Here is a 46,414-nt window from a genome sequence, read left to right as displayed (position 1 = left end):
CTGTCACCACCTGTCACCACCACTCGGTGACAGACCGAAAGACGCGCTGACCAGCACGAACACCCCGTCAGCTGCCTAGCTGTCACCGTGTCACCGCCTCTCGGCCCCTCCCGGCCACCAGCCAAGCCACCGGCACCAAAACGGCCCGCTGAGAGCCACACAGACAGTTTGGCCCTATGCCATACACCAACCCTGCTCGGATCTTGCGCTCACGGCGTTCTCAGCAGGCCGCCCAACGCCCTCCTGCCGCACAGCCCAACCGACCCTCTACACGCGACTCACGCCGACCGAAAGGCCCTCACCGTGCGACTCGTGACGCAGGATTCCTCACCGAGCACTACCGCTACGCCGAACGTGGGTGGCGCTATCCGTCTCTCGTCAAAGCCGTTCATGTCCACCGAGGAACTCGCCGACCTGCTCGACGTCGACCCGTCGACCATTCGGCGGTGGCGTACCGTCCCGCCCTTGCAGGGACCGCCGTTCATTCAGATCTCCGACCGGGTCGTGAAGTACGCGACGGCCGACGTAGAGCAGTGGCTTTCCGCCCGTCGCGTCTACCCGAAGGCGGCCTGATGGCCCCACCACAGCAACCACCGATCGGCGTACCGCTTGCATCCGATGTGGAGGTGCGAGCAGGCCGGGACCGTCCCTACCGGGCGCGGGTCCGGTGGGTCGACCCGACGACCAAGCGCCGACTATCCAAGTCGACGTCGGTGGCGACACCGGAAGAGGCGCAAGCGTGGATCGACGCAATGGTCAGCGCGGCGCAAGGTGGCGTCGACCCGGTCGCCGCGACAAAGCGACTAGCCGAGTACGGCGAGAGCGTGATGACGCTGGCGCTACGCGGCTTGGAACGGAAGACGCTCGATCCATACCTTGCCGGGTGGCGTAAGCGGGTGCTGCCGACCCTCGGTCATATCCCGATCCGCATGATTACCAACGGCGCGGTTGACCGGGCCGTACACGGTTGGATCACTGACGAGTGCAGCCGATCGACGGTCAAGAACAGCCTTGCCGTGCTGGTCCGAGTTATGCAACAGGCCGTAAGGGACGGCATCATTCAGCGCAATCCCGCGCAGGTTACCGGGTGGCAACGCGAGTACCAGCGAGCAGCGGACGAGTTGGACGACCCGCGCACGCTGGCTCTGCCCCATTGGGAAGCGCTGACAGGGCTTGCCGCCGCCCTGGTCGAACGGTCCACGAACCGGTTTTCCGGTTGGGGCGACGTGACGATGTTCGCCGCGTGCACAGCGGCCAGGATCGGCGAGGTTTCCGGCGTCCGCGCCGAGGACATCGACCGGGAAACGTGGATGTGGACCGTCCGCAGGCAGACCACACCCGGCCCCGGTGGCCTGATCGACAAGGGCACCAAGGGAAAACGCGCCCGGATGGTACCGCTGATCGAAGAGGTGCGACCGATCGTTGCTCGCCGCCTGGACTCGGTCGCCGAGCCGCACTCTCGACTCTTCACCGGGCCGCGTGGTGGACGGATCAGCACCGCCGTACTGCGGGACGCGACGCATTGGGATGAGGTGGTGACAAAGCTGGGCTACGAACACCTACGCCGGCACGACCTACGGCACACCGGCCTCACCTGGATGGCCGACGCCGGAGTGCCCGTGCACGTCCTACGGAAGATCGCCGGCCACGGGTCGCTGACCACGACACAGCGATACCTACACCCCGACCGGCAGTCGATCACCGACGCTGGAACAGCGCTCAGCGCTCACTTGAAGGCTCGCCGGTCCCCAAGTGGTCCCCAGCTACGCGCCGTCTAGATCAGCAAATCCCCACTGTTCCAGTACGAATTAAAGGCCGCCGACCAGGGTAAACACCCCGGTCGACGGCCTTTTTTCGTGCTGTCGGGACGGCCGGATTCGAACCGACGACCCCTTGACCCCCAGGACGACTCGCCACACGTCCACGCACGTCACGCACGCTATCCCTAAGATCAGGCCGTGCAGTCGACGTCGTGCCGCGCACCATCGCGCAGGCCGTGTGGTCCCCAGGTGGTCCCCGAACGCTGACACGCTCGGCGATCTCACCACACGGTTCAGGAAGGCAGGGCTAGGTGAAGTGCACCATCGAGCACCGCCAGAGGGCCCCCCTTGGTCCCCGGCGGACGATCGATCAGGAGACGCCGCCGCCGACCCCGTCCACATAGTCGTCGAGTTTGGCTAGATGGCTCCGTAGCTCTGGAACCAGGTAGTGCCGGTCTCCCCAAAGCGCTTGCAGCATGATCAGGGCGCTCTCGTATTCATTTCGCGCCTCTACATAACGACCATGTGCTTCGTAGCTGTGCCCCAGACAGTGGCGTTCAAACGCAAACTCATCTGCACCCGGCCCGTACTTCAGGGACAGAACCACGCACGCCCTGTGGGCGAACATTGACTCTGGCGAGCCGTATCCGACTGAGTGCCCGTACGAATGTAAAATTTCTCTGGCAAGTATCGGCCGTGGGCCATTAGCCCTTATGCCCCGGATTGCTCGTAAAACGTCACCGCGGGTGACACGGGGAGGAGACACATAGTCTTCATCTGGCTCCTGATCATCTTGAGCTTGGGACAAAGCTACTGCGATGTCTCGATACTCAAGCAGGCCATGGAGAGTGCTCGTAGGAGTAATGCACAGTGCCTCTGCGAGGTCTGCGCCTGAATCTGGCCTCCGTCCATCAATCGTCCGAGCCTGAAGGCGAGCTGCGCTCCACTGGCACCACCAGAATAGTTTGACAACCTGATCACGGTTATCCACGTCTTCAGCAATCGCCTCCAAAACGGCGACGACACCAGCCATGTCACGCAATACAAGGGCACAGTCCAGAGCAGCAAAGAGGACTGGGTCCCGGGTCCCCGTTACGTCTTCGGCCCGCATGGAGTGAGAGCGCCGAAGCTTCCTAAGACAATCGCATAAGCCGAGGACCGCAATAGCCAGAGCTATTTCGTCCTCGCTTGGATCGATTGATGCAAAAATCGAATGAGACGCCTTTATTATGAAGGAATTCAGCCGCGAAGGGAGAATGAAGTTGGGATCCTTCAGCGAATGTTCGAGAAGGTGTCTCTGTACCGCCTCCACAAGAGTGGCTAGGTGCGTGGCCCCAGAATCAGGGGCATTTAGTGGAGCACTCAAATCCGCGAGCATTTCGGCGCCCAGAACGGACGCCGCCTCCGCTGCCGCAGTGGCCTCATCTTTACCTGCAGCCAACCCTCCACCGGACCCTGATTTCGATAGCGTCAACGGGCGCAACATATCCGCGAGAGGCAGCTCGTTAATCGAGCCTTGCACGCGCAGGTGCCCATCTATCTGCGAACAGATGCGGCCAAAGTTCCGCAGATGCCTATCAACCACATCGGCATGTCGGGCTAGTTGGGAAAAGGACGGATCGGCTAGCAACTCTCGTATCTCTGCAACCACTTTGACGGGATCAAGAAAATGCTTTCCCCTAGCCGCCGCTACTTCAAGGGGACCGTAATAGTCATAGCAGGTCTGGACCAGCACCGCGCGCACCATTTCGGAAAACTCATCCGCATACAGCTCAGTAACTTTACATGACTTTGCATGGACCTTCAGGTGCCAATGGCAAGCCCCATGAAGAGCGAACATCGCTTCACGAAGGACCTGCTGCCGCGCCTCCAGTTGGCTACTTGGATGCGCGCGTCCTAGAACATAGAGGAGCCCTGACCTAAGGTGTGCCTCTCGACCAGGCTCTAGCGCTGGTCCATCCATCTGAAGTTGGCGCATAGTTTCACTTGCCACATGCCTGGCGTCGCTGAGGTGACCAACGTACAAAAGAATCTTGGCATGCTCAAGCTTTGAGATGTAGCCTTCCCAAAGGTCGACGGACCCTTGCTCTAGGCGCATTCTTAAGGCAGTCGAGCTTAGCCACCGAGCAAGTTGGCCCATTTGCAGCGAGGCCGCCTTCCTGGCCACGGCAGCCAAAGCATCGGAATCGGCTAGCGCGATCGCATGCGGCAGGACCTTCCCAACATCGCTAGATTTACTTTCTTTGATGGCTCTTATTAGTCCAGACCGCGCATGCTCTACTTCTTCGGGGCGCAATAAGCGACGGACCGTCTCTTGAATAAAAGAGTGCGTACTTATCGTGCTAGAAGATCTGTCAAACACTCCCCCGGTCCAGCTCGCGATCTGCTCTGCCTGCTTAATCGGGAGGCGTCCACCAGTTGCCGACTGCAACAAGTCAAGGGGCAGTGGCGCAGCGGCGCACACCGCCAGGACACCAAGAGTTTCACGCGCTTTTTCCCGCGAGGCCAGGAGTCTTTGCAGGTTGACGTTCACGGCAGCCACGGCTCTTGACGCCTGATACTCATTAGAATCTGCAAAGATCGCCAGCGGTTCTGCCTCGATATAATCTTCAAGGTCAATCATGCCGTCGCCCACAAGCTGACCTACGGCGAGCAGAGCGATAGGCAAACCACCGGTGAATCGGATTACCATCTTTGCGTCATCGACGGTCAAGTCCATGACCTCGGAGAGCCAGCCTAGTACATCAGGATCGCCGCCGAGTGGTCGTAGACGGAGGCAGCCGGGGGACCATGCTTGGGTATTTACAAGGAGGTGGTGAATCCCGAGATTTGCCGAGATGACGTTAAGCAAATCGGAGGTCACCGCAGTCATGTTGTCAACTACGACCAGACCTCTTGCTGGTGTCCGAGTAAGACGTGCAGCAAGCTCCTCAATAACGCTCCCCCTGCCCGCAGCTCGACCTTCGAGCGCTTGGGCAAGTGATAGGCGGAAGCTATTCTCGTCTGTTCCGTCTATCCACAGGATGAAGCTGTACGTCTCGGCGTTTTGGCGCGCAAACTCTACGGTCAGACGCGACTTTCCAACCCCCGAGGGGCCAGAAATCCAGCATACGTTTCCCGAGTCTAAGCGATGATACACGTTGGCAGGCGTGACATTAGCGGCAACATACGGCACGTTCCCGACTTCATAGGGAATACGCCAGCCAGCCCCTTCAAGACTTGCTCTAATACTTACAGAGTTATCACCGCCAGTGCTGGATGGCGCAACCGTCGCATAGTCACCCGTAATAACGATCCCGCCTATTGTGTCTGCTGATACCGCTCGGACCCCTCCCATAGGCGGAGGCACCCCCCTGGCAGATTGAGTGATAGCGCTGCGAGACGACTGCTCTTCACTGCCTTCAATAGAGGACGACGGACGCTCTGACTCATGACCTTGGATAGACATGAGCACTGTCGCCCGTTATCACTACACCAGATATCTCCTGAGCGCTGACGGCGCGCTCCCCCGACGCAGTAAAAGCAGCTCCCGGAACTCCAATTACTTGGGAAATCTCCGCTGCAAATTCCGGGTCTGCCGCAAAGAGCTTCCTCAACTGCAGACGTAAGGCGGCTGAAGCGTCAGGGTCGTGAGGATCGTCGGCCAGGTCTTCTATTGCGCTCTCAACATCAGTCGCACGCTCCGGTCGCTTGGTCAGCCTCTCGATGATTCGCCGGCCCACAGCGACCGTCGAGTCTGCCGCCACCTCTGCCGTCGTGGCCTGCACCCTCTGAAGTACCGCTCCCCCGTAGGCCCCAACCGCAGCCGTCAGGTAGGGCAACGCCGCTGCCGCTATGTCAACGTCCACATGTTCCTCCCGCATCTCGTGCCACCGAAGTGTTGCGATACAACTCGCCCTGACCTCACTCCAGGTGTTCGTTGATACCATCCGTCGGCAACACAGGGCTCATCAGCCTGGGCACGGAGCTGGCGCGGGGCCGCCCTCCGAGCGGCCAGCGCGTGGCCCCCTCAGGCCGCCACCCCAGCTGTCACTGAGGTTCAATGCGTTTCCCCACGTCACGATACGTCCGGTGACAGCGGTAACTGCGGTGACAGGTCGATGAGCACGGCGGGAATGTCTGTCAGCCGGATGACTTGGCCCGGACCGATGAACCGTCGCGCGACCAGCAGTCCGGCCTCGTGTGCATCGGTGCCGGCGTGGCTCGCCGAGGCATCCGCGATCAGCCACGGCGTGTAGTCGTGCTCGAAAGCGTCCACGGCGCCCTTCAAGACGCAGCTTTCGGTAGCGATTCCACAGAAGTAAAACTCTTCCCATCCGCGCTGCTTGAATAGCGCGACACCCTCGGGAGTAAACGGGCTGTAGATCCTCTTGTCAAGCATTACGCCCCGATCCAGGTACGGACGCAACTCAGGCACGAAATCGATTTCGGGGGAAGACTGGAGCCGTTGCCAGCCAAAGAACCGCTCGAAAGGGCTGCCAGGGTAGTTCAGGTACCGGGTGAAGAGCGTATCGCCACCGGCCGCCTGCCAGCGGCTCACCAAGTCGACAACGATAGGAACGACGTACGCTGACTGCTCCCGCACGAAGCCGTTTTGCAAGTCGGTCACGACAAGCACCGGGCGATCCGATGTCATGGGCTCAACCTCGATCCGTATCACGGAGGGTTTCGATGGCTTGGTCTAGGGCTGGCATTAGGTCGCACGTCCGCAGGATTGCCCGACGCATTGCCTGATGCTGTCCGGTCTCTCGTAGGCGGGAAACAGTGAGTCGGGAGCGCACTCCCCGAAGGTATCGCCATCCAAACGCCGGCGGCACGCGTGGGTCTCGCCCTTGCTCTACCTGTCGGGCGATTGCGTCGCAATACGCCCACATAGATTGAACAGCAAGCTCGCAGGATATTAGCTCGGCTTCCGTTAAGGAGCGCTCGGCCGCGATCGGATGGTATACGACTCCGGACCATGACGCATAGCCCACCGAGATCCCGCGCACGCCGAAGGATTCGATGCCGACATGGTCGTACGCCTCGGACAGTAGCGACTGCTCGATTAATTCGGCATGGGCTAGGTGTTCGTCGTCCATGGCGCGGCCACGATGCAGCAATACCCTTGGCGTCGACATGATGCGCAGCGCGGCATCTAGCAACTCAGCCGGCCATGCTGGCTCGACAACCCAATGAGCGCCAAGGACGTACACCGCAGACTGATCCTCGGCGGGTGCGATGGGCGCGAGGTAATCGATAGCCCATTTGATGTTGTCGCCGTACGACACCTCTCGCCACGCGGCGAGTGCCGCGATCGTGGATAGCTGGACATGCTCTACAAGGTGAAAGGTCGCCGACCCGCACGGCCAGACGTACAGGGTGCAATCGCCTTCCGGGTGCTCTACGGGAGTCGAGTAGCAGGCGTGCCACTCCCCCACGGCTGGCAAGCAGTCTGCACTGTCCCGCAACAGGGCAGCACCCTCAGCGCCGACGAACGCCGTCACGAACTTGTGGGAGCGCGCCGAGAAGTGCGGACGGTCCTCACCCCCACTGGTCAGTTCACCGAACAGATCGTGTGGCTTCGCGTCGTACGCCAGGCAGTAGAGCTGCCGATAGATCGAGTCGGTGACCGCGACGCGCCCGGTCTCGTGGCGGTACATCGCCTTTTCGATGGCCTCGACCGTAGGCGTCTCTCGGATGCCGCTCTGATGACCGACGCGGTGCAGCTCCCGCGCAGCACGCTTACGCGACTCCCAACCGGCCGCCTTGCGACGGTTCACCAACACAAGGTTGGGCTTGAGCTGTCGAGGGACCTCAGTGGACATGAGCCGTGTCCTTCGTGTCCGTGCGTAGGAGCTGCCCGAATCGCCGCCGGCCGGGCAGTCTCATTGGCAGGCGAGCAAGGTGCCGCCGCAGACCGACGTAGAGGACAGGAGGCACTAGATGCTCCGACCTAGCCGGTGGTGCCTCTACGCGGCCTCTCGGCCTGCCACTTCCGGATGGTCTCGGGCTGCCAGGCCGGTGACCGACCAAACATCCGATCGGGCGCGGGAGCTTGCCCGCGTGAGACGTAAGAAGCCCAGGTTGCGCGGCTGATCGGGGCACCTACCGAGCCGAGGTAGGTGCGTACGTGGTCCGTGGTCCACCAGTCAGCAGGCAGGTCAGCGTCAGTCATCAGTACAAGCCTACGCGGTACAGGTGCTTGCGTGAATACAACGTGACGCTGTAGTGTCCCTAATACAACGTCAGGTTGTATCCGGCTAGTCGGGGTCCGAGGAAGGCAGCGCTTAACCGCGCTGCGCGCCCACGTCCCGCTATGCGCTTGGTTTTTGACAAGTTCACAGCAGGAGCGCCGCGTAGATCCGTCTGCGGCATCCCCGCATTGAGCCACATGGTGGCCGACCTTGGTCGATCCCAAGCGAGCGGGGCGAGCGGGCTGGATCTGGCGCGCGGCTTGGGCTTCTGCCTCTTGTTCCTGTTCATCCGGGGTGCGGCCGACCTGGTCGCACCCCGGTCTCTCCCCACTTCCACGACTGCACCGGAGGTTTCCCCGTGCGAACGCACCTTGCCCCCGTCACCGCCGAGCCGACCCCGGCCGACCTGACCGCGATCGACGCCGAGTGGCCGCTGATCGCGGCCGAGTTGGACCTGCTGGACGCCGAGATCACGTTGCTCTACGCCGAGGACCACGGCGGCCCGACCGTCCTGGATTGGCGTCGGTTGCGTCGGGCTGAGGCTCGCGTGACCCGCGCCGCCGCCGACCTGACCACCCACCCCACCCTGCGCCGCGCGGCCTGATGTCGCGCATCCGCGCCGCTTTCCACGATCCGGAGGGCACCCGATACGGCATCCCCACCTTCTGGTGGCGGGGTGCCCCGCCCGGCTACGCCACCCGCCGCCAACTGACCGCCGCCGGCCTACGCCCCGGAGGTCAACCTGTCGCCGCCCAGGTGCTGTGGCGCGGCGTCGGCGGCACCCGCACCGCCTACCTGTACCGGCTGGACCTGGCCCGGCCGAAGCGCACTGCCACCCCCGCCCAGCGCGCCGCCATCGGTAAGGCGCTGATGGCCCGTCGGACGTGCCGCATCTGCCGACAGGTGCGGCCCTACTTCATTCCGCGCTCGCTGGGCGAATGCCTCGCGTGCGCCTTTCCCCTGGAGGACGCAGCATGGCCGCCCCCACCATCAACGGCACCCGCTACCCACAACCCCTTGAGGATCTGTTGCCCGCCGCCCGCGCCCTGGACCTGCCCGACGGGGAGGCGTTCCCGTCACGGAACCGGCTGATGCGCGAGTTCCGCATCGGCGCACCCAGGGCCGGCGAACTCCTCGCCCTACTCAAGACCCAGCCCACCGCCCCACCGGTCGACACCACCGAGCCGACCACCCCGGACCCGGCACCCGCACCAGCCGTACCCGAGTCCGCACCGTCCGTATCCGAGCCCGCGCCGCCGGTCGAGCCGGACCCCACGCCCGCACCGGAGATCACCCCTCCCGTGCCGGTCGCCGAGGTCACGCCGGTCAGTCGCCCGGACACGCCCATCCCAACGGACACCCCGGCAGCGACGCCCCCGCCGACCCGCCGGGCGGTCGCCTGGCCGGTGGTGCTGCTGGCGCTGCCGGCGTTCGTGGCGATCTGGTCCGGGTGGGTCGGCCTCGGCGGACTCACCGGGTTCGGCGTGGTGCACCCGCTGCCGGGCATCTGGGACAGCTTCTCCATCAACTCCGCGATCACCCTCCCGATCGGGGTGGAGACCTACGGCGCGTACGCCCTGTACGTGTGGCTGTCCGGTCGGGTACCGGAGCGGGCACGCCGCTTCGCCAAATGGTCGGCCATCGGATCGCTCGTGGTCGGCGCACTCGGGCAGGTCGCCTATCACCTGCTCGTGGCCGCCGGCATCACCTCGGCCCCATGGTGGATCACCACCGCCGTCGCGTGCCTGCCGGTCGCGGTCCTCGGCATGGGCGCCGCCCTGGCGCACCTGGTTCGCACGCACGACTAGTTCCGCCCGGCGGCACGGCCCCTGGCCTGCAAACCGATGCCGTGCCGCCGGCCCTCACCCCTCAGCTAACGACCTCGGGAGAGATCACCCATGTTCGCAGATCCGACCGGCGTTCACGCCGGCACGTTCACCGCTGTTTTCGTCGCTCTCTATGTCGCTCATCAGGTGGGCGATCACTGGATTCAGTCGCAGCACCAGGCCGACCACAAGGGCCTGCCGGGTTGGCCTGGCCGTATCGCCTGCGCCGCCCACGTCACCACCTACACGGCCACGGCGCTGCTGGCGTTGGTGTTTCTGATCGCCGGTACCGGCCTGCGGCTGGACCCGTGGGCGGTCGGCGTGGGGTTGGCGGTCTCGGCGGTGTCGCACTACATCGCCGACCGGCGCACCCCGCTCAAGCGGATCGCCGACGCGCTCGGATCGGGCCGCTTCTACGCCCTCGGCACCCCACGGCCCGGCCGCGACGACAACCCGTCGTTGGGAACCGGCGCGTACGCCCTGGACCAGTCCTGGCACATCGGCTGGCTGTTCGTCTCCGCCCTGCTCATCGCTGCCTGACACCCCTCAGATGGAGGAAGACTGACATGACTGCCCCTGATGAGAACCGTTTCGACTGGCAGGCCGCAGAGGCCGACCTGACCGACCCCACCACCGCCGGCCCGGATGCCGAGGTGGTCGACCTGGACGACGCCCGCGCCCGGCGGCAGGCTTCGGTCACGCCGGCCGGTGACGGAAGCGACCTGGACGACGACGACCAGGACGCCGAGAGCGTCGCCGACACCCCGGACCGCGACGGCGGGCCGGTGGATGCGGCCGAGGACATCCCGCCGGACGTGCTGGCCCGGCAGCGCCACCGCCGGCCGATCCTGGCCGACTGGGCTAGGTCGTGGCGCGGCTTCCGGGCCGCCGTCAAGCATCAGAGCAAGGACGCCGGCTACGTCACCGCCTACCACGCGGTGCGGCTGCCGAAGTACGCGGCGAAAACGGCCGTCTACGCGCCGTTGGGCCTGTTCCGGGGTGCCGGTCGGGCGTTGCACTGGGCCAGCGCCGAGGAAGGTAACTGGCACCTGCGGCAGGCCGCCGCGACGCGTGGTGACGCGGACACGTGGATGAAGCTGGATGCCCGCCGGCAGCGCCAAACCGTGTGGCGGTGGTGGGTCCTCGCCGGTGGAGCCGGCGCGACGGTGGCCGGCGCGATCGTGCTGACGCTCGGCCCGTCCTGGTGGCGGTGGGTCGCCCTGACGGCGGTGCTGCCGCTGCTGGCGACGCTGGGCCGTCCGGCGGACAAGCCCCTCACGGATCGGGTGACCGAGGGCACCCGCTACCGCAAGCTCACCGCCGAGCTGGTCCGCCGGGCGTTGATGTCGCTGCAACTGCCGGCCATCAACTCAGCGGTAGCGAAGGACGCGAAGGCGATCAGCTTCCCGGTGGACATCCACCGCGACGGCCCCGGCCACCTGGCGGTGGTTGACCTGCCGTACGGGGTGGAGGCGTCCGAAGTGGTGGCCCGCCGGGGCAAACTCGCCTCAGCGATGCGGCTGCCGTTGGACCAGGTGTGGCCCGAACCGGCACCGGGTCACACCGGCCGGCTGGCGCTGTGGGTCGGGTACGAGCCGGCGTCGCAGATGGTCCAGCCGCCCTGGCCGCTGCTGTCGACCTCGGCGCGGGTGGACGTGTTCAAGCCGTTCCCGTTCGCCACCACCCCCCGCCTGGACGCCGTGACCGCTGACCTGATGTTCCGTAACTTCCTGTTCGGTGGTCAACCCGGCTCCGGTAAGACGTTCGCGCTGCGCACCCTGCTCCTGGCCGCCGCCCTCGACCCGCGCACCGAGATCCGGGGCTACGAGCTGAAGGGCGTCGGGGACTTCGCCGTCCTGGAGCAGCTCATGGCCGAGTACGGCAACGGCTTCGACGACGAAACCCTCGCCCGGTGCTTCGCGTTCATCGAGTGGCTGTACGAGGAGTGCCGCCGCCGCTCCAAGCGCATCGAGCACTACGCCAGGTTGGGCAAGGCCCCGGAGAACAAGGTCACCCCCGAACTGGCGTCGCTCAAGGGCTCCGGGCTTCACCCGCTGGTCGCGTGGTTCGATGAGCTGCAAGAGCTGATGACCAGCAAGTACGCCAAGGAAGCCGGCGAGATCCTGGAGAAGGTCATCAAGCTCGGCCGGGCGCTCGGCGTGATCATCTTGATCGGCACGCAGATCCCCGACAAGGACAGCTTGCCCACCGGTATCACCCGCAACGTCAACAGCCGGTTCTGCCTGTCCGTCGCTGACCAGACGGCCAACGACATGATCCTCGGCACCTCGGCCTACAAGCAGGGGTACCGGGCGACGGTGTTCGTGCCGGTCGATGAGGCCGGGTGGGGCATCCTGCGGGGCTTCGGCCCGAAGCCCTCGGCGGTGAAGTCGTACTACGTCGACACCACCAAGGCCGCGCAGATCGTGACCCGCGCCGTCGCGCTCCGGACGGCCGCCGGCACCCTGCCGACGCCGGATGAGCAGACCCGCACCGTGGCCCCCGTCGCGGACGTGCTCGGCGACCTGGCGCGGGTGTGGCCCGGTGACGAGAAGGCCGTGTGGAACGAGACGCTGTGCGGTCTGCTGGCCGAGCTGCGACCCGAGGTCTACGGCGGGTGGGAAGCCGCCCAGCTGTCCACCGCGCTCAAGCCCCACCCCCTGGTGAAGGTCGCCGACGTGGGCCGACGCATCGACGGCAAGCCGACCACCCGGCGCGGCATCAAACACGCCGACATCCTCAAGGCCATAGCGGAGCGTGACCGCAAGCGGTCCGCCGGCTAACCGGCCGCGGGGGTGCTAGCGCTAGCGGCCCGACCTGCTAGCGCTAGCACCCCCGCTAGCACCCCATCCGAATCATGAGCTGCCGTCTAGCGGATAGCAGCTCACGGCCCTTCGCACCCGAAAACGGCCCTGGGAGGCACTTGTGGACCCCCTGCTCACCGCCGCTATCGCCACCGCAACACCCCCCATCCTGGTCACGCTTGGTTACGGCGCCCTGTGCTGGATCAAGCCCGTCACGACCTGCCGCCGCTGCGCCGGCACCGGCCACATCACCACCCGCGTGCTACGCCGGCCGCGTTCCTGCCGGCGTTGCGACCGGGGCCACCGGCTCCGCACCGGACGGCGCATCTTCAACTACTTCCACCGCCTCCGCACCGAGGCCACCCGGTGAACCGCGCTGGCCGCGACGGTCACACCGACTGGTGCGGGCGGGATCACCGCTGCAACCTCGGCGAGCACCGATCGGAAGAGATCGTGGTCGACGTCGCCAGCCGCTCCCGCGCCGTTCTCGTCCGCGTGCGGACCGCCGCCGGCCGCGAACACGCCGAGGTGCGCGTCAGGGTCGCGCTCGCCCCTTCCGAGCTGGCCGCCCGGCGTCAGTTGGTCGGGTTGCTCGGTGACCTGCGGAATGCCGTGGCCCGCGCTGCGGTTACTGCACGGCCGCGACCGAGGCGGGCCGGCTGATGGAGGCGTGGCTTACCGGCACCCGCGCCGAACTGGACACCGCCGTTGCCGCCCTCACAGACCTCGGGCACGTCATTCAGCAGGGCAAGCGGTGGCCGATGGGCGGCACCGACGCCGGCCGCTACCGCCTCTACCTACGACTCACCGTCAACGCCGCCAGCCGACACCGCCCGACCCCCGACACCCACACCGGAGGTGCGCTGATCGACCTCACCGCCGCCCGCGCTCAGCGTCGCCCTGCCTGAACAGGAGCACCGCCATGTCTGACCTGCTCACCGCCGCCCTTAGCCACGCCGCACGCGGCTGGCACGTCTTCCCGCTACGACCCGACGACAAGCGACCCGCGTTCCCCGACCACCCCACCGACCAGTGCACCGGCCGTGACCCACGCTGCCGCACCGGCCACGTCGGGTGGGAGGCACGCGCCACCACCGATCCCGACCGCATCCGCCGTGCATGGTCGGCCCGCCCCTACGGCATCGGCCTCGCGTGCGGGCCGTCCCGGCTCGTGGTGGTCGACCTCGACACCCCGAAGGACGACACCGACGTCCCGGCAGGCGAGTGGGCCGGGGCGTGTGACGGCTGGGATGTGTTCGCCACCCTCGCCAGACGCCACGGCACCCCCATCGACCCGTACGACGGTTTCGGCCCTGACACCCCACCCCGCACGGGCGTCGAGCACACGTACACCGTGACCACCGGGCGGGGCGGCACCCACCTCTACTACCAGCACCCCGACGACGGGCCAGCACTGCGCAACACCGCCGGCACCCTCGGCCCGATGGTCGACACCCGCGCCCACGGCGGCTACGTCGTCGCCGCCGGTAGCACCGTCGCCGGACGGCCCTACCGAATCAACCTCGACACCGACCCCGCCCCGCTGCCGACATGGCTGGCCGCCCAGCTGGCACCAGCACCGCTCCCGCCGCAACGCCCGGTGGTGGTGTCCCTGCCGACCGACCGCAGCGGCGCATACGTGCGAGCCGCGATCAACCGGGAAGCCGACCGGGTAACCACCGCACCGGCAGGAGAACGCAACCGGGCGCTCTACATCGCCGCCGTGGCCCTCGGACAGCTCACCGCCGGTGGATCGCTCACCGAGACAGACGCCTCGACAGCGCTGGAACAAGCCGCAGCATCGGCCGGGTTGGGCAGCGTCGAAACGGCGCGCACCATCCGATCCGGGCTGGCCGCCGGCAGCAAACGGCCCCGGCGGGTAGCGGCATGAGTGGCCAGGTCCGGCACCGGCATGTGGTGATGTTCTCGGGCGGAATCACCAGTTGGGCCGTGGCCAGGAAGGTAGCCGCCGAGCACGGCACGAACGGGTTGACGCTGCTGTTCGCCGATACCCGCATTGAGGATGAGGACCTGTACCGGTTCGCCGAGGAAGCAGCGGCGGACATCGGCGTGCCGCTGACGACCATCGCTGACGGGCGCACGCCGTGGGAGGTGTTCGCCGATCAGCGGATCATCGGCAATTCCCGCATCGCGCCGTGCTCCAAGCTGCTCAAGCAGGTGCCGTGTCGCCGCTGGCTGGAGAAGCACACCGAGCCCGAGACGACCACCGTGTATGTGGGCATCGACTGGACCGAGACGCACCGCATGCCCGCGATCGAAGCCGGTCACCTTCCCTGGACGGTCAAGGCCCCGCTGTGTGAGCCGCCATTCAGCGACAAGGCCGACCTGCTCAACGCCGCCCGCGAAGCCGGCATCACCCCGCCCCGCCTCTATGGCCTCGGATTCGCGCACAACAACTGCGGCGGCGCGTGCGTACGTGGTGGCCAGGCGCAATGGGCGCATCTGATGAAGGTCTTTCCCGACCGGTACGCCGCCAACGAGGCCGCCGAACAGCACATGCGCCGCGACCTCGGTAAGAACGTCGCCATCCTCCGCGACCGCCGAGGCGGCACCGTCCGCCCACTACCGCTTACCGAGCTACGCCACCGCATCACCGGCACCAGCACTGAGGCCGCCTACGACGCCGATGACTGGGGCGGTTGCGGCTGCTTCACCAGCACCGAGGAGAACTCCATGCCACCAGCTTCACGCCTTCACCTCGTCACCGACCATCCGGAAAACCACGAGGTGCCGCCGGCCAGCACCGGCCCACTGTGGGACATGCCCGTGCCCCTGACCGGCGCTGCCATTGCGCCGCCGCCGTTCCCGCTGGACGTGTTTCCTCGCTGGCTCGGCGAAATGGCGACCGGCGTAGCCCGGTTCACGGCCACCGATCCGGCCATGGCCGGCACCCTCGCCGTTGCCGTGCTGTCCGCCTGCGCGGGTGGCCGCCTGGAAGTGGAGCCGGTGCCCGGTTGGCGAGAACCGGTCAACATCTTCACCGCCGTCATTGCCGGCCCTGGAGAGCGCAAAAGCCCCGTGCACCGGGCGATGACCGCGCCCCTGTTCGCCGCACAGTCAACGCTCTCCGACGCGATCCGGCCCCGCATCGCCGAGGCCGCCGCGCTGCGCGACATCGCCGACCGGCAAGCCGAGCAGGCGAAGGCACAGGCCGCGAAGGCCACCGACCCGGGCAAGCGCGACGACGCCACGGCCGACGCGGTGGCCGCCGCCATCGCCGCCGAGGCCATCACCGTTCCCGGCCTGCCGAAACTGATCGTGGACGACGCCACACCCGAAGTCCTTATCAACCTGATGGCCGCCAACGGCGGACGCATGGCGATCATCAGCGATGAAGGCGGCATCTTCGACACCCTCGCCGGTCGGTACTCCGCTTCCCCGAACCTCGACCCGTACCTGAAGGGCCACGCGGGGCAGCCGATGAGCAACGAACGGATCACCCGCGAAGGTGCCTCCATCGAAAAGCCCGCGCTGACCGTGTGCGTGATGGCGCAACCGGTGGTGCTGCGCCAGTTCGGCGGTAACGCCGGGCTCGCCGGACGTGGCCTCCCGGCTCGGTTCCTGTTCGCGCTGCCCGCGTCGATGGCCGGCTACCGACCCGTGGACACACCCCCGGTGCCCGAACCGGTGGCAGCCGGATACCGGCAACGCGTGCACGACCTGGCCGCCACGTTCGCCGAGTGGGTAGACCCCGCCGTGGTCGTCCTCACCGAGGAAGCCGGCAAGGTCCGCCGCGCCGCCGCCGAGCAGGTGGAAGCCGAGCTGCGGCCCGGCGGGAGCCTGCACGACATGCGCGAATGGGGCAACAAGCTAGCCGGCGCGACGCTGCGCCTAGCCGGGCTGCTGCACGTCGCCCACCACCCCGCCGACGCCTGGCAACGCCCGATCGACGCCGACCGGATGGCCGACGCCGTGAGGCTCGCCGACTTCTTCGCCGCCCACTACCGGGCAGCCATCGCCACCATCACCGCCGACGCCACCACCGAAACCGCCCGCCGCGTCCTAGCCATTGTTACCGCCAAGGGCATGAACACCTTCACCCGCCGCGAGCTGCACCGCCGCTGCCATCGGCAACTACCCCGCGCCGCCGACGTCACCGCCGTTCTCGACGTTCTCACCGCCCACGGCTGGATTCGCACCACCGACAGCGGCGGATACGAAGTCCACCCCCGCGCCGCCGACCACGCCCCCGCAAGCGGTGACACGGTGACAACCACGCCTGTCAGCCACGTTTCCGCAGCTCACAGCACCTGAACCACTGTCACCACCCCCCGGTGACAAGCGGTGACAGCGGTGACAGCGACCCGGCCTGTCACCGCTGTCACCACCTGTCACCACCACTCGGTGACAGACCGAAAGACGCGCTGACCAGCACGAACACCCCGTCAGCTGCCTAGCTGTCACCGTGTCACCGCCTCTCGGCCCCTCCCGGCCACCAGCCAAGCCACCGGCACCAAAACGGCCCGCTGAGAGCCACACAGACAGTTTGGCCCTATGCCATACACCAACCCTGCTCGGATCTTGCGCTCACGGCGTTCTCAGCAGGCCGCCCAACGCCCTCCTGCCGCACAGCCCAACCGACCCTCTACACGCGACTCACGCCGACCGAAAGGCCCTCACCGTGCGACTCGTGACGCAGGATTCCTCACCGAGCACTACCGCTACGCCGAACGTGGGTGGCGCTATCCGTCTCTCGTCAAAGCCGTTCATGTCCACCGAGGAACTCGCCGACCTGCTCGACGTCGACCCGTCGACCATTCGGCGGTGGCGTACCGTCCCGCCCTTGCAGGGACCGCCGTTCATTCAGATCTCCGACCGGGTCGTGAAGTACGCGACGGCCGACGTAGAGCAGTGGCTTTCCGCCCGTCGCGTCTACCCGAAGGCGGCCTGATGGCCCCACCACAGCAACCACCGATCGGCGTACCGCTTGCATCCGATGTGGAGGTGCGAGCAGGCCGGGACCGTCCCTACCGGGCGCGGGTCCGGTGGGTCGACCCGACGACCAAGCGCCGACTATCCAAGTCGACGTCGGTGGCGACACCGGAAGAGGCGCAAGCGTGGATCGACGCAATGGTCAGCGCGGCGCAAGGTGGCGTCGACCCGGTCGCCGCGACAAAGCGACTAGCCGAGTACGGCGAGAGCGTGATGACGCTGGCGCTACGCGGCTTGGAACGGAAGACGCTCGATCCATACCTTGCCGGGTGGCGTAAGCGGGTGCTGCCGACCCTCGGTCATATCCCGATCCGCATGATTACCAACGGCGCGGTTGACCGGGCCGTACACGGTTGGATCACTGACGAGTGCAGCCGATCGACGGTCAAGAACAGCCTTGCCGTGCTGGTCCGAGTTATGCAACAGGCCGTAAGGGACGGCATCATTCAGCGCAATCCCGCGCAGGTTACCGGGTGGCAACGCGAGTACCAGCGAGCAGCGGACGAGTTGGACGACCCGCGCACGCTGGCTCTGCCCCATTGGGAAGCGCTGACAGGGCTTGCCGCCGCCCTGGTCGAACGGTCCACGAACCGGTTTTCCGGTTGGGGCGACGTGACGATGTTCGCCGCGTGCACAGCGGCCAGGATCGGCGAGGTTTCCGGCGTCCGCGCCGAGGACATCGACCGGGAAACGTGGATGTGGACCGTCCGCAGGCAGACCACACCCGGCCCCGGTGGCCTGATCGACAAGGGCACCAAGGGAAAACGCGCCCGGATGGTACCGCTGATCGAAGAGGTGCGACCGATCGTTGCTCGCCGCCTGGACTCGGTCGCCGAGCCGCACTCTCGACTCTTCACCGGGCCGCGTGGTGGACGGATCAGCACCGCCGTACTGCGGGACGCGACGCATTGGGATGAGGTGGTGACAAAGCTGGGCTACGAACACCTACGCCGGCACGACCTACGGCACACCGGCCTCACCTGGATGGCCGACGCCGGAGTGCCCGTGCACGTCCTACGGAAGATCGCCGGCCACGGGTCGCTGACCACGACACAGCGATACCTACACCCCGACCGGCAGTCGATCACCGACGCTGGAACAGCGCTCAGCGCTCACTTGAAGGCTCGCCGGTCCCCAAGTGGTCCCCAGCTACGCGCCGTCTAGATCAGCAAATCCCCACTGTTCCAGTACGAATTAAAGGCCGCCGACCAGGGTAAACACCCCGGTCGACGGCCTTTTTTCGTGCTGTCGGGACGGCCGGATTCGAACCGACGACCCCTTGACCCCCAGTCAAGTGCGCTACCAAACTGCGCCACGTCCCGATGCCCTTGCACGGTTTCCCCCGCAACAGCCGCTACAGCGTAGCGCAGCATCCCCTCTTCGTCGCACAGGCCCCTGCCCTCGCCTGGTGAGCACCCACACCACCACTAAGGCGTCCTAGGAGGGTGGGATCCAGCGGGAGCTCCCGCTGGATCCCACCCTGGTCAGCCGTGTGCCTTGCCCCGGCCGCCGGGGCCGAGCTTCTTGCGTGGGCGTACCGAGATCTCGATCGGGCTGCCCTCGTAGCCGAACTCCTCACGCAGCTTGCGCTCGACGAAGCGCTGGTAGCCGGCGTCCAGGGGCCCGGTGGTGAAGAGCACGAAGCGCGGCGGGGCCACGCCCGCCTGGGTCGCGAACAGGATCCGCGGCGCGCGGCCGCCCCGCACCGGGTGCGGAGTGGCCTGCACCAGGGCGGTGAGCCATGCGTTGAGCTGCGCGGTGGGGATCCGCGTCTCCCAGCTGGCCAACGCCCGGTGCAGAGCGGGGGCCAGCTTGTCGACCGCCCGCCCGGTCATCGCCGACAGGTTCAGTCGGATCGCCCAGGGGATCCGGCGCAACTCCCGGTCGATCTCCTTGTCGAGGTAGTACCGGCGGTCGCCGTCGACCAGGTCCCACTTGTTGAAGGCGATCACCAGCGCCCGGCCGGACTCGGTCACCATGGACAGGATCCGCTGGTCCTGCTCGCTGATCGGCTCGCTGGAGTCGAGCAGCACCACCGCCACCTCGGCCGCTTCGATCGCCGAGGCGGTACGCAGGCTGGCGTAGTACTCCGTACCGCTGGCCCGGCCGACTCGCTTGCGCAGACCGGCCGTGTCGACCAGGTGCCAGGTCTCGCCACCGATCTCGACCAGACTGTCCACCGGATCGACGGTGGTGCCGGCAACCGCGTCGACCACGGCCCGCTCCTCGCCGGAGAAGCGGTTGAGCAAACTGGACTTGCCGACGTTCGGTCGGCCCACCAGGGCCACCCGGCGCGGGCCGCGTGGGCGGTGCTCCGCCACCTTCGGTGCCTCGGGCAGCGCCGCCAGGATGGCGTCGAGCAGATCGCCGGAGCCCCGCCCGTGCAGCGCCGACACCGGGTGCGGTTCGCCGAGGCCGAGCGACCACAGCGAGGTGGCCTCCAGCTCGATGTTGGTGTTGTCGGCCTTGTTGGCCACCAGGATCACCGGCTTGGCGCTGCGCCGCAGCATCTTCACCGCCGCCTCGTCGACGTCGGTGGAGCCCACCGTCGCGTCGACCACGAAGACCACCACGTCGGCGGTGGCCACGGCCGTCTCGGCCTGGGCGGCGATCGCCGCCGCCCGGTCCTTCGCGTCCGGCTCCCAGCCGCCGGTGTCCACCACGGTGAACGCCCGGCCGGACCACTGCGCGTCGTACGGGATCCGGTCCCGGGTCACGCCGGGCACGTCCTCCACGACCGCCTGACGGCGGCCGATGATCCGGTTGACCAGAGTCGACTTGCCGACGTTGGGACGACCGACCACGGCCACCACCGGCTGCGGCCCGGTCGGTTCCTCGATGTCGAGGTCCGGCTCCCGCAACTCCACCCAACCGTCGTCACTCACGCCACGCCTCGTTTCGCTCGCCGGCGTGCGGCCGTACGCATCCGGTCGTTCACGCCACTGACCGATCGACCAGCAGCGCGCGTAGTCGCGCCACGACCTCGTCGATGCCCAGCTCGGTGGTGTCCAGCACGACCGCGTCGGGCGCCTGGGCGAGCGGGTCGGCCTTGCGGGTCGAGTCCAGCTGGTCACGCCGGGCCAGGTCGGCGGCGGTGGCCGCGACGTCGGCGGCGTCCTCGGCGCTGCGCCGCGCGGCGCGGGCCGCCGCCGAGGCGGTGAGGTAGACCTTCAGGTCAGCGTCGGGAGCCACCACGGAACCGATGTCCCGGCCCTCGACCACGATCCGCCCCGCCTTGTTGATCATCTCTCGTTGGCGGGCCACCAGCAGCGCGCGGACCGCCGGCACGGCGGCCACGGCGGAGACGGCGGCGGTCACCTCGGGCCCACGGATCTCGGCCTCGACGTTCACGCCGTCGGCGGTCACGCCGTAACCGTCAGGATCGGTGCCGATCCGCAGATCGACCTCACCGGCTACCTTGGCCACCGCCTGCGCGTCGGTCAGGTCGACGCCGGACCGCAGCACGGCCCAGGTGATCGCCCGGTACATCGCCCCGGTGTCGAGGTATCGCCCGCCGAGGCTCGTGGCGAGCCGCCGGGAGACGGTGGACTTCCCCGAACCGGACGGCCCGTCCACAGCGACCACGCATCGCCCAGCCGGTACGTTTTCCTCCACCGTTGTCCTCCTCAGCCCGTACCTCACGATCCGCCACAGGCGGCGGACGCGAGCGGTTGACCACACGTCTTCAATCATGCCCGGCACCTCGGCAAGGAACCCTGCCGGACGCCACCGGGCCGCCAGGCAGCCTACCCTCAGCCGTACCCGCGACCGCGCGGTCAGTCACCCACGGCCTTGAACAGGGCGGCGACCTCCGCGTTGGTCAGCCGCCGGGTGCGCCCGGAGCGCAGGTCGCCCAGCCGGATCGGCCCGATGGAGGTACGCACCAGCCGGCTCACCGGGTGGCCGACCTCCGCGAGCAGTCGCCGTACGATGTGTTTGCGGCCTTCGTGCAGGGTCAGCTCGACCTGGGCGGTACGTCCCAGACTGTCCACCACCCGGAATGCGTCGACCGTCACCGGGCCGTCCTCCAGCTCCACCCCGGCCGCCAGCCGCTTGCCGAGGTTGCGCGGGATCGGTCCGGAGACCTCGCACAGGTAGGTTTTCGGCACCCCGAAGGAGGGGTGCATCAGCCGGTGCGCCAGGGTGCCGTCGTTGGTGAGCAGCAGCAGGCCCTCGCTGTCCGCGTCGAGCCGCCCGACGTGGTAGACCCGCTGCTCGATCCGGTTGCCGATGAAGTCGGCCAGCGCGGTGCGGCCCTTCTCGTCGGCCATGGTGGAGACGACACCCCGCGGTTTGTTCATCGCCAGGTACACCAGCCGGGTGTCGGCCGCCAGCCGCTCGCCGTCGACGTGGATGACCGCGGTGGTCGGATCGACCTTGTCTCCGAGCTGCGCCACCCGCCCGTCGACTGTCACCCGCCGGCGGAAGATCAGGTCTTCGCAGGCACGCCGGGAGCCGACACCGGCGGCGGCGAGCACCTTCTGCAGGCGCTCGGGGCCGGTGTAGACGGGCGCGTCCGGGGACGGGGTGCGGTTATCGCGTGGCATCGGCAAGCTCTTCTACGTCGTCGGGGAGGAACGGGGCCAGCGGCGGCAGGTCGTCGAGGCTGTTGAGGCCGAGCTTCTCCAGGAACATCGTGGTCGTCCGGTACAGGTACGCCCCGCTGTCCGTCTCGGTGCCGCACTCCTCGGCCAGGCCCCGGGAGACCAGGGTACGGATCACCCCGTCACAGTTGACACCGCGGATGGCGGAGATGCGCGACCGGGTCACCGGCTGCTTGTACGCCACCACGGCCAGGGTCTCCAGCGCGGCCTGGGTCAGCCGGACAGACTGCCCGTCCAGAACGAACCGTTCGACGTAGGTGGCGTATTCCGGCCGGGTGTACAGGCGCCAGCCACCGGCCGCCCGGCGCAGCTCGAACCCGTGGCCGGCGGCGGTGTAGCCGGCGGCGATCTCGTCCAGCATCGGGCCGACCCGCTCGGCGGGCTGCTCCAGCACCTGGGCCAGGATCAGCTCGCTGACCGGCTCGTCGACCACCAGCAGGATCGCCTCCAGCGCGCCGCGCAGCTGTGTGTCGTCCAGCACCGGCGGCGGCTCGGGAACCACCCGGACGCGGACCCCCGGCCGCCTGCCCACCCCGCTCTCCCCGGCGTCACGCTGCTCGGCATCGCTCTGCCCGACGGCCCTCTGCCCAACATCGCTCTGCTCAACCGAGCTCTGCCCAACGTCGCTCTGCCCTACGTCGCTCTGCTCGTCAACCGAGCTCTCCGGGATCGTGCTACCGGAGTGTCCCTGGAGAGGCACCTGCGTACCAGGATCTGCGGTGTCCTCGGGTTCGCGCTGGGTGGGGAGGTCTTCGGGGGCGGGTTGCGGCGGGGTGGGGCGCTGCCAGGGCGGGACCCAGGCGGCAGCCTGGTCGGCCAGGGAATCCCGGCGTTCCTCGTCGCTCATCCGGCTCGCTCCTTCGTCGTTGCCGCTACGTCCGCACCCGCGGCGGAGCCCGGTTCCGCGTCCACCGCCGGCTCCGCGTCCACCGCCGGCTCCGCGTCCGCCGCCGGCGCCGCGTCCGCCGCCGGCTCCGCGTCCACGGGCTCGGGTGGGTTGCCGGCGTACTCGTCGACGGTCAGGGTGGGGCTGTCGTCGACGGGGCCCGTCCAGCGTACGGTCAGCTCATCCAGGGCCTGTTCCTGCACGAAGGCGACCACGCCCTGCCGGTACAGTTCGAGCAGCGCGAGGAACCGGGCAACCACCTCCAGGGTGGCCTCGCAGTCCGCGCAGAGCAGCGAGAAGGTGGCGGTGCCGACTCGGCGCAGCCGCTCGGCGATGATCCCGGCGTGTTCCCGGACGCTGACCCGGACCATGTGCACGTGGGCGATGGAGACCTCAGGCACCGGCTTCGGGGTCATCGCCCTGACGGCCAGCTTGAGCAGCCGGTGCGGGCCGATGCCGAGCACCAGATCGGGCAACGCCTCGGCGTAGCGGGCTTCGAGAGTGACGGCACGGGGGTAGCGGCGTCCCCCGATCTCCTCCAGCGCGGCGATGTGTGCCGCCGCCTCCTTGTACGCCTTGTACTGCAGCAGCCGGGCGAAGAGCAGGTCCCGCGCCTCCAGCAGCGCGAGGTCCTCCTCGTTCTCCACCTCGGCGGCGGGTAGCAGCCGGGCCGCTTTCAGGTCGAGCAGGGTGGCCGCGACCAGCAGGAACTCGCTCGCCTCATCCAGATCCCAGTCGTCTCCCATGGCCCGGATGTAGGCGATGAACTCGTCGGTCACCCGGTGCAGGGCCACCTCGGTCACGTCGAGCTTGTGCTTGCCGATCAGTTGCAGCAGCAGGTCGAACGGGCCGGTGAAGTTCGCCAGCCGCACGGTGAACCGACCGGAATCCGCAGGCTCCGTACCGACCGCAGGCTCCGTACCGACCGCGGCAGCCACCGGCTCGCCGCGATCCGTCGGGGTGGGCGCGCGTGGGTCAGCCGCCACGGGCGGAGTTTCCGCCGCGGCGGTCGGGTCGATGGGCGGCGCACTCACGCCGACGACCGTAGTCCACGGCCTGGGCACCTGGAAATTGTCGGCCTACCGCTCCGCCTGCGCGGCGATCACCTCGCGGGCGAGCTGGCGGTAGTTGCGGGCCCCCGAGGACGCCGGGTCGAGCGTGGTGATCGGTGAGCCGGCGACGGTGGACTCGGGGAACTTGACGGTCTTGGTGATCACCGTCTGGTAGACCTTGTCGCCGAACGCCTCCACCACCCGCTGGAGCACCTGGCGGCAGTGAGTGGTGCGGCTGTCGTACATGGTGGCGAGGATGCCCTCGAGCTCCAGGTCGAAATTCAACCGCTCGCGCACCTTGTCGATGGTGTCCAGCAGCAGGGCCACCCCGCGCAGACTGAAGAACTCGCACTCCAGCGGGATCAGCACGCCGTGCGCCACGGTCAACGCGTTGATCGCCAGCAGGCCGAGCGACGGCTGGCAGTCGATCAGGACGTAGTCGTACTCCTTGCGGACGCTCTTGAGCACCCGGGCCAGGGCCATCTCCCGGGCGACCTCGTTGACCAGCTGGATCTCGGCCGCGGAGAGATCGATGTTGGCCGGCAGCAGGTGCAGCCCGGCCACGTCGGTCTTGATCAGCACGTCTTCGGCGGTGACGTCGTCCTGCATGAGCAGGTTGTAGACCGTCAGGTCCAGGTTGTGCGGGTTGACGCCCAACCCGACGGAGAGGGCACCCTGCGGGTCGAAATCGACAAGTAGAACCTTGCGACCGTACTCGGCGAGGGCGGCACCGAGATTGATGGTCGTGGTGGTCTTGCCGACCCCGCCCTTCTGGTTGGCCATCGCGATGATCCGGGCCGGGCCGTGCCGGTCGGTGGGCATCGGTTCGGGGATCGGCTTGCGCATCGTGTAGGCGGCCGGGTCGGCGGGGCCCAGGTCCGAACCAAGGGCGTTCTGCTGCTCGCGGAGCTCCGTCGTCCAGGTCTCGGCACGGTCACCGTTGCCAGCCATGTCTTCGTTGCCCCCTCCCGACGACCGTCCGGCGTCGGAGCCGCCCGACGTCCTTCGCGGCGCCGCTGCGTACCCCGGTCCACGTGCCGCGAGGGCCGCGCCGATGCCGACTGTACGCCACCGACCAGCAGGGCGTTCGGCACCCGCTCGGCGTGTCGGCCGTCGGCACCGACCAGCCGCAGCTCACCGCCGCGCCGCGCCCGCCAACGGCGGTCAGTCCCGGGCTCGGGGGTGCGCGGTGGCGTAGACCTCGCGGAGTCGTTCGACGGTGACGAGGGTGTAGACCTGGGTGGTGGTGACGGAGGCGTGGCCGAGCAGCTCCTGCACCACCCGGACGTCGGCGCCGCCGTCGAGCAGGTGCGTGGCGTAGGAGTGGCGCAGGGTGTGCGGCGACACGGCCCGCGGTCCGTCGGCGGCCAGCCCGGCCCGTTCGGCGGCGCGCCGCAGGATTACCCAGGCGCCCTGCCGGGTCAACGGACCACCCCGGGCGTTGAGGAAGACCGTCGGGGTGCCCCGGCCGGCGGCGGCCAGCCCGGGCCGGGCCCGCACCAGATAGGCGCCCAGCGCCCGCAGCGCGTACCCGCCGATCGGCACCAGCCGGACACGTCCGCCCTTGCCGCGCAGCACCGCCACCCCGTCGTCGAGATCCACGTCGTCCACCGCGGCGCCGACCGCTTCGGAGATGCGGGCCCCGGTGCCGTACAGGAACTCCAGCAGCGCCCGGTCGCGCAGCGCCAACGGCGCGGCGTCCCCGGCCGCGTCCACCGGCCCGGCGGTCTCCAGCAACCGGACCACGTCGTCGAGGGGCAGTGCCCGGGGCAGCCGGCGCGGCGGGGTGGGTGGCCGCACGTCGCGACTGGGGTCGACGCCGACCAGGCCCTCGCGCAACGCGAACCGGTGCAGGCCGCGCACCGCGCTGGCGGCGCGGGCGGCCGAGGAGACGGCCAGCGGCGGCTGGCCGTCGGCACCGCAACGCAGTCGGGCGAGATGGCGTTCGATTTCGCCGGCCGAGACGGCGGACAGGTCGGTCACCGCGGCGGCGGCCAGCGAGTGGAGATACCGGTCCAGATCACGGCGGTACGACGCGAGCGTGTTCGCCGCCAGTCCACGTTCGACGGTGAGGTGGTCGAGGTAGCCGCGGACCGCACGGCGCAGGGCCGGCGCGGGCGCCTCGCCCGCGTCGACCCCGTCCGCGGTCAACTGCTCGCCGGTCAGGCCAACACCTCGGCCAGCGGCAGAGTGGGCAGGCCGTGCGCCTCGGCGACCGGGCCGTAGACGACCTGCCCGGAGTGGGTGTTCAGGCCCAGCGCCAGCGCCGGGTCTCGGCGCGACGCCTCGCGCCAGCCGTGGTTGGCCAGCTCCAGGGCGTACGGGAGGGTCACGTTGGTCAGCGCGTAGGTGCTGGTGTTCGGCACCGCACCGGGCATGTTCGCCACGCAGTAGAAAATCGACTCGTGTACCCGGTAGACGGGGTCGGCGTGCGTGGTGGGTCGCGAGTCCTCGAAGCAGCCACCCTGGTCGATGGCGATGTCGACCAGCACGCTGCCGGGCTTCATCCGGGAGACCAACTCGTTGGAGATCAGTTTCGGGGCCTTCGCGCCGGGCACCAGCACCGCGCCGATGACCAGGTCCGCGTCCAGCACCGCCCGCTCGATCTCGTACGCGTTGGAGGCCACGGTCTGCAGGTGCCCCCGGTAGATGGCGTCGGCCTGCCGCAGCCGGCCGACGTTCTTGTCCAGCAGCAGCACCTCGGACTGCAGGCCCAGGGCGATCGCGGCGGCGTTCATGCCGGAGACGCCGGCGCCGATGACCACGGTCTTGGCCGCGTACACGCCGGAGACGCCACCGGGGAGCACCCCCCGGCCGCCGCCGGTACGCATCAGGTAGAAGGCGCCGACCTGCGGGGCGAGCCGCCCGGCCACTTCGGACATCGGGGCGAGCAGCGGCAACGACCGGTCCGGCAGTTCGACGGTCTCGTAGGCGATGCCGGTGACCTCGCGGTCGAGCAGCGCCTGGGTGCAGTCCCGGGACGCGGCCAGATGCAGGTAGGTGAAGAGCACCTGCCCCGCACGCATTCGGTGGTACTCCTCGGCGACCGGTTCCTTGACCTTCAGCACCAGGTCCGCGGCGTCCCACACCTCGTCGGCGGTGTCCAGGATCTTGGCACCGGCGGCGGTGAACTCCTCGTCGGTGATGCTCGACCCGACCCCGGCGCCGGCCTCGACGAAGACCTGGTGACCGCTGCGGGTGAACTCGTTGACGCCCGCGGGTGTGATCGCCACCCGGTACTCGTGGTTCTTGACCTCGCGTGGGATGCCGACCTTCACGATGCAGACACCTCTCCTCGGGACTGCCCGCCCCGAATGCGCGGTGCCGCGACGGCCCCTTTGCCGCCACGGTCAACCGGTCCCGTCGGCGGCAGTCTAGGCGGAGCCGCAGCTCACCGGAGCCTGCACTGTGACACCCGGTGGCGGTTGCCGTTGACGATGTGTCAGGCGTGGAACCCGGCCGGCGGGGGACGCCCACCTCAGCCGTCAGGACAGTGTTTGGCCATCATCGTCCCACTTGGTGCGCACCGGTGCGGACAGCGACTGAGTGGATCACTAGTGTGTCGCCTCATGACTACTCCTCCCATCCAGCCCGGGTACCCCCAGGGCGTTTCTGACAAGAGCAAGGTCGTCGCGGGCGTCCTGGGCATCCTGCTCGGCACCTTCGGCGCCGGCCGGTTCTACATGGGTGACACCAAGACCGGCGTCATCCAGCTGATCGTCTCCTTGGTGACCTGCGGTATCGGCGGCATCTGGGGCCTCGTCGACGGCATCCTGATCCTGGTGAACGGCGGCGTCGACGGGCAGGGTCGCCCGCTGCGCGACTGACCTACGGGTACGACGCAGGGGCCGGGCGGCGAACCGCACGGCCCCTGCGTCGTACACGGGTCAGCGGGGTAGTGGCGTGTCCGCCCGGCGCAGCACCGACCAGCCGGCGTCGCGGGCGCGGCCGGCGGCGAGCAGCCCGGCCACGCACGACGCGTTGGTGATCTCGCCGGCCAGCACCATGCCGACCGCCTCGTCCAGGTCGATCCGGACGATCTGCAGGTCGGCCTCCTCGTCGTGCCGGTCGTGCCGCTGCCGCGCCGGTACCTCACCGAGATCCCGGGCCAGGAAGACCCGGACCAGTTCGTCGGTGAACCCGGGCGAGCTGTGCAGGTCCACCAGCACGTCGAACCGCCCGGCGGTGAGGTCGACCTCCTCGGCCAGCTCACGCGCCGCCGTCACCGCCGGATCCTCGCCGGCCACGTCGGTCAGCCCGGCCGGCAACTCCCACAGCCGCCGGCCGACCGGCTGACGGTACTGCCGGATCAGCACCACCTGACCGGCGTCATCCAACGCCACCACCGCCACCGCGCCGACGTGCCGGACAAGGTCGCGTGCCGCCGTCCCGCCGCCGGGCATGGTCACCTCCTCGGTGACCACGTCGAAGATCCGGCCGTGGTAGCGCACCTCACGGGAGCGCACCTCGTAGCGGTGCTCCACGGCACTCACGACGCCGTCCCGGCCCGCACTGCGGCGGCTGCCACCGGGCACCCCTCGCGCCCGCTCACGAGGCGGAGGTCGCCTTCGCGGCGGCCCCGTTGCGGGTGGCCCGCTCGACGGCGCTGTCGTGCAGGTCGACCGGCAGCTGGTCGGCCTCCGAGTACACCACCGCGGCCTGCACGAACGCGGCGAACAGCGGGTGCGGCCGGGTCGGGCGGCTCTTGAGTTCCGGGTGCGCCTGGGTGGCCACGAAGAACGGGTGCAGGTCGCGGTCCAGCTCGACGAACTCGACCAGCCGACCGTCCGGCGAGGTGCCAGAGATGTGCAGGCCGGCCTTGGTGAGCTGGTCGCGGTAGGCGTTGTTCACCTCGTACCGGTGCCGGTGCCGCTCGCTGACCTGCGTGCTGCCGTACGCCTGCGCGACGAGCGAGCCCTCGGCGAGCGCCGCCGGGTACGCGCCCAGCCGCATGGTGCCGCCCAGGTCGCCCTTGCCGGCGACGATGTCCTCCTGGTCGGCCATGGTGGCGATGACCGGGTGCACGGCCTCGGCGTCGAACTCCAGCGAGTTCGCCCCGTCCAGGCCGGCCAGGTGGCGGGCCACCTCGATGGTCATGCACTGCAGGCCGAGGCAGAGCCCGAGCAGCGGGATGCCGTTCTCCCGGGCGTACCGGGCGGTGCCGATCTTGCCTTCGATGCCGCGGACGCCGAACCCGCCGGGGATGACGATGCCGTCGACGCCCGCCAGGGCCGCCGCCGCTCCGGCCGGGGTGACGCAGTCGTCGCTGGGCACCCAGCGCAGCTGTACCCGGGCGCGGTGACCGAAGCCGGCTGCCCGGATCGCCTCGCTGACCGACAGGTACGCGTCGGGCAGGTCGACGTACTTGCCGACGAGGGCGACGGTGATGGTGTGCCGGGGCTGGTGCACCCGCTCCAGCAGGTCGTCCCAGCCGTCCCAGTCCACGTCGCGGAAGGAGAGCCCGAGCCGGCGCACCACGTACGCGTCGAGGCCCTCCCGGTGCAGCACCTTGGGAATGTCGTAGATGCTGGGCGCGTCCGGCGCGGCGATGACGGCCTCGGCATCGACGTCACAGTAGAGGGACAGCTTGTGCTTGAGCTTGTCCGGGATGTCCCGGTCCGAGCGCAACACGATGGCGTCGGGCTGGATGCCGATGTTGCGCAGCTGGGCCACCGAGTGCTGGGTCGGCTTCGTCTTCAGCTCGCCGGAGGGGGCGAGGTAGGGCACCAGCGAGACGTGCAGGTAGAAGCAGTTGTCCCGACCCAGGTCGTGGCGGACCTGGCGGATCGCCTCCAGGAACGGCAGCGACTCGATGTCGCCGACCGTGCCGCCGACCTCGGTGATCACCACGTCCGGGGTACGGCCGTCGTCGTCGGGATCGGCCATCGCCGTGATCCGCGACTTGATCTCGTTGGTGATGTGCGGGATCACCTGGACCGTGTCGCCCAGGTACTCGCCACGACGTTCCTTGGCGATCACGTCGGAGTAGATCTGGCCGGTGGTGACGTTCGCCTTGCCGGAGAGCGCCCGGTCCAGGAACCGCTCGTAGTGGCCGACGTCGAGATCCGTCTCGGCGCCGTCCTCTGTCACGAACACCTCACCGTGCTGGAAAGGGTTCATCGTGCCCGGGTCGACGTTGAGGTACGGGTCGAGCTTCTGCATCACCACGCGAAGGCCTCGCGCGGTCAACAAATTGCCGAGGCTGGAGGCGGTCAGCCCCTTACCCAGCGAGGAGGCGACGCCCCCGGTGACGAAAATGTGCCTGGTCGTCCGTGCTGAAGGGGCCAAGGCCTGCTCCCGTGTCATCCGTCGCGGTCATGCAGACCGCCGAGCCGATCAGCGAAGTGATCACGCGATCCACGGGATTCCACGCTAACACCTCCCCGGCGGCACGCCAGGGCCGCACCCGGGTAGACCGTCCCGCATCACCCGGTCGCGACCTCGGCCGATGACCGCACGACCCGGCCATGCCCCCGCCCGGCCTCCGGCGCGGCACCGGGATCCGGTCCCACCGCATCCTTTGCCCCCGCACCACCGTCACCGTCCGGCGGCACCGCACCGCCCGGCGTACCGGCCTCGTCGTTCGTGGTGTCGGCGCTGCCGGCTGGCTCGGTGTCGGCCGGTGCCTCGCCGCCCCGTCCGCCGTCGGAGGGACGGTCCACGCTCGGCCGGGTCCGGTCCGCGGAGTGGTCCAGCACCCGCAGCGCGGACAGCGCCGCCATCGGCACCACCACCGCGGCGGCCGCACCGGCCACGTCCAGCGCCGCGGCACCCAGCACACCGCCGATCACCACTGCCACGGCGGTACCCGCCATCGCCGCCCGGATGGCCGGGTAGATGCCGAAGAGCCGCATCAGCCCGCCCCACGGCTGCAACAGGGCGAACCAGACCAGCAGGGCGCCGGCCAGTGCCAGCACGGTCAGCGGGCTGTTGACCAGAGTCTCGTAGCTGGAGGCGCTGGAGCGCTGCACGGTGAGCCCACCGGTGCCGTCTCCGAGCGCCGCCAGGAACCTACCCAGGCTGCCCCGATCGGACGGCGAGCGACCCAGGTCCACCACCGCGAAGCCGACCGTCACCGCCAGCCCGGCCATGGCCGCCCAGGCGAGCCGGGTCAACGTCAGCCAGCCGCCCGCGCTGATCGCCGCCGCGACGCTCACCCCGGCGGTCAACGCGATCGCGCCGATCGAGTCGGCACCCAGGTAGGGGCTGCCCACCACCACCACGGCGACACCACCCACCAGCACCATGACGGTCGGCCGCCAACCCCGGGGTACCCGCTGGGCCAGCCAGCCCGCGCTCAGCAGGGCGGCGGCAACGAACACCCCGAGCCCGACGGTGCCGAGCCCGGCGTACCGGCCGCCCTCCAGCGCCGAGTAGCCGATCACGCCGTTGAGCTGCAGCCGGGAGCCGGTGACGACGTCCAGGCCGACGGCGAGCGCGGTCAGTCCCGCCACCGCACCGAGCGGGCCGAGGGTGGTGCCGTAGCCGGGGGCCAGCCGCACCAGCAGCGTCGCGGCGGCCAGCAGCGCGGCGGTCAGCCCGACGAACGAGGCGGCCGGATGGGCGTAGCGCCACCACGGTGCGGCCTCGGCGAGCAGGGCGGCCGGCACCGCCAGCGCGGCGGCGACGAGCAGCAGTTCCACGGTGGCCACCACCCGCCGGGGCACCGGCTTGGGCCCGTACGGTCCGGCGTGCCGGCGGGCCCGGCGCAGCAGCGGCAACACCGCCACGGCGAGCACCACCTGGACGGCGGCCAGCACGACGAAGAACCCGCCGGCCACCTCCCGCTGGGCGGCGGCCTCCCGGTCCGCGTCGGCGGGCTCGGCGATGGCGGCGGACAGGTCGGCCGGCCGGCCCCCGACCGACTCGGCGGGCCGGCCGATGAACGGGCGGTCCGGCATCGGACGACCCAGCGCGGCCAGCGCGGTCGGGGCAAGATCGACCAGTTGCAGATAGCCCCGCCGGCCCGTGCTGGGCGAGGTCAACCAGCCGTCCTCCCAACCGGGACCGTCGGCGATGGCCACATGCAGCCGCGACGGGCGTTCGGTGTCGGAGACGCCGGCGACGATCACCAGCGACCGTGGTGGCCGGCCGGCGAGCACCCGGGCCAGTTGCGCGTCGGCGGCCCGGGCCGCCGACGCACGCGCCACCGGATCCTCGCCCTCCACCGTGCCGGCGTCGACGAGGCTGAGCACGCAGGAGCCGAGCAGCTCGGCCGGGTCCGCGGGCAGGTCCGGCTCGTACCGGTCGACCCGGCCGAACGGGCGGGCCGCGGCCACCGCCGCTCCCGGGCCCACCGCCACCGAGCAGCGCACCGACTCCGACAACGCGCCCGGAACCGTGCCCCACGACAACCGGTTCTGGTTGTGCAGCACGACGTTCTCCTGGTCCGGCAGGTTCGCACCGATGCCGTCCGGCTGCTCCACCGTGACGTCGACCGGCGGACACTGCCCGTCGGTACGACTGCCGGTCCAGGCGGCGAAGCTGCCCGCGCCGAGGGTCAGCCAACCGTCCACCGGGCAGGTCGGCCGCTGCGCGGAGCGCACCGACAACGACCCGATCGACCCGTCGCGGGCCAGCCGCCACAGCGTCGGAGTCCGCTGCGGATCCACGTCGTCCCAGCGCAGCCCGGCCACCCCGACCACCACCACGTAGTCGGCGCTCTTCTCCGACGGCGGTGTCTGCGGGCGGGCGGCCAGGGCGGTGACACCGAGCGCCACCACCACCAGGGTGAGCAGGATCGGAGCGATTCGGCGCACCATCACCGGCGTCCCGTCGACGGCGCGTCGGCATCGGGCGTGCTCGGACCGGTCGGACCGGTGGTCAGCTCCGCGTAGAGCGCGACGAGTTGGGCCACCGTCTCCGCCTCGGTCGGCCAGGTCGCCGCCCGCGCCGCACCCCGCCGGGCCAACTCGTCGCGGCCGGTGTCGTCGTCGAGGAGGCCGCGGACCGCCGCGTCGACCGCGTCGACGTCGCCCGGCGGCACCAGCAACGCCCCGTCACCGACCAGTTCCGGCAGGCCACCCACCGCGGTCGCCACCAGCGGTACGCCGGCCCGCAGCGCCTCCTGCGCGAACAGCTGGCGGGCCTCCCAGTCGCTGGTCACCACGGCCAGATCCGCGCCGGTGAGCAGGTCGGCCACGTCCCCACGGTGGCCCAACAGGGTGACCGGTGCCCGGGCGGCGCTGACCCGGGCGGCCAGCGGCAGATAGGCCGGACCACTGCCGGCGATCACCACGACCGGCGGTGGGTGACGCTCCCGCCACCGGGCGGCGGCGTCCACCAGCACGTCGTACCGCTTCTGCGGGTGCAGCCGACCCACCGACAGGATCAGTGGCTGGTCGGCGGCGACGGCGAACTCGGCCCGCACGGCGGCGCGACGTCGGCGCGGCGCGGGCAGTTCAGGGGCGGCGACCGGGGCGAGCCGGGCGTCCGCCGCGCCCAGCGCGGCAGCCCGCTCGACCAGGTCCGCGGAGGCGCCGAGAGTCACCTGGGCGCCCCGGGCAACGACCCGCTCGGCCAGCCGGGACAGCCCACCACGCAGCCCGCCGGCGAGCACCGCGTTGTGCCAGGTGACCACGAGCGGTACGGCGGGTCGGGTGAGCACCGCGACCAGCCCGGCGCGCAGCCCGTGCGCGTGTACGACACTGACCTGCTCGGTGGCGAGCACCCGGCGCAGCGCGGCGACCGCCCGGGCGTCGGCGGGGGTGGGGCTGGCCGGGATCTCCACCGGCTGGAACCGGGCACCGGTGGCAGCGAAGTCGAACTGGTCTGCGGTCGCGGCCGGCCCGCAGACCAGCACCGCCTCCCCGCTTACGGTCAGCGCCCGGGCCAGCGCACGCACGTGTTGCCCGACGCCGCCGGTGCTCGAGGCGAGCAGCAGCAGCACGGTGCCGCGCCGCTCGGGGATGGCCGTCGGTTCACTCCTCGCGCTCACCGGGCCTGCTCTCCGTTCGCGACTGCGGGGCTCGCAAGCTCACTCTTCGCGCTCACCGGGTCAGCTCTCCTTTCTGCCCCGCGCCCGGAGCTGACGCAGGCGTCGGCCCAGCCCGGTCAGCAGCGGTCGCAGGTCCTGCCGGTCGACCAACCAGAGCACGCCGAGGAACACGACACCGACCAGGACTCCGGACAGCATGCCCTGCGTCAGTGCCGTCCAGCGCGCCGGGGTGCCGTCGCCGGCCGGCAGCGACCAGAGCAGCGCCAGCGCGGCGACGGCGGCCGTCGTGCCGGCCAGCAGCCCGGCGCCGCCGGCCCGTCCGGCGCCGGCGAGCGCCTCCCGGCCGGCCGATCGCCCCACCGCGACCAGCAGTAACGCGCCGAGCAGCAGCATCCCCACCGAGTTGGCCACCGCCACCGCGAGCACCCGGTCAGCCGCCGGCAGCAGGGTCGACAGCGGCAGCAGCACCAGCGGAACCGCCAGCCAGCCGGCGGTGATGGCGGCGGTGGCCGCCCGGGTCGCGCCGCGGGCATAGAGCGCCCGCGACAGCACGGCGAACAGGCCGTAGCCGATCAGCCCGGGTGCGTAGCCGGTGATCGCGGCGGCGGTGGCGGTGGAGTCGAGCGGGAAGAACCGCCCGATCGGCCCGGCCGCGCCGACCAGCACCGCCGCGCCGAGGCAGCTGCACAGCAGCACCCCCCGCGCGGTCCCGGACAGGACGTCTCGGTAGGTCCGCTCGTCGGCACCCACGGCCGCGGCGGCCAGCGTCGGGTAGGCGGCGGTGGCCAGCGGCACCGCCAGCACCGCCCAGGGCAGCAGGTAGAACGTCTGCGCGAGGTTGAACACCTGGAACGCCTCGGTGGGTCCGCTGGAGAGCCGGTAGAGGATCACCACCAGCGCCACCTGCTGGGCGGCGACCGTCACCACACCGGCCACGGCCAGCCCGCGCACCTTGGCCCGGGCGTCGACCGGGAACGCGTACCCGGGGCGCAGCGACAGCCGCAACCGGCGCAACGGGATCAGCAGTGACAGCGACAGCACCACCACACCGAGGGTGGTGCCGACCGACAGGATCAGCTCCGCACCCCGGCCGGCCTGCGCCACGCTCGCCCCCGTGCCGGCCACCTCGGCGAAGACCAGGTAGGCGACGATGACGGTGAGGCTGGACAGCAGCGGTGCGATCACCGGCCAGGCGAACCGGCGGTGTGCCTGGAGCACCCCGGTGAGCACGATGCCGATGCCGTAGAGCGGCAGCTGCGGTGCGAACACCCGCAGCATCCGGGCAGCCGCCGCCAACTCCTCCGGTGACCGGCCGTCGCCGAGCAGGGAGATGATCGGACCGGCCGCCAGCGCCACCAGCACCGCCAGTGGTACGAGCAGCGTGACGGTCCAGGTGAGCAGGGCGCCCGTGGTGGCCGCCACCGTCCGCCGGTCACCGTCCGCGACCGCTCCGGCGAGCAGCGGTACGACGAGACTTGCCAGCGCCCCACCCGCGACGATCTCGAAGATGATGTTCGGGATGGTGTTCGCGAGGAGGTACATCGCGCCCAGGTCGCTGCTCTGCACCACCCAGGTGAAGACGGCGGTACGCCCGAATCCGGCCAGTCGGCTGACCACGGTGAGTACGGCGATGAGCGCGGCCGCTCCGGCCACTCGGCCGGCGCCGGCGAGGGGTGCCGGTCTGGTCACGTCAGTCGGTGCGACGGCCCAGGGCGTCGAGTTCACGCAGTCCCGGGGTGTTCGCGATGACAGAGGTGAAGCTCACCTTCTCGCTGACCGCGGTCAGCCCGGCGAGCACCGCGAGCAGTCCGGCGCGGCCGACCGGGCCGGTCCGGGCGGCCAGCGCCACGCCGAGCAGGGCACCCAGCGCGTTCGCGCCGCTGTCGCCGAGCATCACGTCCTCGTCGAGGTCAACGGGCAGCAGTCCGGCGGCGGCGCCGACGGCACCGGCGGCGATCCCACCGTGTCCGCCGGCGGTCAGCGGCGCACCGAGCAGCAGGCCCGACTTCAGCGCCCGTCCGGGCCGCAGGTCGAGCAGGTTGACCAGGTTGGCCGTGCCCGCCACCACGCCCGCGCCGAGCAGCACGTCGACGCCACGACCCAGCGCGCCCTGCCGCTGTCGGCGGGGGTGCCCGGCGACCCGGGGATCAGCGGAGAGCAGCACCGCGGCGGCCAGACCGGCCGCGCCCACCCCGGCGATCTTGACCAGGCCGGCGGTGACCCGTCCCTGTCGCAACGCGGCCAGGTGCCCGGCGAAGCCTTTGGCGGCCTTCTGCTCCGGCCGGGCGCCGACCACGTCGTCGTAGAGCCCCACGGCGCCGGCACCGAGCCCGGCCACCAGGGTCGCCGCCCCGGCCGGCACGCTCGTCGCGCCGGCGGTCGCCGCGCCCGCCGCGCCGACGGCGAGCGCCGGCCCGGCGGCCAGGGTGACCGTGCGTCCCCGGAAGTTGGTCCGCTCCAGCGCCGGCGCGGCCGGGGAGGTACGGATCTCGTGAAGCGCGTACCGGGCGGCGGCCGCCCCGATGCCCGCCACCAGCAGTCGACCGAGCACGCTCAGGTCCCCCCCTCCCGCCGGCCGGCCGGCGGAGATCGTCAGAATCGGACGCCGGTGCACCGACGGCTCACTGGGGCAGTCTAGGCACCAGTGAGCCCGCGTTGTCGCCGACGCCGTACTGCCCGGCCTTACGCTCGGTGAGCTGCTGCACCAAGGCCAGGGTGGTGACGAGTTGGCCCTGCACGGTGTTGGCGTTGTCGATCGTCGAGATGGTCTGGGTGAGCACGGCGTCGCCCCGGACGAAGGCCACCAGGTTGCCGTCGGCGGAGCCGGTGCCGGCCACCACGATTCCGCCGGTGCGGTCGAACTGCTCGGCGATCTTCACCACCGACTCGTCCTTCTTGGCGGAGTCCTTGTCCACGTACGGCTGCCCGCTGACCACCACGACCGCTTCGGCGGGTGCGGTGATCCGGTCCGAGGTGGTCAGGTAGTTGGCGTTGCCGTAGGCCGCCAGCACCGCCCGGCGGTCGGCCTCGGTGACCGGCTCCGCGCTGGCGGGCTGGTCCAGCAGCACGGTGGCGAGCAGCGCGCTGGAGGTCTCGACGCCGTGGCCGTTGCCGGGCAGACCGGCGGTCGGCGCGCTGGTGGGTCGGGCGGCGGTGACCGCCAACTCCAGCAGGTTGTTGTTGTTCTCCGGATTGATGAACTTGTCCTGCAGGTCGATCCGGCCGGTGACATCGGCGCCGGCCAGCTGGAGCATCTTGAGCACGCCCTCGGTGTGGTCGCGGCCGGTGGGCAGGCTGAGCACCAGCACCCGCTTGCCGGTCAGCTTGCCGGGCAGCATGACCTGGGCCATCTCGGCCGCGAAGTCCTCTTCGAGTTCCAGCTCCCGCTGCATGCTCTGGACCGCCTGGCGCATCTGCTGGTTGTCCTTGCGCAGCGAGTTGACGGTCTCCCTCAGCGAGTCCGCGACCGGGCCGTTGAGGGCGGCTGTGCCGACGACCAGGCCGATCGCCAGGGCGAGGAAGACCGCGGTCAGGGACACCACGTGGTACCGGAAGTTGATCACGCTTGAGGCCTCTTGATCGGTCGGGAGCTAGAAGAGCTGGCCGAGCTGGAACACAAAATTGTCCCACCACTCGGAGACCACGCCCAGGTAGGCCTTGCCGACGGTGGAGACAGCCACCGCCGAGGCCATCGCGGCGAGCGCCGAGAGAACCAGCAGCAGCAGGGAGGAGCCCGAGAGGCTCTGCCGATAGAGCCGGCTGACGCCCTTGGCGTCGACCAGCTTGCCGCCGACCTTGAGCCGGGTCAGGAACGTCGACGCCATGCCGCCGCGCCCCTTGTCGAGGAACTCGACGAGCGTGGCGTGGGTACCCACGGCAACGATCAGCGAGGCGCCCTTCTCGTCGGCCAGCAGCATGGCGAGGTCCTCGCTGGTGGCGGCGGCGGGGAAGGTCACCGCGGGCACCCCCAGGCCGTTGACCCGGGGCAGCCCGGGGGCCCGCCCGTCGGGGTACGCGTGCACGATCACCTCGGCGCCGCAGCGCAACACGTCATCGCTGACCGAGTCCATGTCGCCGATGATCATATCCGGGGTGTAGCCGGCCTCGACCAGGGCGTCCGCGCCACCGTCGACGCCGATCAGCACCGGCTTGAACTCCCGGATGTACGGGCGCAAGACGTCCAGATCTGCCTTGTAGTCGTAGCCCCGGACCACGATCAGACAGTGCCGGCCCTGCACCTCGGTGGCGATCTCGGGCACACCGACGCCGTCGAGCAGCAGGTCACGCTCCTGCCGGAGGTAGTCCATGGTGTTGGCGGCGAACGCCTCCAACTGCACCGACAGGCCCTCCCGGGCGTCGCTCATCGCCTTGGCCACGGTCTCGGCATCCTGCAGGCTGCCATGCGCGACCGGATCGTCACCCAGATAGACCGTGTTGCCCTCGATCCGCACCGTGTCGCCCTCACGGACCCGCTCGAAGATCCCCTCACCGAGGTCGTCGAGCAGCGGGATGCCCGCGGAGACCAGCACCTCCGGCCCGAGGTTGGGGTAACGGCCGGAGACCGACGGCTTGGCGTTGAGCACCGCGCCGACGCCGACCGCGACCAGCGAGTCGGCGGCGACCCGGTCCAGGTCGACGTGGTCGATCACCGCGATGTCGCCGGGGCGGAGCCGGCCGACCAGCCGCTTTGTCCGGCGATCGAGGCGCGCGGTGCCGAGGATCTGTCCCGGTTCCGCGTTCCGGGCCCGGCGCAACGTGGGTAGACGCATCGTGACCATCCTGGCATGTGAGGCAGGCGAATCTGTCGCGACATGCCTGAGCAGGGCCGCCTACCCAGGGAAGCACATCTGAGCGAGGGCCGATGTGCCTCCGCTCACAATCACGGTCTCAGGACCGCCGCTCCCTGGCCGCCACGGCCAGCAACTCCTCCGCGTGAGCGATACCCAGATCCGAATCCGGCAAACCCGCAAGCATGCGGGCGAGTTCGCGCGCCCGTTCCGTGTCCTCCACCACCCGCACCCCACTGGTGGTCACCGCGCCGCCGGTGTCCTTCGCCACCACCAGGTGCCGATCGGCGAAGGCAGCGACCTGCGGAAGATGCGTGACGACCAGGACCTGGTGACTGCGGGCCAGCCGGGCCAGCCGCCGGCCGATCTCCACCGCCGCCTGGCCGCCGACGCCCGCGTCGACCTCGTCGAAGACCAGCGTCGGTGGCCCCCCGGAGCCGGCGAAAACCACCTCGATGGCGAGCATCACCCGGGACAGCTCGCCACCGGAGGCCCCCCGCTGCAACGGCAGGGACGGTGCGCCGGGATGGGCCAGCAGCCGCAGCTCGACCTCGTCGCCGCCGTCCGCCGCGACGCCGACCTCGACCCCGTTGACCGGCAACGTGGGCTCGGCCCGACCGGCCGGCCGGGGAAGCACCGCCACCTCGACCCGGGCGTGCGGCATGGCCAGCCCGGCCAGCTCGACGGTGACCTGCTCGGCGAAGCGCACCGCCGCCTCCTGCCGGGACGTCGACAGCCGACCGGCCAGCTCGGCCACCTCGGCGGCCAGCCGGGACGCCTCCCGGTCCAGCTCGTCGAGGAGCTCGTCGGAGGTGTCCAGGTCGGAGAGTCGGGTCCGGGCCCGCTCCGCCCAGGCGATGACGCCGTCGACGTCGTCGGCGTACTTGCGGGTCAGCGCGCGCAGCGCGGCACGCCGCTCGTAGAGGGCCTGCAACCGGGCCGGGTCGGCGTCCAGACCGGCGAGGTACGCCGACAGCTCCACGGAGACGTCAGCCACCAGGGTGGCCGCCTCCTCGAGTCGGGCGGACAGCTCACCGAGGGCCGGGTCCGTGGCGGCCTGCGCCTCCAACGTCCGTCGGGCCGCGCCGAGCAGCGTCGAGACGTCCGGGGTGTCGTCGGTCGCCTCCAGCCCGCCGGCCACGCACTGGTGGGCCAACTGTGCCGCGGTACGCAGACCCTCCGCGTGCTCCAGCCGCTGCGCCTCGGCCTTCAACTCGTCGTCCTCACCGGGCTGCGGATCGACCCGGGTGATCTCGTCGAGACCCAACCGCAGCAGATCCGCCTCCTGGTGGCGTTCTCGCGCGTTGCGTCGCCGGTCCGCCAGGTCGTCGACCACCCGCCGCCACTGCGTGTACGCCTCGCGCGTCGCGTCGAGCAGCTTCTCGTGCTCCGGGCCGGCGAACCGGTCCAGCGCGGCCCGCTGCTCGGCCGGGCGCAGCAGGCGCAGCTGGTCGGACTGACCGTGCACCGCCACCACCTGCTCACCCACCTCGCCGAGCATCGACACCGGCATGCCACGCCCACCCAGGTGCGCCCGGGACCGGCCCTCGACGGTGACCGTCCGGCTCAGCAGCACCGACCCGTCCTCGTCGGGCTCACCCCCGGCGTCGACGATCCGGGCGTGCACCACCCCCGCCACCCGGCCATCGAGGCGCAGCCGGCCCTCGACGACGGCGCGGCCGGGCTCGGCCCGTACCCGCCCGGCGTCAGCCCGGCCGCCGAAGAGCAGGCCGAGGCCGGTCACCACCATCGTCTTGCCGGCACCGGTCTCCCCGGTGATGACGTTCATGCCGCCGGTCAGCGACAGTGTCGTGTCCTCGATGACGCCCAACCCGGTGATGCGCAGCTCCTCCAGCACAGCACCCGACAGTAGACGCGAGGCACGACACTTGACCAGCCGACGCGACGTCCACAGCCCTGCGGGCAACGCCACGGTGCGGGTCGGACCAGCGGCGACACCCATCTTCGGACGCCTGGGCGACGCCTACCACAGCGGTCCAGCCCGGACGGTGTCGCCGCCGCGCGTCGCCGCCGCAGCCGTCAGCGACGATTGCCCCGCCAGCCGTGCACCGGCAGGTCGAACTTCGCCACCAGGCGGGCGGTGAACGAACGGTCCCGCAGCCGCACCACCCGCACCGGCAGGGTGCCCCGCCGGACGGTGACCCGGGCCCCCGGCGGCAGATCGTAGACCCGGCGCCCGTCGCAGCAGAGCACCGCGAGCGTGGTGAACGGATCGACGGTGATCGAGAAAGTCGAGGTGGGCGCCGTCACCAGTGGTCGGCTGAACAACGCGTGCGCGCTGATCGGCACCAGCAGCAACGCCTCCACCTCCGGCCAGACCACCGGCCCGCCGCCGGAGAAGGCATACGCCGTGGAGCCGGTCGGGGTGGCGCAGACCACGCCGTCGCAGCCGTAACGCGACAGCGGGCGTCCGTCGACGTCGACGAGCAGCTCCAGCATCTGGGCCCGCTCGCCCTTCTCGACACTGATCTCGTTGAGTGCCCACGACTCGATCGTCGGCCCGCCGTCGAACTCCGCGGTCACGTCGAGGGTGAGCCGCTCGTCGACGCTGTAGTTGCGACCCACCACGTCGCGGACCGCGACGTCGAGATCACCGATTTCCGCCTCGGCGAGGAAACCGACCTTGCCGAGGTTGATACCGAGCAGCGGTACCTTGGCCGGCCGGGCCAGTTCCGCCGCGCGCAGGAAGGTGCCGTCCCCACCGAGCGCGAAGACGATCTCGGCACCCTCGGCCGCCTGTGGCCCGGTCACCGGCACCACACCCGGCAGGTCGAGGTCCTCGGCCTCCTCGGCCACCACCCGCACCTCGAAGCCGGCGGCAATCAGGTCGGCGGCGACCGTACGGGCATGCTCGGTGCTGCGCCGACGGCCGGTGTGCGTCACCAGCAGTGCCGTGCGGCTCACCGCGACGCCCGCCCGACCAGAACCGCCCGGCATCCCGATCCGCACTGATGGTTCGCTCGCCGACGCTCGCTCATGACGGCACTCCGCTTCGCTCCATGCCGCCACGAGACACCAACGCACCGCACTGATGGTTCGCTCGCTGACGCTCGCTCACGTGGCCACCTCCTCCGTCGCCTCGGCCGGCGCGTCGCCGGACGCCGCCGCTCCCTGCGGTCCGGCCGCCACCACGGCCCGCACCCGCTCCGGGTCGGCCGGCGGCGCGTCCCGGCGTAACCATACGAAGAACTCGACATTGCCGCTCGGCCCCGGCAGCGGGCTGGCGGCCAGGTCCACCAGACCCAGCCGCGACGTCGCGGCGGCTGCCGCCACATCCAGCACCGCCTCGGCCCGCAGCGCCGGGTCACGCACCACCCCGCCCGCGCCGACCCGCTCCTTGCCCACCTCGAACTGAGGCTTGACCATGAGCGCCAGGTCGCCATCGGCTCGGGTGCAGGCGGCGAGCGCCGGCAGCACCAGCCGCAGCGAGATGAACGACAGATCGGCGACCGTCAGCTCCACCTGGCCACCGATCACCTCGGGGGTCAACGCCCGCACATTGGTCCGTTCGAAGACCCGCACCCGCTCGTCGGTACGCAGCGACCAGGCCAGCTGCCCGTAGCCGACGTCGACCGCCACCACCTCGGCCGCCCCGGCGCGCAGCAGCACATCGGTGAAGCCGCCGGTGGACGCGCCGGCATCGAGGCAACGCCGGCCGGTAACGACCAGCCCATCGGGCGCGAACGCGGCGAGCGCGCCGGCCAGCTTGTGGCCGCCCCTGGAGACGTACTCCAAGGTGGGGTCGGCGCCCCTGACCAGCAACGGGTCGGCGGGATCGACCATCGCGGCGGCCTTGCGTGCCGGCACCCCGCGCAGCTGGACCCGGCCCGCCTCCACCAGCGCCACCGCCTGCTCGCGGGAGCGGGCCAGGCCACGGCGGACGAGTTCGGCGTCCAACCGGTTACGACGTGCCATGGGTAGACGGCCTCCTCAGGCCTGGTCGATGGTGGCCAGCGTTTCCCGCAACGTCTGGTACGCGGCCTCGTACTGGGCGATCTGATCCGCCGGGGCGAGGGCCGCAGCGTTGGCGATCGCCCGCACCGCGGCGTCCACCGCCGGGTGACCGGCGTCCTCGCTGCCGTCACCGGACCATTGCCGGGGTGGCGGACCTGGCGGCGGACCGGGCCGTGGCGCGCTCACGCCCGCACTCCGACCCGCCCGGTCGTGCCGGCGCCGTCCCGGTCGGCCCGCCCACCACGCACCTGTGCGCCGTGGCGGCTGACCCGAGCGGCTGGCCAGCTCACGCGGCACCGTCCGGTCGCGGTCGGCGGGCCGGGGTGGCCTTCGCCGGCCGGGCCGCCGGACTTTCGTCGGCGGTACTCACGACCGTGCCGGGCACCTTCTTCGCCACGGCCTTCTTCGCCACGGCTTTCTTCGCGACCGCTTTGCTCGGCGGCGCGGCGGCCGCGGTGGCGGGCGTGCCGACAGACGGCACCTCGGCGGGCGTCGTGGCGCTCGCTGCGGCGCCGGCACCGGGAACGCCGGGGGCCGCGCGAAGCTGACGTTCCAACTCGCGTACCCGGCGCTCCAGCTCGACGACCTCCTCGGAGGTGGCCAGGCCCACCGCACCGAGCGCACGCTCGACCTCGAACCGCACCAACTTGGTCAGCGCCTCGCGGTTGGCCGCACCGGTCGAGCGCAGCTCCTCGGCGAGCGTCTGGAGCTGTGCCGCCGTCGCTCCGGTCGAGCCCATCGCCCGGCGCACCGCGTCCTGCGCCTTCTTCCGGGGCGCCTCCGTCAGGCCCATGGCCAGTTCGAGGTATGCGCGCCACGCGTCCTGCATGCCTGAGTCCTTTCACCCGGCGGCTCTGCAGGTGTCACGCTACCGGGCCGCCGGTACCGCCCTGTGCGGTACCGTGCCCGGGAGACGACGTGGTGTGGCGAGGAGGCGATGGTGGCCACCGTGGACGAGTGTCGGCAGGCGTTGCAGGACCTGGCCGAACGGCTCGAACGCAATGCGGAGACCGTCCGTGAGCGGATCGACCTGGACCGCACCCTGGCCTGCCGGATCAGCGACCTGGAGACCGCCTTTCACGGTCGACTCACCGGCGGCCGGCTGGTGAACCTGACCGACGGTGACGACCCCAAGGCGAAGATCGCCATCAGCGCCAGCAGCGACGACCTGGTCGCCCTGGTCCGGGGTGACCTCGATGTGACCCGTGCGGTCGCCAACCGCCGAGTGTCGATCAAGGCGAACCCGTTCGACCTGTTGAAGCTGCGCAAGCTTCTCTGAGCGGACCGGCTCCGGTCAGGACGTCAGACCGAGGGTCTCCAGCGCCTTCGCCGCCTCCGGGGACGCCGAACCGGGCGGACCGGCCGGGTGCCGCCCCCAGGCAACCGCGCAGAGGGCGGCGAGCGCATCCAGCGGCCGCCCCGAGCCGGAGAGTTCCCAGCCATCGGCGCCGGCCACCACATGCCAGCCGCCGTTGTCCGCGCCCGGAGCCGGTACCCGCACCACCTCGGTCGGGTCGAACAGCCCGGTCAGGTCCCACGAGACGTACGTTGGCCGGCGTTGCGACGGGGCGGCGAGCAGCTCGGCGGCGTCGCTGACCCCGGTGAGGACCAGCAGACTGTCCAGACCGGCCCGGTTGGCGCCCTCGATGTCCGTGTCCAGGCGGTCGCCCACGACCAGCGTCCGGCCCTCGGCCGCCCGGCGGGCGGCGGTGGCGAACAGCTCCGGCGCCGGCTTGCCGACGATCTCGTCCGGCTCCCGGCCGAGCGCGGTGGCCAGCGCGGCGACCAACGCTCCGTTGCCCGGCAGCGGTCCGCGTCCGCTGGGCAGGGTCCGGTCGGTGTTGGTGGCGATCCAGGTCGCACCGCCGCGTACCGCCACCGCGGCCTCGGCCAGATCGGCCCAGCCCACCTTCGGGCCGTACCCCTGGACCACCGCGACCGGCGACTCGTCGGCGGTGGATACCGGAGTCAGGCCCGCCTCACTGATCTCGGTCCGGAGCGCCTCGGCACCCACCACGAGCACCGGCGCGCCGGCGGGCAGCCGCTCACCGAGCAGCTGTGCGGTGGCAGCCGCGCTGGTGAGCACCTCATCCGGCCGCGCCTGCACACCCATCCCGGTGAGCAGGTCGGCCACGTCACGGGCCCGCCGCGAGGCGTTGTTCGTGGCGTACGCCACAGCTCGGCCCTCGCCGTGTAGCCGCGCGACCGCCTCGACCGCGCCGGGGATCGGCTGGTCGATCAGGTAGATCACCCCGTCCAGGTCGAAGACGACCAGGGCGTAACTGTCGACCAACCGTTCCCCGGCACCGCTCATCGCTGCTGCGTCTCCGGCTGCTGCGGCCCGTCGTCCTCACGGCGTTCCTCGCCGTCAGACGGCACGGCCTCGGACGACGGGTCCTCGGTCGCTCTGCTTTCGGCCGCGCTGTCCTCGCCCGAGTCGTCGCCGGCCAGGTCGTCAACGGTTGGGGCGTCAACGGTTGGTTCCGCGTCGACCGGGTCGTTGTCCACGTCGCCCTCGGCAGACTCCACGATCGGCTCGCCGAGCGCGGCGACCGTCTCCCCGGACACGTCGGCGTCCGGTCGGGCCGGCACAGCGCCGGGGGCACCAGGGTCGGCGGCGAGTTCCTCGGCCACCTCGTCCTGGTCGTCGCCCTCGATGACCACACCGTCGAGCTCAAGGAGCCGCTCGGCCGCATCGGTCTCCGCGTCGGTGTCGACCTCGGACGCGCGGGAGAACCATTCCCGTGCCTCGGCGCGCCGACCAACGGCCAGCAGCGCGTCGGCGTACGCGTACCGCAGCCGGGCCGTCCACGGCTGGGCGGTGTCGGTGGTCAACTCGGGGACCTGGAGCATCGCCACGGCCGCGTCCCGCTGACCCAGGTCGCCTCGTGCGCCGGCGGCCACGATCAGCAACTCGATCGCGACGGCCGGGTCCAGCTTCTCCTGCTCCGCGCCGCGGAACAGGTCGATGGCACGCTCCGGCCGGCCCAGGGCCCGCTCGCAGTCCGCGATCACCGCGAGGTGGCTCTGCGCCCCGCTCATCCGGTGGTACGTCCGCAGCTCGGCGATCGCCGACTGCCACTCCCCCGCGTGGTACGACGCCAGACCGACCGCCTCCCGGACCGCGGAGATCCGCGACGCGAGACGGCGTGCGGCCAGCGCGTGGGCGAGCGCCTCAGTCGAATCCTCGTCGATCAGTTGCCCGGTCGCCACGAGGTGACGGGCGACGGTGTCCGCGATTGGCTTCGCCAACGACAGCAGCTCGGCACGGACGTCCTTGTCCAGGTCGGTCGCGACGATCTCGTCGGGCAGTTCGGGGGCCTGCGTACGTTGGTCCTCGGCCTGCTCGCGCCCGTCCCGGTCATCCCGCCGACCGGAGTGACGCTCGCCGCCCCGATCGTCCCGGAAGCCCCGGTCCCGGCGCTCGCCGTCGCGGCCGTCGGGCCCACGACGGAAACCGCCGTCGCGGCGCTCACCGAAGCCACCCGCACCTTGCGGGGAGCGGTCCCGGAAGCCACCTTCACGGCGGTCACCACCGCTGCGGAAGCCGCCTTCACGGCGGTCACCGCCGCGGAAGCCGGCGCCACCGCCATCGCGGGAGCCGCCCTCACGACGGTCACCACCGCTACGGAAACCGCCCTCACGGCGGTCACC

The 46,414-nt window shown here is 70.2% G+C and carries 42 protein-coding genes, 1 tRNA gene and 2 pseudogenes; 17 read left to right on the top strand and 28 right to left on the bottom strand.

What is annotated here, in order from left to right; translation table 11 throughout:
• The first annotated feature begins 390 nt into the window (after positions 1-390).
• On the top strand, positions 391-573 hold the full coding sequence (locus BMY89_RS28770) for a helix-turn-helix transcriptional regulator (protein WP_092383477.1): 183 nt from the start codon (positions 391-393) through the stop codon (positions 571-573).
• Positions 573-1,778: a tyrosine-type recombinase/integrase gene (locus tag BMY89_RS28765; RefSeq protein ID WP_092383475.1), complete on the top strand. Its 1,206-nt coding sequence runs from the start codon at positions 573-575 to the stop codon at positions 1,776-1,778. The genes BMY89_RS28770 and BMY89_RS28765 overlap by 1 nt, the downstream gene beginning before the upstream one ends.
• 352 nt (positions 1,779-2,130) lie before the next feature.
• Here BMY89_RS28765 and BMY89_RS30155 read toward each other — a convergent pair whose 3' ends face one another.
• The 4 genes from BMY89_RS30155 to BMY89_RS28750 form a co-directional block, all read right to left on the bottom strand.
• Positions 2,131-5,097 (bottom strand): ATP-binding protein, encoded by a 2,967-nt coding sequence (locus tag BMY89_RS30155; RefSeq protein WP_332455119.1) that lies wholly within the window; start codon positions 5,095-5,097, stop codon positions 2,131-2,133.
• Positions 5,098-5,188: 91 nt separating this feature from the next.
• Positions 5,189-5,608, bottom strand: a complete 420-nt coding sequence (locus BMY89_RS28760; RefSeq protein ID WP_198414168.1) for a hypothetical protein — start codon at positions 5,606-5,608, stop codon at positions 5,189-5,191.
• Between the two features lie 209 nt (positions 5,609-5,817).
• Complete coding sequence (locus tag BMY89_RS28755) at positions 5,818-6,396, bottom strand: cysteine hydrolase family protein (RefSeq protein WP_092383497.1); 579 nt, start codon at positions 6,394-6,396, stop codon at positions 5,818-5,820.
• Between the two features lie 4 nt (positions 6,397-6,400).
• Positions 6,401-7,567: a hypothetical protein gene (locus tag BMY89_RS28750; protein WP_092383495.1), complete on the bottom strand. Its 1,167-nt coding sequence runs from the start codon at positions 7,565-7,567 to the stop codon at positions 6,401-6,403.
• Between the two features lie 727 nt (positions 7,568-8,294).
• On the opposite strand from BMY89_RS28750, the gene BMY89_RS28745 reads away from it, so the two are divergent.
• The 12 genes and pseudogenes from BMY89_RS28745 (at position 8,295) to BMY89_RS28685 (ending at position 18,683) form a co-directional block, all read left to right on the top strand.
• Complete coding sequence (locus tag BMY89_RS28745; protein ID WP_092383493.1) at positions 8,295-8,540, top strand: DUF6284 family protein; 246 nt, start codon at positions 8,295-8,297, stop codon at positions 8,538-8,540.
• Positions 8,540-8,911: pseudogene (locus BMY89_RS31210) on the top strand (RRQRL motif-containing zinc-binding protein); the annotation flags it as partial. The gene BMY89_RS28745 and the pseudogene BMY89_RS31210, both read left to right, overlap by 1 nt.
• Complete coding sequence (locus BMY89_RS28735; protein ID WP_092383491.1) at positions 8,911-9,744, top strand: ABC transporter permease; 834 nt, start codon at positions 8,911-8,913, stop codon at positions 9,742-9,744. The pseudogene BMY89_RS31210 and the gene BMY89_RS28735, both read left to right, overlap by 1 nt.
• 90 nt (positions 9,745-9,834) lie before the next feature.
• Positions 9,835-10,302: a DUF3307 domain-containing protein gene (locus tag BMY89_RS28730; protein WP_092383489.1), complete on the top strand. Its 468-nt coding sequence runs from the start codon at positions 9,835-9,837 to the stop codon at positions 10,300-10,302.
• 26 nt (positions 10,303-10,328) lie between these two features.
• Positions 10,329-12,545, top strand: a complete 2,217-nt coding sequence (locus tag BMY89_RS28725) for a cell division protein FtsK (RefSeq protein ID WP_092383487.1) — start codon at positions 10,329-10,331, stop codon at positions 12,543-12,545.
• Between the two features lie 142 nt (positions 12,546-12,687).
• Positions 12,688-12,936, top strand: coding sequence for a hypothetical protein (locus BMY89_RS28720; protein WP_092383485.1), 249 nt, complete (start codon positions 12,688-12,690; stop codon positions 12,934-12,936).
• Positions 12,933-13,229, top strand: a complete 297-nt coding sequence (locus BMY89_RS31205; RefSeq protein WP_092383483.1) for a hypothetical protein — start codon at positions 12,933-12,935, stop codon at positions 13,227-13,229. Before BMY89_RS28720 ends, BMY89_RS31205 begins: the two co-directional genes overlap by 4 nt.
• The gene (locus BMY89_RS28710) at positions 13,229-13,474 is read left to right on the top strand and encodes a hypothetical protein (RefSeq protein WP_092383481.1); all 246 of its coding nucleotides are present in this window, start codon (positions 13,229-13,231) and stop codon (positions 13,472-13,474) included. Before BMY89_RS31205 ends, BMY89_RS28710 begins: the two co-directional genes overlap by 1 nt.
• A 14-nt stretch (positions 13,475-13,488) precedes the next feature.
• Positions 13,489-14,457, top strand: a complete 969-nt coding sequence (locus BMY89_RS28705; protein WP_092383479.1) for a bifunctional DNA primase/polymerase — start codon at positions 13,489-13,491, stop codon at positions 14,455-14,457.
• Positions 14,454-16,841, top strand: a complete 2,388-nt coding sequence (locus BMY89_RS28695; protein WP_232521599.1) for a YfjI family protein — start codon at positions 14,454-14,456, stop codon at positions 16,839-16,841. Before BMY89_RS28705 ends, BMY89_RS28695 begins: the two co-directional genes overlap by 4 nt.
• Before the next feature lie 454 nt (positions 16,842-17,295).
• Positions 17,296-17,478, top strand: coding sequence for a helix-turn-helix transcriptional regulator (locus tag BMY89_RS28690; RefSeq protein WP_092383477.1), 183 nt, complete (start codon positions 17,296-17,298; stop codon positions 17,476-17,478).
• Positions 17,478-18,683, top strand: a complete 1,206-nt coding sequence (locus tag BMY89_RS28685) for a tyrosine-type recombinase/integrase (RefSeq protein WP_092383475.1) — start codon at positions 17,478-17,480, stop codon at positions 18,681-18,683. Before BMY89_RS28690 ends, BMY89_RS28685 begins: the two co-directional genes overlap by 1 nt.
• Before the next feature lie 84 nt (positions 18,684-18,767).
• Here BMY89_RS28685 and BMY89_RS28680 read toward each other — a convergent pair.
• The 9 genes from BMY89_RS28680 to ald form a co-directional block, all read right to left on the bottom strand.
• Positions 18,768-18,841: transfer RNA gene (locus BMY89_RS28680), tRNA-Pro, on the bottom strand.
• Between the two features lie 162 nt (positions 18,842-19,003).
• Positions 19,004-20,404 carry a ribosome biogenesis GTPase Der gene (gene der, locus BMY89_RS28675; RefSeq protein WP_092383473.1) on the bottom strand — a complete coding sequence of 467 codons (1,401 nt, stop codon included), beginning with the start codon at positions 20,402-20,404 and terminating at the stop codon, positions 19,004-19,006.
• Between the two features lie 49 nt (positions 20,405-20,453).
• Positions 20,454-21,134 (bottom strand): (d)CMP kinase, encoded by a 681-nt coding sequence (gene cmk, locus BMY89_RS28670; protein ID WP_092383471.1) that lies wholly within the window; start codon positions 21,132-21,134, stop codon positions 20,454-20,456.
• Positions 21,135-21,295: 161 nt separating this feature from the next.
• The gene (locus tag BMY89_RS28665; RefSeq protein WP_092383469.1) at positions 21,296-22,066 is read right to left on the bottom strand and encodes a pseudouridine synthase; all 771 of its coding nucleotides are present in this window, start codon (positions 22,064-22,066) and stop codon (positions 21,296-21,298) included.
• Positions 22,053-22,970, bottom strand: coding sequence for an SMC-Scp complex subunit ScpB (gene scpB, locus BMY89_RS28660; RefSeq protein ID WP_092383467.1), 918 nt, complete (start codon positions 22,968-22,970; stop codon positions 22,053-22,055). Before scpB ends, BMY89_RS28665 begins: the two co-directional genes overlap by 14 nt.
• Entirely contained in the window at positions 22,967-24,043 is a 1,077-nt protein-coding gene (locus BMY89_RS28655; protein WP_198414165.1) for a segregation and condensation protein A, read from the bottom strand. The genes scpB and BMY89_RS28655 overlap by 4 nt, the downstream gene beginning before the upstream one ends.
• A 45-nt stretch (positions 24,044-24,088) precedes the next feature.
• Positions 24,089-25,012 carry a ParA family protein gene (locus tag BMY89_RS28650; protein ID WP_092383463.1) on the bottom strand — a complete coding sequence of 308 codons (924 nt, stop codon included), beginning with the start codon at positions 25,010-25,012 and terminating at the stop codon, positions 24,089-24,091.
• A 213-nt stretch (positions 25,013-25,225) separates the two neighbouring features.
• Positions 25,226-26,212 (bottom strand): tyrosine recombinase, encoded by a 987-nt coding sequence (locus tag BMY89_RS28645; RefSeq protein ID WP_092383461.1) that lies wholly within the window; start codon positions 26,210-26,212, stop codon positions 25,226-25,228.
• 11 nt (positions 26,213-26,223) lie between these two features.
• Positions 26,224-27,339, bottom strand: a complete 1,116-nt coding sequence (gene ald, locus BMY89_RS28640; protein WP_092383459.1) for an alanine dehydrogenase — start codon at positions 27,337-27,339, stop codon at positions 26,224-26,226.
• A 291-nt stretch (positions 27,340-27,630) separates the two neighbouring features.
• Between ald and BMY89_RS28635 the strand changes: the two genes are divergently transcribed.
• The gene (locus BMY89_RS28635; RefSeq protein WP_175510447.1) at positions 27,631-27,888 is read left to right on the top strand and encodes a TM2 domain-containing protein; all 258 of its coding nucleotides are present in this window, start codon (positions 27,631-27,633) and stop codon (positions 27,886-27,888) included.
• Between the two features lie 60 nt (positions 27,889-27,948).
• Here the strand turns inward: BMY89_RS28635 and BMY89_RS28630 are convergent, their stop codons facing one another.
• The 13 genes from BMY89_RS28630 to BMY89_RS28570 all read right to left on the bottom strand — a co-directional run bounded on the left by BMY89_RS28630 (position 27,949) and on the right by BMY89_RS28570 (position 43,589).
• A complete protein-coding gene (locus tag BMY89_RS28630; RefSeq protein WP_092383512.1) occupies positions 27,949-28,554 on the bottom strand; it encodes an NUDIX domain-containing protein in 606 nt (201 codons plus the stop codon).
• A 55-nt stretch (positions 28,555-28,609) separates the two neighbouring features.
• Positions 28,610-30,349 carry a CTP synthase gene (locus tag BMY89_RS28625; RefSeq protein ID WP_092383510.1) on the bottom strand — a complete coding sequence of 580 codons (1,740 nt, stop codon included), beginning with the start codon at positions 30,347-30,349 and terminating at the stop codon, positions 28,610-28,612.
• 137 nt (positions 30,350-30,486) lie between these two features.
• On the bottom strand, positions 30,487-32,823 hold the full coding sequence (locus BMY89_RS28620) for a hypothetical protein (protein ID WP_092383455.1): 2,337 nt from the start codon (positions 32,821-32,823) through the stop codon (positions 30,487-30,489).
• Positions 32,823-33,998 carry a glycosyltransferase family 4 protein gene (locus BMY89_RS28615; RefSeq protein ID WP_092383453.1) on the bottom strand — a complete coding sequence of 392 codons (1,176 nt, stop codon included), beginning with the start codon at positions 33,996-33,998 and terminating at the stop codon, positions 32,823-32,825. The genes BMY89_RS28620 and BMY89_RS28615 overlap by 1 nt, the downstream gene beginning before the upstream one ends.
• 60 nt (positions 33,999-34,058) lie before the next feature.
• Positions 34,059-35,687: a murein biosynthesis integral membrane protein MurJ gene (gene murJ / locus BMY89_RS28610; RefSeq protein ID WP_092383451.1), complete on the bottom strand. Its 1,629-nt coding sequence runs from the start codon at positions 35,685-35,687 to the stop codon at positions 34,059-34,061.
• Position 35,688: 1 nt separating this feature from the next.
• Complete coding sequence (locus BMY89_RS28605; RefSeq protein WP_092383508.1) at positions 35,689-36,555, bottom strand: hypothetical protein; 867 nt, start codon at positions 36,553-36,555, stop codon at positions 35,689-35,691.
• 64 nt (positions 36,556-36,619) lie between these two features.
• Complete coding sequence (locus BMY89_RS28600) at positions 36,620-37,561, bottom strand: copper transporter (RefSeq protein ID WP_092383449.1); 942 nt, start codon at positions 37,559-37,561, stop codon at positions 36,620-36,622.
• A 27-nt stretch (positions 37,562-37,588) separates the two neighbouring features.
• The gene (gene steA / locus BMY89_RS28595; RefSeq protein ID WP_092383506.1) at positions 37,589-38,767 is read right to left on the bottom strand and encodes a putative cytokinetic ring protein SteA; all 1,179 of its coding nucleotides are present in this window, start codon (positions 38,765-38,767) and stop codon (positions 37,589-37,591) included.
• 118 nt (positions 38,768-38,885) lie between these two features.
• Positions 38,886-40,643, bottom strand: a complete 1,758-nt coding sequence (gene recN / locus BMY89_RS28590; RefSeq protein WP_092383447.1) for a DNA repair protein RecN — start codon at positions 40,641-40,643, stop codon at positions 38,886-38,888.
• Between the two features lie 182 nt (positions 40,644-40,825).
• Positions 40,826-41,743, bottom strand: coding sequence for an NAD kinase (locus BMY89_RS28585; protein WP_092383504.1), 918 nt, complete (start codon positions 41,741-41,743; stop codon positions 40,826-40,828).
• A gap of 117 nt (positions 41,744-41,860) precedes the next feature.
• Positions 41,861-42,721 carry a TlyA family RNA methyltransferase gene (locus tag BMY89_RS28580; protein ID WP_092383445.1) on the bottom strand — a complete coding sequence of 287 codons (861 nt, stop codon included), beginning with the start codon at positions 42,719-42,721 and terminating at the stop codon, positions 41,861-41,863.
• A 15-nt stretch (positions 42,722-42,736) separates the two neighbouring features.
• Positions 42,737-42,946 (bottom strand): hypothetical protein, encoded by a 210-nt coding sequence (locus BMY89_RS28575; protein WP_092383443.1) that lies wholly within the window; start codon positions 42,944-42,946, stop codon positions 42,737-42,739.
• 100 nt (positions 42,947-43,046) lie between these two features.
• Positions 43,047-43,589, bottom strand: a complete 543-nt coding sequence (locus BMY89_RS28570) for a phasin family protein (protein ID WP_092383441.1) — start codon at positions 43,587-43,589, stop codon at positions 43,047-43,049.
• Positions 43,590-43,700: 111 nt separating this feature from the next.
• Between BMY89_RS28570 and BMY89_RS28565 the strand changes: the two genes are divergently transcribed.
• The gene (locus BMY89_RS28565) at positions 43,701-44,039 is read left to right on the top strand and encodes an SCP2 sterol-binding domain-containing protein (RefSeq protein ID WP_092383502.1); all 339 of its coding nucleotides are present in this window, start codon (positions 43,701-43,703) and stop codon (positions 44,037-44,039) included.
• Between the two features lie 15 nt (positions 44,040-44,054).
• Here the strand turns inward: BMY89_RS28565 and BMY89_RS28560 are convergent, their stop codons facing one another.
• Positions 44,055-45,074, bottom strand: coding sequence for an HAD-IIA family hydrolase (locus BMY89_RS28560; RefSeq protein ID WP_092383439.1), 1,020 nt, complete (start codon positions 45,072-45,074; stop codon positions 44,055-44,057).
• Positions 45,071-46,018, bottom strand: a complete 948-nt coding sequence (locus tag BMY89_RS28555) for a tetratricopeptide repeat protein (protein ID WP_232521600.1) — start codon at positions 46,016-46,018, stop codon at positions 45,071-45,073. The genes BMY89_RS28560 and BMY89_RS28555 overlap by 4 nt, the downstream gene beginning before the upstream one ends.
• Here BMY89_RS28555 and BMY89_RS31410 point away from each other — a divergent pair.
• Positions 45,923-46,414 (top strand): annotated as a pseudogene (locus BMY89_RS31410) (hypothetical protein); the annotation flags it as partial. The gene BMY89_RS28555 and the pseudogene BMY89_RS31410 overlap by 96 nt on opposite strands.

It is taken from the genome of Micromonospora phaseoli, from assembly GCF_900109115.1.
In the GTDB taxonomy this organism is placed as follows: Bacteria; Actinomycetota; Actinomycetes; order Mycobacteriales; family Micromonosporaceae; genus Micromonospora; species Micromonospora phaseoli.
The sequence above is the reverse complement of the archived record's forward strand: the minus strand, read 5'-3'. Positions and strand labels throughout refer to the sequence as shown.

Bases quoted from the DNA above. Each gene is read 5' to 3' on its own strand.
- BMY89_RS28755 (WP_092383497.1), bottom strand. From the start codon at position 6,396: ATGACATCGGATCGCCCGGTGCTTGTCGTGACCGACTTGCAAAACGGC.
- BMY89_RS28750 (WP_092383495.1), bottom strand. From the start codon at position 7,567: ATGTCCACTGAGGTCCCTCGACAGCTCAAGCCCAACCTTGTGTTGGTG.
- BMY89_RS28690 (WP_092383477.1), top strand. From the start codon at position 17,296: ATGTCCACCGAGGAACTCGCCGACCTGCTCGACGTCGACCCGTCGACC.
- BMY89_RS28570 (WP_092383441.1), bottom strand. From the start codon at position 43,589: ATGCAGGACGCGTGGCGCGCATACCTCGAACTGGCCATGGGCCTGACG.
- BMY89_RS28650 (WP_092383463.1), bottom strand. From the start codon at position 25,012: ATGGCTGGCAACGGTGACCGTGCCGAGACCTGGACGACGGAGCTCCGC.
- steA (WP_092383506.1), bottom strand. From the start codon at position 38,767: ATGCGTCTACCCACGTTGCGCCGGGCCCGGAACGCGGAACCGGGACAG.
- BMY89_RS28685 (WP_092383475.1), top strand. From the start codon at position 17,478: ATGGCCCCACCACAGCAACCACCGATCGGCGTACCGCTTGCATCCGAT.
- BMY89_RS28620 (WP_092383455.1), bottom strand. From the start codon at position 32,823: ATGGTGCGCCGAATCGCTCCGATCCTGCTCACCCTGGTGGTGGTGGCG.
- scpB (WP_092383467.1), bottom strand. From the start codon at position 22,970: ATGAGCGACGAGGAACGCCGGGATTCCCTGGCCGACCAGGCTGCCGCC.
- BMY89_RS28765 (WP_092383475.1), top strand. From the start codon at position 573: ATGGCCCCACCACAGCAACCACCGATCGGCGTACCGCTTGCATCCGAT.
- BMY89_RS28635 (WP_175510447.1), top strand. From the start codon at position 27,631: ATGACTACTCCTCCCATCCAGCCCGGGTACCCCCAGGGCGTTTCTGAC.
- BMY89_RS28695 (WP_232521599.1), top strand. From the start codon at position 14,454: ATGAGTGGCCAGGTCCGGCACCGGCATGTGGTGATGTTCTCGGGCGGA.
- BMY89_RS28665 (WP_092383469.1), bottom strand. From the start codon at position 22,066: ATGCCACGCGATAACCGCACCCCGTCCCCGGACGCGCCCGTCTACACC.
- BMY89_RS30155 (WP_332455119.1), bottom strand. From the start codon at position 5,097: ATGGGAGGGGTCCGAGCGGTATCAGCAGACACAATAGGCGGGATCGTT.
- BMY89_RS28560 (WP_092383439.1), bottom strand. From the start codon at position 45,074: ATGAGCGGTGCCGGGGAACGGTTGGTCGACAGTTACGCCCTGGTCGTC.
- BMY89_RS28705 (WP_092383479.1), top strand. From the start codon at position 13,489: ATGTCTGACCTGCTCACCGCCGCCCTTAGCCACGCCGCACGCGGCTGG.
- BMY89_RS28770 (WP_092383477.1), top strand. From the start codon at position 391: ATGTCCACCGAGGAACTCGCCGACCTGCTCGACGTCGACCCGTCGACC.
- BMY89_RS28735 (WP_092383491.1), top strand. From the start codon at position 8,911: ATGGCCGCCCCCACCATCAACGGCACCCGCTACCCACAACCCCTTGAG.
- BMY89_RS28580 (WP_092383445.1), bottom strand. From the start codon at position 42,721: ATGGCACGTCGTAACCGGTTGGACGCCGAACTCGTCCGCCGTGGCCTG.
- BMY89_RS28710 (WP_092383481.1), top strand. From the start codon at position 13,229: ATGGAGGCGTGGCTTACCGGCACCCGCGCCGAACTGGACACCGCCGTT.
- BMY89_RS28585 (WP_092383504.1), bottom strand. From the start codon at position 41,743: ATGCCGGGCGGTTCTGGTCGGGCGGGCGTCGCGGTGAGCCGCACGGCA.
- BMY89_RS28725 (WP_092383487.1), top strand. From the start codon at position 10,329: ATGACTGCCCCTGATGAGAACCGTTTCGACTGGCAGGCCGCAGAGGCC.
- BMY89_RS28730 (WP_092383489.1), top strand. From the start codon at position 9,835: ATGTTCGCAGATCCGACCGGCGTTCACGCCGGCACGTTCACCGCTGTT.